This window comes from Streptomyces sp. NPDC028991, assembly GCF_055564775.1.
The window spans coordinates 285,329-341,775 of the sequence record NZ_JBVHVP010000005.1; the positions used below are offsets into that span (position 1 = coordinate 285,329).

Sequence of the window (56,447 nt, forward strand, 5' to 3'; positions counted from 1 at the left end):
CGGCGGATTCCGGGTGCCGCTCGTGTACGGGGCGCTCCTCGGGGACCGAGCCGAGGGACGCGTGACGCACGTCGCGCTGCACGACCTGGACGCGGCCCGGCTGTCGGCGGTGACCCGGGTGCTGGCCGAGCAGGCCGCCGGGGTGCCCGACGCGCCGGCGGTGACCGCGACCACCGACCTGGACGAGGCGCTGCGCGGCGCCGACTTCGTGTTCTCCGCGATCCGCGTCGGCGGCCTGGAGGGCCGGGCCGACGACGAACGGGTGGCGCTCGCCGAGGGAGTGCTCGGGCAGGAGACGGTCGGCGCGGGCGGCATCGCGTACGGGCTGCGCACCGTGCCGGTCGCCGTCGACATCGCGCGCCGGGTGGCCCGGCTGGCACCGGACGCCTGGGTCATCAACTTCACCAACCCGGCCGGCCTGGTCACCGAGGCCATGTCCCGGCACCTCGGCGACCGCGTCGTCGGCATCTGCGATTCGCCGGTCGGACTCGGCCGCCGCATCGCCCGCGTGCTGGGCGCCGACCCGGACCGGGCCTGGATCGACTACGTCGGCCTCAACCACCTCGGCTGGGTCCGCGGCCTGCGCGTCGCCGGCCGCGATGAACTCCCGCGGCTGCTCGCCGACCTCGCTCTGCTCGGCTCCTTCGAGGAGGGCCGGCTCTTCGGCCCCGAGTGGCTGCGCTCCCTGGGCGCGATCCCCAACGAATACCTGCACTACTACTACTTCAACCGGGAGACCGTCCGCGCCTACCAGGCGGCCGACCGCACCCGAGGCGCGTTCCTGCGTGACCAGCAGGCCCGCTTCTACGACGAGATGCGCCGCCCCGACGCCCCGGCCCTCGCGGCCTGGGACCGCACCCGAGCCGAACGCGAGGCCACCTACATGGCCGAGAACCGGGAAGCGGCGGGCGCGGGCGAGCGTGAGGCCGACGACCTGTCCGGCGGCTACGAGAGGGTGGCGCTGGCCCTGATGCGGGCCGTCGCCCGAGACGAGCGCACCACGCTCATCCTCAACGTCCGCAACCGCGGCACGCTGTCGGTCCTCGACGCCGACGCGGTGGTCGAGGTCCCGTGCCTGGTCGACGCGAACGGCGCCCATCCGGTGGCCGTGGACCCGCTGCCGGGTCACGCCACCGGCCTGGTCTGCGCGGTCAAGGCGGTCGAACGCGAGATCCTCACGGCGGCCGGGACCGGCTCCCGCACCGCGGCGGTACGCGCCTTCGCCCTGCACCCGCTCGTCGACTCGGTCAACGTGGCCCACCGCCTCGTAGACGGCTACACGGCCGCCCACCCGGGCCTGGCGTACCTGAGGTAGGGGCGGGCAGCACGGGGAGCCGCCGATCGCGGGCCCGGCGGGCTCCGACCCGGGCGGCGACACGGTCGCTTCGAGGGCGGGGCGCCCGGCGCGGTGCGCCGAGCGACCGGTCCCTCGACGCGTGCTACGCGGGAGCCCCGGCGATCGGATCCGGCGCGGGGGCGGCGATCGGGCCCGCGGCCGCCGGATACTTCACCGGAGCCGGAGCCGGAGCCGGAGCCGGAGCCGGAGCCGGAGCCGGAGCCGGGAGGTCCGTGCGCTGATGCGGCAGGGAAACGGGCCGCAGGGGGCGCGGTCCCGAAACCACCGTGTAGTCCTGGCCCAGGAACGGCAGCGTCAGCTCGCCCGGGTCGTCACCGAGGGCCAGTCGGACCGCCGCCCACGGCACGTTGATCCCGCACAGCGCGAGCTGGTGCAGCCCTCCGGCCGGCCGGGTGTTGACGTCCATCAGGACGGGCCGGTCGCCGTACATCCGGAACTGCACGTTGGACAGGTGGTGCAGCCCGAACGCCTCGGCGATCCGCCGGGCCGGGGCCAGCCACTGCTCGTGCAGTGTGAACCCGCGGCGGCGGCCGTTCTTGGTGCGGCCCACGGCCAGCCGTACCCGGTTGTCCGGACCGGTGAGGCAGTCCACCGAGACTTCCGGCTGCTCCAGCCGCGGCATCACCAGCCAGTCGACCGGCTCCTCGGCCGCCCGCAGCGCCTCGACGACCAGGTGCAGCGGCACGGACGGGCCGGGGAAGCCGTCCAGGTGCGCGAGGGAGAAGGGGTCTCGGGTGACCATCCGGAAGCCCACGCCACCCGCGCCGGACGCCGGCTTGAAACACGCCCGGTGCCCGTGCGCCTCCAGTTCCTCGACGGCGGAGACGAGTTCGTCGGCGGTGCGGACCCGCCACCAGGGCGGCACCGGCACGCCGATCGCCCGGAGCGCCTCGTAGGCGATCACCTTGTCCTGGAAGACGGCCACCGCCTCCGGCGGCGGCGCCAGCAGTGCCGTACCGGCCGACTCGAATTCGGCACGGTGGGCCACGATCGCGGACTGGTACAGCCGGGGCACGAACACGTCGATGCCGCGCCGCGCGCACTGGTCCAGGGCGTACTCGACGTAACCGGCCGGGGACAGGTCCTCCGGCTCCAGGTCGGCGGTGTCCGCGGCGGCCAGCACGGGGGAGTCCGGGTCACCGTGCGTGGCGTGGATCTCGACGGCCCGGTCGGCGGGATTTCTCCGCAGCTGATCCATGAAGAAGACGTTCTCCGCGTACGTGCGGTTGAGCCAGACGCGTACGGGAGAAACCATGCAGGCCGCCTTTCACGGTTCGCGGGCAGGGCGAAGCGGGCCGTGCCCGGCCAGGGGGTTGGAGGGACACCAAGCCGCCCTGCGCGGAGGGAATCGTGGCGGTGGTGTTGGGGCGATCATAGGGGGTTGCACGCCTCCGGACGCAAAGCGCGTCACACGGACGCACGGGCGCTGCCGCGGGGCGATCGGGAGTCCCCTGGTCCGGCGGGGCGAGCCGCCCTTGTGACGGGGGCCCGCGATGTGATCTCGTGGCGTCGAACGCGCGTCCGGAAGGGGTGGGGGATGACGGCGACGGACGGCGGCCCGGGGCAGCTCTGGGCCATCAGCGACTTGCACATCGGCTATCAGGAGAACCGCGCTCTGGTCGAGGAGATGCGTCCCGACTCCGACGACGACTGGCTCTTGGTGGCAGGCGACGTGGCGGAGACCGTCTCCGACATCCGCTGGGCCCTCGGCACCCTCGCCGACTGCTTCCGCCGGGTCGTCTGGGCCCCCGGCAACCACGAACTGTGGACGCATCCCAAGGACCCCGTCACCCTCCGGGGCGTCGCCCGCTACGAGCACCTCGTCGAGATGTGCCGCGAGCTGGGCGTGACGACCCCCGAGGACCCGTATCCCGTCTGGGACGGAGCCGGCGGCCCGGCGGTCGTCGCACCGCTGTTCCTGCTCTACGACTACTCGTTCCTGCCCGCCGGATGCGCGACCAAGGATGAGGGACTGGCGTACGCCCACGACACCGGCGTCGTGTGCAACGACGAGTTCCTGCTGCACCCCGACCCGTACCCGAGCCGCGACGACTGGTGCCGGGCGCGGGTCGCCGAGACCGAGCGCAGGCTCGCCGCGCTCCCCGCCGGGCTGCCGACGATCCTGGTCAACCACTACCCGCTGGACCGGCACCCCACCGACGTCCTGTGGTACCCCGAGTTCGCCATGTGGTGCGGCACCCGGCTGACCGCCGACTGGCACCGCAGATTCCGGGTGGACACCATGGTCTACGGGCATCTGCACATCCCGCGGACCACCTGGCACGAGGACGTCCGCTTCGAGGAGGTGTCGGTGGGCTACCCCCGCGAATGGCGCAAGCGGACCGGCCCGCCGGGAGCGCTGCGCCGCATCCTGCCGTCGCCGACGCGAGAGAAGGTGGCCCGGTGATCGAGGAACTGCTGCCCGACACGGTCGTCACCGTGGAGGCGCACGGCCACGACGACGCGGGGCACCTCCCCCTCTACCCGGAGGAGGAGGCGCTCGTGGCCCGGGCGGTCGCCAAGCGCCGCCGGGAGTTCGCCGCCGTCCGGTCCTGCGCCCGCCGGGCCATGGAGAAGCTCGGCGTGCCCGCGCAGGCCGTGCTGCCCGGCGACCGCGGTGCGCCGAGCTGGCCCGCCGGGCTGGTCGGCAGCATGACCCACTGCGACGGCTACTGCGCCGCCGCCCTGGCCCCCGCCACCGCCCTGGCCTCCGTCGGCATCGACGCCGAACCCGACGGGCCGCTCCCGGACGGCGTGCTGCCCAGCGTGTCCCTTCCCGTGGAGGCGGAGCGGCTGCGCCGACTGGCCGAGCGGCTTCCCGGCGTCCACTGGGACCGGCTGCTGTTCAGCGCCAAGGAGTCCGTCTACAAGGCGTGGTTCCCCCTCACCGGACTGTGGCTGGACTTCGTGGAGGCCGACATCGAGATCTCCGTGAACCCGGGCGACCCCCGCCGCGGCACCCTGCGCGCCACCCTCCTGGTGCCGGGACCCATCGTGGGCGGCCGTCGCCTGACCCACTTCGACGGCCGGTGGACCGCAGGGCACGGTCTGGTCGCCACGGCGGTCACGGTCCCGCACGGCTGACGCGTCACGGCCGCGCACACCAGCTGCGCAGCAGCCGGAAGAACTCCTCCTCGTTGCCGGCCAGCCCCGCGGCCTCGAGTGCCTGTTCCGCCTCGGCCAGTACGGAGGGCGGGACGACCGGCGGACGAGGCCCTTCGCCCGGCCCCGGCGCGGTGTCGAAACCGGCGCGCACCGTGTGCAGCAGCCGCAGGTAGGCCTGAACGGCGGTGCGCTCGCGGTCGGTCGGTACGGCGGTGGTGGTCATCGGTCGGCTCTCCCCACAACGACGTCGGCGGTCACGCGCCCCCGCACGGCGGCGGCACACTCCCAGCTTGCCGCCCACCACTGACAATCCCGCCGAGCCGCGCCCCGTGCGCCGCCCGCCGTGGGCCGATCGAGCCATCAGCCCGGGTAGCCCAGCGACGCCCCTATCCGGCCCGCCACGTGGTCCCGCTGTACCGGCCCGCGCAGCGACGAACCGTCCAGCCAGGTCCGGCACTTGCTGGCCAGCAGCAGTCCGAAGGCCTCCGCCTCCTTCTCGTCGGCGAGGTCGAAGCGGGAACGCGCGGCGACCGTCCGCACGGTGGCGCGCAACGCCTCCTGGTCCGGGTCGGCACCGTCCCCGTCCAGCAGCCGGGCCGCGGCCGTGGCCCCGTCGACGTGGTGCCCGCAGTGCCCCGCCTTCATGTGCCACAGCTCGTGACCGAGGATGACCAACTGGTGGTCGGGCGCGGTGCGTTCCTCGACGACGACCAGGTCCTGATCGGCCATGTCGAGCCACAGGCCGCTGGCCGTCCCGGGCGGAAAGGCGGCCATGCGGAACAGCACCGGACGGCCCCGCCGCCTGCTCATCGCCTCGCACAACGCCGCGTACAACTCGGCGGGCCGCGCCGGGGCGGGGAGCGTCAGCTCCTCGACCAACTCGCCGCACAGGCGGCGCATCTCCCTACCGATGCCCACGTCTCTCCCCAGGGTCACGACTCGGGCCGCTTGACGCTTTCCAGGAGCATGTCCAGCCATTCGGCGACCTTGTCGCGGTGCTGGTCGGTGGGCAGTTGAGCGGCCCGCCAGGCGATACCGCGCACGCCGTGGTCCTGCAGCAGCCGCTCCAGCGGGTCGCCGGCGGCGGCCGCCGCCTTCCGCTCCCGGTCGGCGAGCTGCTGCAGCAGTTCCTGCTCGGTGTGCTGAAGGGCGCCCGCGAGCGCCTCGGGGTCCTCGGCGGTCAGGAATCCGGCGTGCACCCGGAAGAAGCGCTGGATGGCGTCGCAGTGCTCCATGGTGGGCCGCCGGTCGCCGTTGATGAGGGCGCCCGCCTGCTGGCGGGACATGCCGGCGCCGTCGGCGATCTCCTGCTGGGTGTACTTGCGGCCGTTCGGCTTCAGCCGGGTGCGGCGCAGCAGGTCCAGGCGTTGCACGAAACGGGCCTGCACATCGGGCTCGCCCGCCGGGCGACCGCTCAGCAGGGCGCCCGCCACGGACTCGGGGACGCCGGAGGCGGCGGACAGGCGGCCGACGTCGAAGACCTCGGCGGCCGGCACGCCGAGCCGGTCCGCGAGTGCGGTGACGCGGGCGACGACGGCGGACAGCGCGGCCGTCGGCATGGCACCCGGACCCTCGAAGCCACCCGTCACCGACAGCTCTCCTACGTCTCTCACAGGCCTCACAGGCTTCTCACAAGCGGTTGCCGTGAACTTCCCGGAGAGTAGCCTGCCGCTCGAACTCACATCCAGGTCTCGCCACAACTGTGGCCTATTTCAGCCGTCAACAGGCACGAAATGCCACGATAGTTGACACGCCTCGCGTCGGGGCACCAGGATCGGGACGCCGCGAGAAGGCCGCATAGGCAAGAGGGGTGACCTCCCGATGGCATTTCAGGCAGAAGGGCAGCGGCCGGCGCCGCGGCCCGCCCCCACGACCCCCGACGCCCAGGCGTATCTCCAGGACTACACGGCGCTCGTGGAGGCCGTCCCTTTCCCCTCCCTCGTCGTCGACCACCGCTGGGACGTAGTGCTGGCCAACGGCGCCTTCCGGACACTCTTCCGGGGGACCGGACCGCATCCGACGGCCATGCCGGGCGACAACTTCCTCAGGTTCGTCCTGTTCCACCCGGACGCGTCCACGGTCCTCGGGGAGCACGAGTCGAGCTGGTGCCTGCCGATGCTGGCGCACTTCGCCGGCGCCCTGGAGCGTCACGGCCACGACAGCGGCCTGCAGGCCGTGCGCCGCGACATCGCCCAGGACCCGATCATGGAGGCCGCCTACCGCCAGGGCCTGCCGCACTGGATCCGTGCCGTCGGCGCGGAGGCCGTCGAGCTCGACGGTGCCGTACGGCCGCTGCACCACCCCGACCCGCGCTGGGGCGCCACCGAGTGCAGGGTCGTGGCCGAGACCCCCAAGGTGCTGGAGGAGCTGGGCTACACCCGGCTGACGCTGGTCCTGCGTGAACCCCGCCGCACCCCGCACCGCCCCGCGCGCCCCCGCCGCACCACCGCCCACCTCAGGGTGGTGCCCGCCCCCGAGTGACCACCGCCGCGAGCGGCCGTCGCCCTGTTCCCCGCACATGTGCTGTGTGACATAGTACTGGCGTGATCGAGTCGCCGAACTGCGATGTCGTGGTGGTCGGGGCCGGAATGGTGGGCGCGGCCTGTGCGCTGTACGCCGCCCGCTCCGGGCTCGACGTGACCGTGGTGGACCGTGGCCCGGTGGCCGGCGGCACCACCGGGGCCGGAGAGGGCAACCTCCTCGTCTCCGACAAGGAACCCGGACCCGAGCTGGAACTCGCCCTGCTGTCCGCCCGCTTGTGGACCGCGCTGGCCGGAGAGCTGGGCCGCGCCGTCGAGTACGAGCCCAAGGGCGGTGTCGTCGTCGCCGAGAGCCCCGAGGCACTGGCCGGTCTGGAGGCCTACGCCGCCGGCCAGCGGACGGCCGGGGTGGAGGCGGTGGACGTCCCGGCGGACCGGCTCCACGACCTGGAGCCCCAACTCGCCCCCGGCCTGGCCGGCGCGGTGCACTACCCGCAGGACGCCCAGGTCATGCCCGCCCTGGCCGCGGCCCACCTGCTGCGGGCGTCGGGGGCCCGGCTGCGCACCGGCCGCACGGTGACCGGCATCCTGCGCGGCCCCGACTCCACCGTGCGCGGAGTACGCACGGACCGCGGCGACCTGCACGCCCCGGCGGTCGTCAACGCCGCCGGACCGTGGGGCGGTGAACTGGCCGCCCTGGCCGGCGTACACCTGCCGGTCCTGCCCAGGCGCGGTTACGTCCTCGTCACCGAACCGCTGCCACCCCGGATCCGGCACAAGGTGTACGCCGCGGACTACGTGGCCGACGTCGCCAGTGACTCGGCCGCCCTGCAGACCTCCCCGGTGGTGGAGGGCACCGCCGCGGGGCCGGTCCTCATCGGCGCCAGCCGCGAACGGGTCGGCTTCGACCGGTCGGTATCCCTTCCGGCACTGCGAGCGCTGGCGGCCGGCGCCACCCGGCTGTTCCCCTTCCTCACCGGAGTACGGGCCATGCGGACGTACGCCGGGTTCCGGCCGTATCTGCCCGACCACCTCCCGGCTGTCGGCGCCGATCCCAGGGCGCCCGGTCTCTTCCACGCCTGTGGCCACGAAGGTGCGGGCATCGGTCTGTCCACCGGCACCGGCCGGCTGATCGCCCAACTGCTGAGCGGTGAGCGGCCCGCCCTCGATCTCACCCCGTTCCGCCCCGACCGCTTTCCCGAGGAGGTCCTGTGAACCCGCTCCGGCTGGCCCGGGCGCGGCCCGCGTCCACCTTCACGGTCACCGTCGACGGGCGGGCGGTCGAGGCGCTCCCCGGCCGGACGGTCGCCGCCGCGCTCTGGGCGGCCGGCATCACCTCGTGGCGCACCACGCGGGAAACGGGCCGGCCGCGCGGGGTGTTCTGCGGGATCGGCGTGTGCTTCGACTGCCTCGTCACCGTCAACGGGCGCCCCAACCAGCGCGCCTGCCTGGTCCCCGTGCACCCGGATGACGTGATCCGCACCCAGGAGGGGACCGGTCATGAGGACTGAGCTCGCGGTGATCGGGGCGGGGCCGGCCGGGCTCGCGGCGGCACTGGCGGCGGCCGCGCGGGGCGTGCGGGTCACGGTCGTGGACGCGGGAGACCGGCCGGGCGGACAGTTCTTCCGGCAGCCCGCGGCCGAACTGGGCGCCCGACGGGCACGGGCGCTGCACCACCGGTGGCGTACCTGGGAGCGACTGCGGGACGGGCTCGCCGCCAGTGACGTACGTGTCCTGACGGGGCACCATGTGTGGTTCGTCGAGGAGCGGTCCGGCGCCTTCACCGTGCACGCGCTGCTCGGGCCGGGGCAGGACGAGCCGGCCGCCGTACACGCGGACGCCGTGCTGCTCGCCACCGGCGGCTACGAGCACGTCCTGCCCTTCCCGGGCTGGACCCTGCCCGGCGTTCTCACCGCCGGGGGCGCCCAGGCCATGCTCAAGGGCGCGCTGGTGGTGCCCGGACGGACCGCCGTCGTCGCCGGCACCGGGCCGCTGCTGCTGCCCGTGGCGACCGGCCTGGCCGCGGCCGGGGTGCGGGTGGCGGCGCTCGTGGAGTCGGCCGACCCGAAGCAGGTCGCCCGGCACGCCCGCGCGCTGGCCGGCAAGCTCCCCGAGGGTGCCGGATACGCCGCCCGGCTCCTGCGCCACCGCGTGCGCACCCTCACCCGGCACACCGTCGTGCGCGCACACGGCGACGACCGGCTGACCGGCGTCACGATCGCCGCCCTCGACTCCACCGGACGGCTCCGGCGCGGCACCGGACGGTACCTCCCCTGCGACACCTTGGCGGTCGGCCACGGCATGCTCCCGCACACCGACCTCGCCGACGGTCTCGGCTGCCGCCTGGAGGGACCGGCCGTGGCCGTCGACGCGGAGCAGCGCACGAGCGTCCCGGGCGTGTGGGCGGCCGGGGAGTCCACCGGCGTCGGCGGCGCCGCCCTCGCGCTCGCCGAGGGGCACATCGCCGGACGCTCGGTCGCGGCACGGTCGCGGGGCAGCGCACCGGCCCCGGCCGCACGGACACCGGCCGTGCGGACCCGCGAGGCGCTGCGGGCCTGCGCCGAGGCCCTCGCCGTCGCCTTCGCCCCGCCCGCCCACTGGACCGATCAGGTCACCGACGACACCCTCGTATGCCGTTGCGAGGAGGTCACCGCCGGTGCCGTCCGCGAGGCCGTCGGCGGACTGGGCGCGGATGACGTCCGCACCGTGAAACTGCTGACCCGGGCCGGGATGGGGTGGTGCCAGGGACGGATGTGCGCCACCGCCGTCGCCGGGCTCACCGGATGCGGAGCCGCGTCGTCCCGACGGCCGTTCGCCCACCCCGTACCCCTTGGCGTGCTTGCCCGGCCACAGCCGGAAGGGGGAGCGGGAGACCGGACGCAACAGCGGGACGAGCCGGAACAGCGGGACGAGCCGGAACAGCGCGATGAGCCGGAGCAGCGGGACGAGCCGGAACAGCGCGACGAGCCGGAGCAGCGGGACGAGCCGGAGCAGCGCAATGAGCCGCAACAGCGGGACCGGTGAGACCAGCCGCAACACCGAGACCAGCGGAACCGGTCGCGGCAACCGGCCCGAACGGAACAACCCGAGAGAGGACCCTCATGACCGACCACCGTCCCTGGCGCGGCGTCCTCGTCGCCACCGCACTCCCGTTGCACGACGACCTCTCCGTGGACTACGACGCCTACGCCGAGCACTGCGCCTGGCTGGTGGCGAACGGATGCGACGGCGTCGTACCCAACGGGTCCCTCGGCGAGTACCAGGTGCTCACCCCCGAGGAGCGCACCCGGGTCGTCGAGACCGCCGTCGGCGCCGTCGGCGGGGAGCGGGTCATGCCCGGCGTCGCCGCCTACGGGTCCGCCGAGGCCCGCCGCTGGGCCGAACAGGCACGCGAAGCCGGCTGCGGCGCGGTGATGCTGCTGCCGCCCAACGCCTACCGCGCCGACGAGCGTTCCGTCCTCGCCCACTACGCCGAGACCGCGAAGGCCGGCCTGCCGGTCGTCGCGTACAACAACCCCGTCGACACCAAGGTCGACCTGGTGCCGGAACTGCTCGCCCGGCTGCACGGCGAGGGGCACATCCAGGGCGTCAAGGAGTTCTCGGGCGACGTCCGCCGTGCCTACCGCATCGCCGAACTCGCTCCGGAACTGGACCTGCTGGCCGGCGCCGACGACGTCCTGCTGGAACTGGCGATCGCCGGGGCCAAGGGCTGGATCGCCGGATACCCCAACGCGCTGCCCGCCGCCTGCGCCGAGCTGTACCGTGCCGCCGTCGCGGGTGACCTGGCCACGGCCGGCCGGCTGTACCGGCGACTGCACCCGCTGCTGCGCTGGGACTCGAAGGTCGAGTTCGTGCAGGCCATCAAGTTGTCGATGGACATCGCCGGACGGCACGGCGGGTCCTGCCGTCCGCCCCGCGTGCCACTCCTGCCCGAGCAGGAGGACGCCGTCCGCGCCGCCACCGAGAAGGCCCTCGCGGCCGGACTGGCATAGGGGAGCACCGCCATGCGCAGCAAGCTCGTCCTGCACGCCGTCGACTCCCACACCGAGGGCATGCCCACCCGCGTGGTCACCGGCGGCATCGGCACCATCCCCGGCGCGACCATGAACGAGCGGCGGCTGTACTTCCGCGAACACCGCGACGACGTCAAGCGGTTGCTGATGAACGAACCGCGCGGCCACTCCGCCATGAGCGGCGCGATCCTCCAGCCGCCCACCCGCCCCGACTGCGACTGGGGCGTCGTCTACATCGAGGTCTCCGGCTACCTCCCCATGTGCGGCCACGGCACGATCGGGGTGGCGACCGTCCTCGTCGAGACCGGCATGGTCGAGGTCGTCGAACCCGTCACCACCATCCGTCTCGACACTCCCGCCGGAGTCGTCGTCGCCGAGGTGGCGGTGGAGGGCGGTGCGGCCAGGGCGGTGACCCTGAGCAACGTGCCCTCCTTCGCCGTCGGCCTCGACCGCGAGGCCACGCTGCCCGACGGGCGGACGGTGACGTACGACCTCGCCTACGGCGGCAACTTCTACGCCGTACTGCCCCTGGAGCGGCTCGGGCTGCCCTTCGACCGGTCCCGCAAGGACGACATCCTCGCCGCCGGCCTCTCGCTGATGGCGGCCGTCAACGAGGACGAGGAGCCGGTGCACCCCGAGGACCCGTCCATCCACGGCTGTCACCATGTCCAGGTGACCGCACCCGACGCCACCTCCCGGCACTCCCGGCACGCCATGGTGATCCACCCCGGCTGGTTCGACCGCTCGCCCTGCGGCACCGGCACCAGCGCCCGCATGGCCCAGCTGCACGCCCGGGGGGAGCTCCCCCTGCACACCGAGTTCGTGAACGAGTCCTTCATCGGCACCCGGTTCACCGGCCGGCTGCTCGGCACGACCGAGGTCGGGGGCCGGCCCGCCGTGCTGCCCAGCTTCACCGGCCGCGCCTGGATCACCGGCACCGCGCAGTACCTGCTCGACCCCGAGGATCCCTTCCCCGCCGGATTCGTGCTGTGACCGCGAACGCCACCGGTCCCGCCCTGCCCGTCCTCGGCAGCAGGAAGCCCAGCCACCGGGAGCGGGTCGCCGAGGCGCTGCGCGCCGCCCTCATCGCCGGCGAACTGCGGCCCGGCGAGGTCTACTCGGCGCCCGGCCTCGCCGCCCGCTTCGGCGTCTCCGCCACCCCCGTGCGCGAGGCGATGCTGGACCTCGCCAAGGAAGGGCTGGTCGACACCGTCCCCAACAAGGGCTTCCGGGTCACCGCCGTCTCCGACCGGCAGCTCGACGAGTACACCCACATCCGGTCGCTCATCGAGATCCCGACCACCGCCGGGCTCGCCACCACCGCCGACGCCGTCGCACTGGAGGCCCTGCGCCCGGTCGCCGAGGAGATCGTCGGCTCCGCCGCGGCCGGTGACCTCATCGCGTACGTCGAGGCCGACCTGCGTTTCCACCTGGGCCTGCTGGAACTCGCGGGCAACGCCCACCTGGTGGAGGTCGTCCGGGACCTGCGCCGGCGCTCCCGGCTGTACGGGCTGACCGCGCTGGTGGAACAGGGCCGGCTGGAGGCCTCGGCCGAGGAGCACCTGGAGCTCCTCGACGCGCTGCTCGCCCGTGACGAGGAGGCCGTACGCGCGGTGATGACGCGGCACCTGGGACACGTACGCGGGCTGTGGGCGGCCCCCTGACACCGGCCCGGGGAGTCCGGATGCCGGGCACGCGGGCCGGCCCCGGGGCCGCCCGGTGCCGGATCGCCGACGCGGGCGGTGCGCGGGACGCGTTTTTGGCCCGGCACGTACACGCAGGCGACCAGTCGTACCACTCCCTGGCGTTGCCCACCGAGGCGGCGAGGAGCTGGCGTACGGGCCGTCGGGCCGGGAGCGCGTCCGTGGGCGGGCCTGTCATGATCGCGACCATCCCCGGTCGGCGGACCCGGCACACCACACGTACCGGTGACTTTCACGCCGGCGCCACCGGACCCTTCCCTGACGTTTGCTGCTCCTGGAACACTCCTTTCGCGCGCATTCCGTCATCATCCGGCACCGTCCGGCCGGGTGAATCCCCCCAAGGCGAGAGGCTCTTCACCCCATGGCCGAAGTAAACCGGCGCCGATTCCTCCAACTCGCGGGCGCCACCACGGCGTTCAGCGCGCTCTCGGCGAGCATCGAGCGGGCCGCCGCACTCCCGGCGAACCACCGCTCGGGCACCATCGAGGACGTCGAGCACATCGTCGTCCTGATGCAGGAGAACCGTTCGTTCGACCACTACTTCGGCAGGCTGCGCGGCGTCCGCGGCTTCGGCGACCCGCACCCGGTGGCCCTGGACGGCGGCAAGTCGGTCTGGCACCAGGCCAAGAGCGACGGCACCGAGGTGCTGCCCTTCCGCCCCGCGGCCGACGACCTCGGCATGCAGTTCCTGGAGGGGCTGCCGCACGGCTGGTCCGACGGCCAGGACGCCTACCACAACGGCAAGTACGACCGCTGGCTGCCCGCCAAGGGCACCACCACCATGGCGTACCTGACCCGCGAGGACATCCCCTTCCACTACGCGCTCGCCGACACCTTCACGGTCTGCGACGCCTACCACTGCTCCTTCATCGGCTCCACGGACCCCAACCGCTACTACATGTGGTCGGGGCACACGGGCAACGACGGCACCGGCGGCGGCCCGGTCCTCGGCAACGACGAACTCGGCTACGACTGGACGACGTACCCCGAGCGGCTGGAGGAGGCCGGGATCTCCTGGAAGATCTACCAGGACATCGGCGACGGCCTGGACGCGGCCGGTCACTGGGGCTGGATCGACGACGCCTACCGCGGCAACTACGGCGACAACTCCCTGCTGTACTTCAACAAGTACCGCGACGCGAAGCCCGGCGACCCCTGGTACGACAAGGCGCGCACCGGCACGGACGTCAAGAACGGCGACGGGTACTTCGACCGGCTCCGCGCCGACGTCAAGGCCGGGCGGCTGCCGAAGATCTCCTGGATAGCCTCCCCGGAGGCCTTCTCCGAGCACTCCAACTGGCCTTCGAACTACGGCGCCTGGTACATCTCCCAGGTCCTGGACGCGCTCACCTCCAACCCGGCGGTGTGGGCGAAGACCGCCCTGTTCGTCACGTACGACGAGAACGACGGCTTCTTCGACCACGTGGTGCCGCCGCTGCCGCCGAAGTCGTCGGCGCAGGGCCGGTCCACCGTCGACGTCTCCCTGGACGTCTTCCAGGGGAGCAAGACCCACCGCGAGGGCTTCTACGGGCTCGGCCCCCGCGTGCCCATGCTGGTCGTCTCGCCCTGGAGCAAGGGCGGCTTCGTCTGCTCCGAGACCTTCGACCACACCTCGGTCATCCGGTTCATGGAGCGCCGCTTCGGTGTGCGCGAGCCGGGCATCTCGCCGTGGCGACGCGCGATCTGCGGTGACCTGACCGCCGCCTTCGACTTCTCCCGGCGCGACAGCCGCCCGGCCGACCTGCCGGACACCGACGCCTATGAACCGCCGGACCGCGAACGCCACCCGGACTACCGCCCGACGCCGCCCGCCGACCCGGACATGCCCCGGCAGGAACGCGGTCTGCGTCCCGCCCGCCCGCTGCGGTACGCCCCGCACGTGGACGGCGCCGTGGACGCCGCGGCCGGGAAGTTCACCCTCTCCTTCGCCTCCGGTGCCGGGGCCGGGGCCGCCTTCCTCGTCACCTCCGGCAACCGCGCCGACGGTCCCTGGACGTACACCACCGAGGCGGGCAAGACCATCGCGGACACCTGGAACTCGGCCTACTCGGACGGTGCCTACGACCTGACCGTGCACGGCCCCAACGGCTTCCTGCGCACCTTCCGGGGCCCCAACAAGAGCGCCGGGCCCGAGGTCACCGCCCGGCACACCGGCGACGACGTCCGGCTGACCCTCGCCAACACCGGTTCCGGCTCGGTCCGTCTGCGCGTCGCCAACGCCTACGACGGCCGGAGCAGGACGTTCACCGTGCGCCCGGGCGCCACCGTGCGCCACACCGTCGACCTCGCGCGGAGCAGGCGCTGGTACGACCTGACCGTCACCTCCGAGTCCGACCCGGCCTTCCGGCGGCGCTTCGCCGGGCACGTCGAGAACGGGCGGCCGGGGGTGAGCGACCCGGCGCTCGTCACGGACTGACGGCCGCCGGCCCGACCGGCCCCACCTGCCCTGCCCGCTCCACTGCCCTACAGGCGGGTGAGGTGCCCCGGCGCCGGCTGCCGGGGCACCAGCGCCGGCCCCGCCACCTCCGGTCCTGCCGGCTCCAGTCCCGTCGGCTCCGGTCCTGCCGGCTCCGGCCCCGCTACCTCCGGTCCCGTCGGCTCCGGCGCCGGAGCCGGTACGGTGGCCGTCGGCCCGGCGCCGTCGGACCGGCCGGGCGCCGCCCGGCTCAGTTGGACCACACCCCAGGCGGCCAGCGCCGCACCGGTCAGCGCGAGCAGCACACCGCCCGCGCCGCCCCGCAGCCGCTCACCGAGCAGGGACAGCCCGATCACCGCCGCGGCCACCGGATTGGCCAGCGTCACCACCGCCAGCGGCGCGCCCAGACCACCCCGGTACGCCGTCTGCGACAGCAGCAGTCCGCCCGCCGCGAAGGCGGCCACCAGCCCGGCCACCCCGATCACCTGGACGCTGAGCAGCGGTCCCGAGCGGTCCGTGACGGCGACCGTGACGGTCTGGGTGAGCGCGGAGGCGACCCCGGAGGCGATTCCGGACGCGGTCGCGTGCCGCAGTCCCGGCCGGGCGCCGGGCCTCGACAGCATGCCGATCAGTGCCGCCGTCGCGCCGGAGACCGCCAGCGCCTCCGGCACGCTCAGTACGTCGTCGGGCGCGGGCCCGGACGCGGTGAGCAGCAGCGCGCCGAGCCCGAGCAGCGTCAGCCCGGTGCCCCGCCACTCGACGGCGCTCACCCGCCGGCCCGCCAGCCGCGCCCCCAGGGGCACCGCCGCGACCAGGGTGAGCGCACCGAGCGGCTGGACCACGGTGAGGGGTCCGTACTTGAGGGCCACGACGTGCAGCAGCGCGGCCGAGGCGTTGAGCACGACCGACCACCACCAGGCTCCGGTGGCCAGCAGCCGCAGCGCTCCCTTGCCGGCGCTGCGGGAGGCCAGCCGTTCCTGGGCGACGGCGGCGGCGGCGTAGGCGCAGGCGGAGACCAGGGACAGCAGGACGGCGATCAGGGCGGCGCTCACCGGCCCGCCCCCACGAGGTCGTGCCGCCGCGCCGTCCGGCGCCCGGACTCCGGCCGGCGGCGATGGACCACGGCGCACCGTGGCCGGTGCGGCACGCGGACCACCGCGAGGGCGAGGCCGAGCATGGCCGCCGCCACGATCACGTCGAGCCAGTAGTGGTTCGCGGTGCCCACGATCACCAGCAGCGTGAGCAGCGGATGCAGCAGCCACAGCCACCGCAGGCGCGAGCGCGTCGCGGCGATCAGCCCGACGGCCAGCATCAGCGCCCACCCGAAGTGCAGCGACGGCATCGCCGCGAACTGGTTCGACAGCTGGTCGCTGCTCGGCGGGCCGTACACCGAGGGACCGAACACCCGGGCCGTGTCGATCAGCCCGGTGGCGCCCAGCATGCGCGGCGGGGCGAGCGGGAAGAGGAGGTGCAGCACCAGCGCGGCGCCGGTCACCGCGGCCAGCACCCGGCGGGCCCAGACGTAGTGCGCCGGCCGCCGCAGGTACAGCCAGACCAGGAAGGCCGCGGTTGCCGGGAAGTGGACGGCCGCGTAGTAGGTGTTCGCCGCGTGGACCAGGGTGTCGCCGTGCAGGAGCAGGGACTGCGCCGCGGCCTCGTCGGGGAGTCCCAGCGTGCGTTCCCAGTCCCGGACGTGGTGGGCGTTGCGGAAGGCCTCGGCGGTGTGGCCCGTCGCGAGCCGCCGGCCGGACTTGTACGCGAGGAAGAGCCCTGCCACGAGCAGCAGCTCACGGACGAGCGGTGGACGCGCCGACGGGCGGGCGGGCTCGTCCGGCCCCGCTTGTGCAGGCTCGCTGCGGGCAGTCATCCCCCGGCCCCTTCACTGACGGTGGTGCGTGTGGCGCACAGGTGTGTGGCGCACAGGTCTGGGGCCGCGTGGTGGCTGTCATCGATACGACCTCGTTCCGATACGCCAGTGTACCGATACGTTGCTGTACCGGTACACTGGCGTATCGATAGACATACGACACACTGGAGCAAGGGCCGCTCGAGCGTCCCTGCCACAGCCGGACCCGTGAGGAGCACAGCCGATGACGTCGCAGGCCGCGGACCGACCGGAACCGGTCGGCCTCTCGAGCCGCTCCAAGATCACGCCCGAGCGTGAGCAGGAGTTCTTCGACGCCGTGCTCGACCAGATCCGGTCCTGCGGCTACGACGCCGTCACCATGGACGGCATCGCCGCCAGCACCCGGTGCAGCAAGTCCACGCTCTACCGGCAGTGGAAGACCAAACCCCAGTTCGTGGCCGCCGCACTGCGCTCCCACCGCCGGGTGCGCTTCGCCGGCATCGACACCGGGTCGCTCGCCGAGGACCTGCGGCAGGCGGCCCGGGCCGCGGGCGAGGGGGCGGGCAAGGACACGGGGCTGCTCCAGGCACTCGGCCACGCGGTGATGGAGGACCCGGAACTCAAGGGCGCGCTGCGCGAGGCGCTCGTCGAGCCGGAGATCGCCGCGCTCCGCGAGATCCTCGAGCGGGGCGTCGCCCGGGGCGAGGTCCCGGCCGGCCATCCGGCGCTGGAGTACGTGCCGGCGCAGCTCTTCGGCATGCTGCGGATACGGCCCGTCGTCGACGGCGAGCAGGCGGACGCGGAGTACCTCGTCCGGTTCGTGGAGGCCGTCGTGCTGCCGGCGCTGGGCCTCCCCTGAGACTCAGGCCGCCGTCCACGGGATGACTGGACGGCGGCCTGCACGCGCCGCACCGTGGGGACGGGGGCGGCGCGCACCCCCGGCCGGGTGGGACGCCGTTCGAGCGGAAGGGCGTCCCACCCGGCCGACTGCCGTCCGGAGCCGGTCAGACGTCCTGGCCGTTGCCGCCCCCGCCGGTGGAGTCCACCTCGATGCCCTCGGTGATCTCGTCGATGACCGACTGCTTCTCGCCCGCGTCGACACCGAAGCGGACCACGACGATGCGCTTGGGATCGGCGGGGGAGGGCAGGGCGAGTGACTCGACGTAGCCGTCGGCACCCTCCTTGGTGACCGCCTTCCAGCGGACCGAATAGCCCTTCTGCCCGGCGACCGTGACCGCCTTGGAGGCCAGTTCCTGGTGCGAGGTGATCCCGCCGTAGGACTCGCCGCCGTAGGACTCCTTGGCGTTCGCCTCGATGTCGGCCTTCGCCACCTCCTCCGCGGTGTCGCCCTTGGTGCCCAGCACCATCGCGGGAGCCGAGTAGGCGCCGCCCTTCGTACAGGTCGCGGAGGTGTCGCCGGGACACTCGTAGCTGTCGTCCGACGTCACCGCCGCACCGACCTGGAGCCGCTGACCGGACCAGCCGTCCGGAATGGGCAGGCTGATCCCGCTCACCGGGTCCGTCACCGACCCGCTGTCGATCGTGGGCGGTTCGGACCCGTCCGGGGAGTCGGGCGCGGGCGACTCCCCGCCCTCACCGCCGCCCGAGTCGCCGAACGGGTCGTCACGGCCGCCGGGGGTACGCCGGTCCTGCTGCGAGGAACCCGCGCTGTCGCCGCCCGAACCATCGTCGGCCAGCACGTACACGCCGGCCCCGATACCGGCCAGCACGGCCACGGCGGCCGCGACGGCTATGCCGGTCCGCAGCCCGCGCCGCCGCGCGGACGGCGCCTGCACGGGAAGTCCCGGATAGCCCGGGTGCACGGGGTAGGGCCCGGGCACCGCGTCCGGCGCCGGCGTCTGCGCGGGAGGCCCCCACGCGGCGGCCGTTCCCGTGGCACGGACCTGGTCCGTCCACGCCTCGCCGTCCCACCAGCGCTCGGTGGCGGGACCGTCGTTCTTCTGTCCGGGGTCCGGGTACCACCCGGGGGGAGTCTCCTGCGTCATGTGCCCACCGTATGAGGCGTCGGTGAAAGCCGGATGAGAGGCCCGGCTCCGGCACACCGGTGCCCCCGCGACCTCGCCGCCGCGCACGGCGGGTTGACGGTCGTCGACCGGCGCCTTGGCTGATGACGGGCCCGGCGCGTCGTCCGCGCTTTACCGCATGTCACCCATCGCGGCAACTGCCGCCCCGACACCCCACCACTTGCGCGATCGGGCGGTTAGGCTCAGGGTCTGTACGTCATTCGGGCGACTCGGGGAGGTAGCGGGATGACGGAGGTACGGCGGACGGCCGCCGCCTCGGCCGCCCTTTGGGAGCGCGACGAGGAAGTCGCCACCATCACGCGGGCGGTCGACACCCTGTGCGCGGACCGCTTCTCCTCCGGAAGCCTGCTGGAGGCCAGGGGCGAGGCCGGACTCGGCAAGACCGCTCTGCTCGCCGAGACCCGCCGCCTCGCCGAGGCCCGGGGCTGCACCGTCTGGTCCGCGCGCGGCGGCGAGACCCTCAGGTCCGTCCCCTTCAACGTCGTACGCCAACTGCTCCAGCCCGCACTCGTGTCCATGCTCCCGGAGGAGGCACGCGAGTACCTCGGCGACTGGTACGACATCGCGGGCCCCGCCCTCGGCATAGCGGACCCCGGCGAGCGGCAGGCCGACCCGCAGGGCGTGTGCGACGGCCTGGTCGCCGCCGTACGCCGGCTCGCCCGCCGGGAGTGGCCGCTGGTCCTGCTGATCGACGACGCCCACTGGGCCGACCAGGAGACCCTGCGCTGGCTCGCCGCGTTCGCCGAACGGCTCGACGAGACCTCCGTACTGGTCGTGCTCGCCCGCCGCCCGGGTGACGTCAGCGGCGAAAGCGCCCGGCTCCTGGACACGGTGTCCGCCGTGAGCCGGCCCCTCGCCCCGCTGAACGCCCTCACCCCCGACGCGACGGCCGGCCTCACCCGCGCCACCCTCGGCGGCCACGCCGACGCCGCGTTCTGCCGAGAGGTGTGGGCCGTGACCGGGGGAAACCCGTACGAGACCGTCGAACTCCTCGCCAAGGTCCAGGACAGCGAACTGGAACCGGTCGAGACGCAGGCCGCCGAACTGCGCGACCTCAACCGCTCCGCCCGGGGCGGCGGGCTCGTCGCGCGCCTGGAGCAACTCGGCGTCGACTCCACCCGGTTCGCCTGGGCCGCCGCCATTCTCGGCGGCGGCATCACCGTCGACCTGGTGGCCCGGCTCGCCACCCTCGACCGCGACGCCGCCGCCCGCTGCGCCGAGCTGCTGTGCGACGCCCGCATCCTCACCGAGACCGACCCGGCCGCCGGGCAACCCGCCGCGGGCGACCTGGAGTTCGTCCACCCCCTGATCGCCACCGCCGTCTACAACTCCATCCCCGACGCGCTGTGCACGGCGATGCACGGCATAGCGGCCCAGCTGGTCACCGACTCCGGACTCGGCGCCGCGGCCGCCTCCCGCCATCTGCTCCAGGTGCATCCGGACGACGACCAGGAAGTCGTCGAGCAGCTGCGTGAAGCGGCCCGCGAGCACCTCGCCGTCGGCGCGCCCGACGCGGCCCGCCGCTGCCTCGAACGCGCCCTGCGGGAACCGCCGTTGCCGGACACCCATGCCCGTGTGCTCTACGAACTGGGCTGCGCCACGCTCCTCACCGCGCCCGCCACGACCATCGGCCACCTGCGCACCGCCCTCGCCATGCCCGGCCTGGACGGCGAGCAGCGGGTCAACGCGGTCTTCAGGCTCTCCGAGGCGCTGCTCCACAACGACCAGCTGGAAGAGGCCGTCCGCACCGTCCGGGCGGAGGCCGCGCGGAACCCGGACCCGTCCGTGCGCCTTCGGCTGCAGGCCGTCCAGTACATGTGGGAGGGCATCCACCCCGGCGAGACGTCCTCGCCCGGCCGGTCCGAGCGGCTCGCCGAACTCGCCGGCACCTGCTCCGGCCGCGACAACGCGGAACGCGCCCTGCTCATCCTGCGCGGCTTCGACGCCATGACCCGGGGCGAGAACGCCGAAGAGGTCGTCGAGCTGTGCGACCGGGCCCTCGTCAACGGCCGCCTCGCCTCCGGACTCGGCTGGACCGACACCGAGTGGGGCCTGGAACTGCCGATGATGCTGGCCAACTGCTACGCCTACACCGACCGGCTCGACCGCGCCGAGGCGCTGTTCACCGAGGCCCTGAGCACCTACGAGACCGCCGGCTGGAGCGGCGGCCACCTCGCCCTCGCGCACACCTACGTCGGCCTCGGCCACCGCAGGCGGGGCCGGCTGCGGGAGGCCGAGAAGTCCCTGCGCGAATCGTTGCGCATCGCCGAACGGGTGGGCCGCGGGCTGCCGCTGTACTGGGGCGCGACCTGCAACCTGATCGACACGCTGCTCGCCCGCGGCCATGTCGACGAGGCCAGGTCCGTCGCCGACCGGTACGGCTTCGACCCGCCGTACCCGTCCACCATCGTGCTCCCCGACCCGCGCCCCGTGCGGGCCCGGCTGCTGCTCGCCACCGGCCGGACCAAGGAAGGCGTCAACGAGCTGGAGACCGCCGAGAAGGCGGCGGCCGCCCGCGGCCGGCACAACCCGGTGGTGAATCCCTGGACGGCCGAGCTGGCCCGGGCCCTCGCCACCGAGGATCCCGGCCGAGCCGCCCGGCTCGCCTCCGAAGCCCGCCGGCAGGCCGAGCGCTTCGGCACCGACACCGCCATAGGCGAGGCCCTGCGCTGCGCCGCCGCGCTGGAGACCGGACAGCGTGCGGTGCGGCTCGCCGCGCAGGCCGTCGCCTATCTGGAAGCCTCGCCCTGCCAGTACGAGCACGCCGCCGCGCGAGTGGAGTACGGTATCGCCGCCCGCTCGGAGGCCGAGCTCAACCGGGGCCTCGCACTGGCGGACTCGTGCGGTGCGGACGGACTGGTGACACGGGCCCGCGAGGCACTGGCCGCGGGACACGCGCGCTGAGGTCAGCGGGTGCTGCCGTCCTCCTCGGCCAGCACCCGCTGGGCCGCCGCGAACGCCGAGTTCGCCGCCGGCACCCCGCAGTACACCGCCGTCTGAAGCAGCACCGCGCCGATCTCGTCCGGCGTCAGGCCGTTGCGCCGCGCCGCCCGCACATGCATGCCCAGCTCCTCGTAGTGGCCGTGCGCGACCAGCGCGGTCAGTGTGATCATGCTGCGTTCGCGGCGCGAGAGGGTCTCGTCCGTCCAGATCTCGCCCCACGCGTAGCGCGAGATGAAGTCCTGGAAGCGGGCGGTGAACGGGGTCTGCCGCCCCTGCGCCCGGTCCACGTGCGCGTCCCCGAGCACCTCGCGCCGTACGGCCATGCCCCGCCCGGCGCCGCCGTCGAAGTGCGCCCGCAGTGCGGTCAGCACCGCCTCGGGCCGCTCCGCCGGCGCCAGGTGCGAGGCCCCCGGCAGCTCGGTGAGCGCAGCACCCGGCACCGCGTCGGCGATCTCCCGCAGATGCGCGGGCGGCGTCGCCGGGTCCTCCCGGCCCGCGATCAGCAGCGTCGGCGCGGCGATCTCGCCGAGCCGGTCCCGCAGGTCGAACGCGGCCAGCGCGTCACAGCAGGCGGCGTACGCCCCCGGATCGGCGTCCCGGTGGTCCCGGACCAGCTCCGGCACGGTGAAACCGGGCGTGAACCACCGCTCGTCCGCACTCGCCGCGAGCTTCGCCAGCCCCTCCGCGCGCACCGCCGCGGCCCGCTCCTCCCACGCCTTCGCGCCGTTGAAATGCGCCGACGAGCAGACGACGGCCAGCGAGGAGACCCGCTTTGGATGGTGCACGGCCAGATACAGGCCCACCGCGCCGCCCAGCGACACCCCGGCGTAGGCGAATCGATCCACCCCCAGTGAGTCGGCGAGCTCGAGCACCAGGCCGGCGAGGTCGCCGACGGTGGCGCCCGGCCCGATCAGCTCCGCCGCCGAACCCCCGTGCCCGGGCAGGTCCCAGCGGATGACCCGGTGCCCGATGGACAGCTCGGGCGCCACCTTGCCCCACAGGGCGTACGAGGTGCCCAGTGAGGGCCCGAGCAGCAGCGGGGGAGCGGAGGCGGGACCTTCGGTCAGATGGTTGAGCATGGTCAACGTCGCTCCAGAGCGCGGTCGGTCAGGGCTCCGGCGGAGCCGGTGTACCGGACGGGGTCCGTCAGGGCGTCCAGATCGATACCGGACAACTCCGGTACGCCGGCGAGCAGTTCGCCCAGAGAGCGGTCCTCGGCACAGGCCCGCTGGGCCAGCTCGGTGAGCAGCGCCTTGGCGCGGGCCCGTCCGAGCACCGGCGCCAGCTCCGCGGAGAGCCGCTCGGACACGATCAGCCCGTGCGTGAGGCCGAGATGCGCACGCATGGCGTCCGGGCGTACGCGCAGCCCCTCGGCCAGTTCGGCGGCGTCCCGGGCGGCGCCGCCGGTCAGCCGCAGCAGGTCCCGCAGCGGCTCCCACTCGGCGTGCCAGGCCCCGGCGGGCCGCTCGTCCCCGGCGACCAGCGAGCCGTACAGCGTGGCCGCGAGCTGCGGGGCGCGCCGGGCGGCCGCCGCGATCAGGGTGGAACGTACGGGATTGGCCTTGTGCGGCATCGCCGACGATCCGCCGCCGCTGCCCTCGGCGAGCTCGCCGATCTCGGTGCGAGAGAGCGTCAGCACGTCCGCGGCGATCTTCCCGAGGGCCCCGGCGGCGAAGGAGAGACACCCGGCCAGGTCGGCGACCGGGGTGCGCAGGGTGTGCCAGGGCAGCAGAGGTGCTCGCAGCCCGAGTTCACGGGCGTACGCCGCGGGCAGCGCGACCGGGTCCGTCGCGCCGTAGGCCCCGAAGGCGGCCAGGGTGCCCGCCGCGCCGCCGAGCTGGGCGGGCAGCGTGTCGCGCACGGCGGCGACCCGGTCCCGCGCGTCGAGGACCAGCGTGCGCCAGCCGGCCGCCTTCAGCCCGAAGGTCGTCGGCACGGCGTGCTGGGTGAGGGTCCGGCCCGGCATCGCCGTGTCACGGTGCTCGGCGGCCAGCCGGGCCAGCGCCCGTTCGGTGCGGGCGAGGTCGGGGAGCAGCACGTCCAGCGTGCGGGCGGCGACCAGCATCGTCGCCGAGTCCAGGATGTCCTGGCTGGTCGCGCCCCGGTGGACGTACGGGCCGTACTCCTCGCCGACCGCCTGCGTCAGGTCGGCCACCAGGGGGATGACCGGGTTGCCGCCGCCCCGGGCGCGCTCGGCCAGGGCGCGCGGGTCGAAGCGGGCCGGCTCCGCGGCCCCGGTCACCGCGCTCGCCGCCTCGGCGGGGGCGAGACCCAGCCCGGCCTGAGCCCGGGTCAGGGCCGCCTCCGCGTCCAGCAGCGCCCGCAGGACGGCGCGGTCGTCGGTCGCCTCGGCGGCCGGGGAGCCGGCCCACCCGGGGGCGAGCAGGCCCGTGTCGCGGGCCTCGGGAGGTGATGTCACTGGAACTCCAGAAAGACCGTCTCGCCTTCGCCCTGAAGGCGGATGTCGAAACGGTACGTCCCGTCACCCTCGTTGGACGCGATCAGCGTGTCGCGGCGCTCCGCGGCCACCCGGGACAGCAGCGGGTCCGCGGCGAGCACCGCGTCGTCGCCCGGCAGGTAGATCCGGGTGAACAGGTGCACCAGCAGCCCGCGCGCGAACAGGCACACGCTGACGTAGGGCGCGCTGTTCCCCCGTGCCCCGGGGCGCAGCGTCCGCGCGTACCAGTGGCCGTTCGCGTCGGTCTGGATGCGGCCGAAGCCGGTGAACTCCACGCCGTTGCGGCCGAGGAAGCCGCCGGAGGCCGGGTCGCGCCGCATCGAGCCGTCGGCCGTCGGCAGTTCGCCGTCCGGGCCCGGCCCCCACAGCTCCACGAGCGCGTCCGGCAACGGGGTGCCCTCGCCGTCGTACACGTACCCGTGCACGGTGATCGTGTCCGGATGCCCGGTGGGCGCGATGTCCTCGCCGCCGCGGAAGGGCAGCGCGTACCCGTAGAACGGGCCGACCGTGTGCGACGGCGTGGGCGGCACGTTCTCGGGGCTGCCGGTGTCGGTCTTCGTCATGGCTGGTCAGCGTCCTTCTTCGATCCAGGTGGCGTCCGGGCCGTCGAGCACGATGTCCCAGTGGTAGCCGAGCGAGAACTCGGGCACGGACAGGCTGTGGTCGTACGTCGCGATCAGCCGCTGCCGGGCGGCGTCGTCCGTCACGGACTGCAGGATCGGGTCGTACGGGAACAGCGGGTCGTTCGGGAAGTACATCTGCGTCACGAGCCGCTGGGTGAACGCCGAGCCGAACACCGAGAAGTGGATGTGCGCGGGACGCCAGGCGTTGACGTGGTTGCGCCACGGATACGGGCCCGGCTGGACGGTGGTGAAGCGGTAGAAGCCGTCGTCGTCGCAGAGGGTGCGGCCCACGCCGGTGAAGTTCGGGTCCAGCGGCGCGTCGTGCTGCTCGCGCTGGTGGGCGTAGCGGCCGGCCGAGTTGGCCTGCCAGATCTCCACGAGCTGGCCGCGCACGGGCTTGCCGTTCCGGTCGAGGAGGCGGCCGGAGACCGTGATGCGCTCGCCGATCGGCTCCCCGGTGTGCTGCCGGGTCAGGTCGTTGTCGGTCTCGGTGACGTCCCGCTCCCCGAAGGCGGGAGAGGACAGCTCCACCAGCTCCGGGTCCTTGGTGACGTCGATGGCGACCGGTGGCTGCTCGGGGTGGCGCAGCACCGAGGAGCGGTACGGGGCGTAGTCGCGGCGCGGGTGGTGCTCGACGGGCCCGCCGTCGGCGACCCGCTTCTCGTACGCGGCGTGCTCGGCCGCGATCTCCGCGTCGATGTCGTGCTGGGTGAGAGTCATCAGGGTTCCCGTGGGTGTCTAACGGTCGAGGACCAGGGCGAGGCCCTGGCCGACGCCGATGCAGAGGGTGGCGACGCCGGTGCCGCCGCCCTGGCGGGCGAGCTGGTGGGCGACGGTGCCGGCCAGGCGGGCACCGGAGGCGCCCAGGGGGTGGCCCAGCGCGATGGCTCCGCCCTGGGGGTTGAGGATCGCGGGGTCGAACTCGGGCCACTCGGCCACGCAGCCCAGCGCCTGGGCCGCGAAGGCCTCGTTGAGTTCGAGGACGTCCAGCTCCGCGAAGGTCTTGCCGGCCTTGGCGGGCGCGGTTGACGGCTTCGACGGGGGCGAGGCCGAAGTAGTGCGGGTCGGTCGCCGAGACGCCGGTGGCGGAGATCCGGGCGAGGGGTTCGCGGCCGGTGGCCTCGAGCCCCTCCTCGTCCACGAGGAGGAGGGCCGCGGCGCCGTCGTTGAGCGGCGAGGCGTTTCCGGCGGTCACGGTTCCGCCGGTGGCGCGGAAGGACGGCTTGAGCCGCGCCATCGCCTCGAATGAGGCGGTCGGACGACGTAGACGTCCCTCACTCGAGTCCCTCCGCGACGACGAGCTTGGCATCGGTCTTGGCGGTGATCTCGTCGACGCTCACCCCGGGCGCGGTCTCGGCCAGGACCAGGCCGTCGCCGGTGACGCCGAGGACACCGAGGTCGGTGACGACCCGGTTCACGCACGCCTTGCCGGTGAGCGGCAGCGCGCACTCCTGGAGGATCTTCGGGCTGCCGTCCTTGGCGGTGTGGGTCATCACCACGATGACGGTGCGGGCGCCGTGGACCAGGTCCATCGCCCCGCCGATCCCGGTGATCATCTTGCCCGGGACGGCCCAGTTGGCCAGGTCGCCGGCGGCGGAGACCTGCATGGCGCCGAGCACCGCGACGTCGATGTGCCCGCCCCGGATCATGCCGAAGGAGAGCGCCGAGTCGAAGAAGGAGGCGCCCGGCAGGACCGTCACGGTCTCCTTGCCGGCGTTGATCAGATCGGGGTCCACCTCGCCTTCGGTGGGATACCGGCCGGTGCCCAGGATCCCGTTCTCGGACTCCAGGGTCACCTCCACACCCTCCGGGAGGTGGTTCGGGATCAGGGTGGGCAGGCCGATGCCGAGGTTGACGTACTGGCCGTCCCTCAGCTCCCGGGCCGCCCGCGCGGCCATCTGTGCACGCGTCCAGGCCATCAGGAACTCACCGTCCGCCGCTCGATCCTCTTGTCCGCCGCCTGCTCCGCCGTCAGCGCCACCACCCGCTGCACGAAGATCCCCGGCAGATGCACGGCGTCCGGATCCATCCCGCCGGGCTCGACCAGTTCCTCCACCTCGGCGACCGCCACCCGGCCGGCCATGGCCGCCAGCGGGTTGAAGTTCCGCGACGACTTGCTGAACACCAGGTTCCCGTGCCGGTCCCCCCTGGCCGCCCGCACGAGCGCGAAGTCGGTGCGGATGCCGCGCTCCAGCACGTACTCCGTCCCGTCGAACTCGCGGACCTCCTTCGGTGGCGAGGCCAGCGCGACCCCGCCGGAGCCGTCGTAGCGCCACGGCAGCCCGCCGTCGGCGACCTGTGTGCCGACGCCGGCCGGCGTGTAGAAGGCCGGGATGCCGGCCCCGCCGGCCCGCAGCCGCTCGGCCAGCGTGCCCTGCGGGATCATCTCCACCTCCAGCTCCCCGCCCAGGTACTGCCGGGCGAACTCCTTGTTCGCCCCGATGTAGGACCCGGTCACCCGGGCGATCCGCCCCGCGGCCAGCAGAACCGCCAGCCCGGAGTCCATCGCCCCGCAGTTGTTCGAGACCACCGACAGTCCGCCGGTCCCGCGCTCGTACAGCGCCTGGATCAGCACGTTCGGCACACCGCTCAGCCCGAAACCACCCACCGCCAGCGATGCGCCGTCCGGCACGTCGGCCACTGCCTCCCCGGCCGTGGCCACCACCTTGTCCATCCGAGAAGCCCCATCTCTTCCAAGCGCCCAGGATCGCGGACTGTATGGCGAATTAGTCAGGGCACTGAGTATTTCAGCGAGATGGCCCACACGCTGCCACCGGTCGGCCGGAGCGTCAAGGCTCAGGAAACCGGGAGGTGAATCACTCAACGCATGGACGGACGGGCGGTGCGCCGCCGATGTATCGTCAGCGCACCAACAAAAAGTCATCTCGGGAGCGCACATGGCCGCGGTCGACCTGACCACCCATCCCGGGCACCTGGCCCGGCGGCTGCAGCAGGCGCACTACCTGCTGTGGAACACGATGGTCTCGGAGGAGACCACCTCGCCGCAGTTCGCGGTCCTCAACGCGCTGGTCGCCGAGCCGGGTCTGGACCAGCGCACGGTGGGGGAGCGCGTGGGGCTCGACCGGTCCACCATCGCCGAGGTGATCAGCCGACTCGGCCGCCGCGGGCTGCTGGACAAGGTCCGCGACCCGCAGGACGGCCGTCGTTTCCTGCTGCGCGCGACCGACGACGGCCTGCGCGTCCACCGCAGGCTGACCGTGCGCACCGCCAGGATGAACCAGGTCTTCCTCGCCCCGCTCTCCGCCGGCGAGCAGGCGGTCTTCTTCGATCTGATCCGCCGGGTCGCGGACGCCGCCGAAGGGCTCCGCAACCCGGCCGAGCCCGCGGTGTCCCCGGGCTGATCAGGGCGCCTTCGCCGTATCGACGAACACCACCCACACCTGGCCCTCGGCGAAGTTCAGCGCCGTGCCGTCCGCGGTGCTGAACGACGTGCCGTCCGCGTCCGCGCCGCGCTTCCAGACCGCCTCGTACGAGCGCCCGTCGCGCAGCACCTCCGCCTGCCCGGAGCCCACCGACTCGACGTACGGCGAGTTGTTGCCGCGGAAGTCGCCGAAGTCCGACGCGCGCACGTTCACGTGCTGCACGACGACCGTCGCCGGTGCCAGGCGCTCGCCGTCGGCCGTCCGGGCGGGGGTGCCGTCCATGGCGAGCAGCCAGCGGTCACGGCTCTCGGACCAGGCGAAGGTGAAGGACGCCGACGGGTAGCGCACCGTGCGCGAGGACACCGACCGGCCTCCGTCGGGAGCCTCGCCGTAGTGGAAGCCCGTGGTCAGGGCGTCGGCGCCGGCCGGCCCGGGAAGCAGCCGGCCGGGCCGCACGTAGAGGTTGTGCGGGGCGGGCCGGTCGTCGTCGCGGACGTAGGCGTCGGACCCCTCACCCGGCGGCTCCGCGCGCAGCGGGGCCTCGTCGATGAGCGGCAGCAGCTTGCTCTGCGCGCCGGAGAACGCGAGCGTGGGCCGGTCGAACTGGCGCAGCAGCTCCAGGTCGGACTCACGGGCACTGCGCACCGGGCCGACCGACTCGGGCAGCTCGGTCGCGTAGACCGCCATGAGGCGGCTCAGCCCGGCCTCCACCGGCTCCGTGAAGACGACGTCCGCGGCGCCCAGGCCCGTCTGCGGCCGGGCCGCCCGCACGTTGTCGACCTTCACGGCGAGCACGGAGCCGGAGCTGCTCGCACTGTGCGTCGGCTCCGGCCGTGGTGCTCGCCCGTCGCCCTTCCCGCCGGTTTCCGCCGTGCAGCCCGCGGCCAGCGCGACCGCCACCGCCGCGGTCAGCAGCGCGGCACCCCGCCGCCTGCGCGTCCCTCGTCGCATTCCGACCACCAGTCCGCCCATCTTGTGTCATCGATTGTGCGCTTGTTAAAGCATTTAGTGCCATACGTGACCGAATCTGATACGGCACGCGGAACGGGGCACATGATCCGCTGTTCGGACGAAACCGGCGGCGGTTCGGTGGCGAGAGCCCCGGGTACCCGGCCGCCACGCAAGACCGACGCGCACGGGCGACGGAGGGAGCGCGAGGCGATGAAGGCAGTGACGTGGCAGGGTAAACGGGACGTGCGGGTGGAGGACGTGCCCGATCCGGGGATCCAGGAACCGACGGACGCGGTCATCCGCGTCACGTCCTCCGGTCTGTGCGGCTCCGACCTGCACCTGTACGAGGTGCTCACGCCGTTCATGACACCGGGCGACATCCTCGGCCACGAGCCCATGGGCATCGTGGAGGAGGTGGGCCCCGAGGTGACCGGGCTCAAGCCCGGCGACCGGGTCGTGGTGCCGTTCCAGATCGCGTGCGGCCACTGCTTCATGTGCGGCACCGGGCTGCCGACCCAGTGCGAGACCACCCAGGTCACCGGCGAGGGCATGGGCGCCCAGCTGTTCGGCTACACCCGCCTGTACGGCGCGGTGCCCGGGGGCCAGGCCGAGTACCTGCGCGTGCCGCAAGCCCAGTACGGCCCGATCAAGGTGCCGGAGGGCCCCGCCGACGACCGCTTCGTCTACCTCTCCGACGTCCTGCCCACCGCCTGGCAGGCGGTCGCCTACGCCGACGTCCCGCAGGGCGGCAGCGTCGCCGTGCTCGGCCTCGGCCCGATCGGCGACATGGCCTGTCGGGTCGCCCAGGCCAAGGGCGCCGGACAGGTGTTCGGCGTGGACCTGGTGCCGGAGCGGCTGCGGCGGGCCCGTGAGCGGGGCGTGGTGACGTACGACCTCAGGTCCTTCGACGGCGAGAAGGAACTGGTCGCCGCGATCCAGGACGAGACCGACGGCCGTGGCCCGGACGCCGTGATCGACGCGGTCGGTACCGAGGCACACGGCGGCGCCGCCGCCAAACTGATCCAGCAGGCGGCCGCGGTGATGCCCCGGGCCATCGGCGGTCCGCTGGCCGAGCGGTTCAGCGTCGACCGGCTCGCGGCCCTCTACACCGCCATCGACCTGGTGCGGCGCGGCGGCACGCTCTCGCTCGTCGGTGTGTACGGCGGCCATGCCGATCCCATGCCGATGCTCACCCTGTTCGACAAGCAGATCCAGATGCGGATGGGACAGGCGAACGTACGCCGCTGGAGCGACGAGATCATCCCCTACCTGACGGACGAGGACCCGCTCGGCGTCGACGACTTCGCGACGCACCGGGTGCCGCTGACGGACGCGCCGCACGCGTACGAGATGTTCCAGAAGAAGCAGGAGGGCGCGGTCAAGGTGCTCATGAAGCCCTGATCCGCCCGCCGTCCGGCCGGTCCCGGTCCCGGTCTGGCCTCAGGGGCCGCCGAGGATCTCCGCCAGGTCGTACCGGACCGGCTCCTCCAGCTGGGCGTAAGTGCAGCTCTCCGGTGTCCGGTCCGGCCGCCAGCGACGGAAGCGGGCCGTGTGCCGGAAGCGTGCCCCGTTCTCCATGTGGTCGTACGCCACCTCGACGACCCGCTCCGGCCTGAGCGGTACCCAGGACAGGTCCTTCTTGCCGGACCACCGGCTGGGGGCGCCGGGCAGCCGGGCCGACTCGTGTGCCGACTCCTCGGCCCAGGCCGCCCACGGGTGGCCCCGGACGTCGTCCATGCGCAGCGGCTCCAGCTCCTCCACCAGCTCGGCGCGCCGCTTCATGGTGAAGGCGGCGCTCACGCCCACGTGCTGGAGGGCGCCCTTGCCGTCGTAGAGGCCGAGCAGCAGGGAGCCGACCACGGGACCGCTCTTGTGCAGGCGGTACCCGGCGACGACCACGTCCGCCGTCCGCTCGTGCTTGATCTTGTACATGGCCCGCTCGTCCTGGCGGTACCGCAGGTCGAGCGGTTTGGCGACGACACCGTCGAGCCCCGCCCCCTCGTACTGCTCGAACCACCGCCGGGCCACCTCGATGTCGTCGGTGGCCGGTGCCACGTGCACGGGCGGCGCGACCCCGGACAGCGTCTCGACCAGCAGCGCCCGCCGGCCGGCCAGAGGCACGTCGAGCAGCGACTCGCCGTCCAGCGCCAGCAGGTCGAAGGCCACGAGTGAGGCCGGCGTCTTCTCGGCCAGCATCCGCACCCGGGAGTCCGCCGGATGGATCCGCTCGGTGAGCGCGTCGAAGTCCAGGTGCCCCTCCCGCGCGATCACGATCTCCCCGTCCACCACGCACCGCTCGGGCAACCGCTCCCGCACCGCCTGCACCAGTTCAGGGAAGTACCTGGTCAGCGGCTTGCCCGTGCGGCTGCCGAGTTCGACCTCGGAGCCGTCGCGGAACACGATCGACCGGAAACCGTCCCACTTCGCCTCGTAGTGCATGCCCGGCGGGATCTTCGCCACGGACTTGGCGAGCATCGGCTTCACGGGCGGCATCACGGGCAGATCCATGGTCCGACTGTATGAGCGGCCCGTGGTCCTCGCCTGTCAGCCCTGCGGGGTGATCAGGCTCTGCTGCTTCCCCGTCCGCGCCCGCTTCCGGTTCGGGCGCGGGTACGGTCCAGGTCGTCCTGGAAGCGGGGGCGGGGACCCGCTCGGGAACGTCCCTCCATGGACGGTCCCGGGCGGCCGTGACCTGATGTGCGAGCTTGCCCCGGTGCGCCTACCGTGGCTCGCATGGCGGAAGCGGTGGAACTGGAAGCGGGCGGACGCACCGTGCGGCTGTCCAGCCCGGGCAAGGTCTTCTTCCCGGAGCACGGTTACACCAAGCTCGACGTGGCCCGGTACTACCAGGCGGTCGCCCCCGGCATCCTGCGCGCCCTGCGGGACCGGCCCACCACCCTGCAGCGCTACCCGGACGGCGTCACCGGCGAGTGGTTCTACCAGAAGCGCGCTCCCAAGGGCATGCCCGACTGGATCCCCACCGCGCACATCACCTTCCCCAGCGGGCGCAGCGCCGACGAGATGTGCCCCACGGAGGAGGCCGCGGTGCTGTGGGCCGCGCAGTACGGCACCCTCACCTTCCACCCCTGGCCGGTGCGCCGCGACGACGTCGACCACCCCGACGAACTGCGCATCGACCTCGACCCGCAGCCCGGCACCGACTACGACGACGCCGCCCGCGCCGCCCACGAACTGCGCGCGGTTCTCGAGGAGTTCGGCGGACTGCGCGGCTGGCCCAAGACCTCCGGCGGACGCGGTATCCACGTCTTCGTGCCGATCGAGCCGCGCTGGACCTTCACCCAGGTCCGGCGGGCCGCCATCGCCGTCGGACGTGAGATGGAACGGCGGATGCCGGACCGGGTGACCATCAAGTGGTGGAAGGAGGAGCGCGGCGAGCGGATCTTCATCGACTACAACCAGACCGCCCGGGACCGCACCATCGCCTCCGCCTACTCGGTGCGCCCCCGCCCGCACGCCCCCGTCTCCGCCCCCTTGCGCTGGGACGAGGTGGGCGTCGCGCACCCTCAGGACTTCGACATCACGACCATGCCCGCGCGCTTCGCCGAACTCGGCGACGTGCACGCGGGCATGGACGATCAGGCGTACTCCCTCGACGCCCTGCTGGAACTGGCGACGAAGGACGAGCACGACCACGGACTCGGTGATCTGCCGTACCCGCCCGAGTATCCGAAGATGCCGGGGGAACCCAGCCGGGTACAGCCGAGCCGCGCGAAGAAGCCGCGCCCTCAGGAGAGCTGAGCTACAACTCCTTGATCCGGACGTCCCGGTACGAGACCACGTCCGTCGTGCCGTGCACCTGGAGTCCGATGTAGCCGGAGGCGAACCGGCGCCCGTCCGTGCCCGGGTCGTCCGAGCGCGCGGGGTAGAAGTCCTGGCCGCCGATGTTGTCGAACTCGTTGATCAGCACGCCGTTGCGGTAGACGGAGTAGTGCTGGTCGACCACGCGGATCTCGTAGTCGTTCCAGGTGCCCTTCTCCGTCACACCGGCCCCGGCGAGGCCCACCCGGTCGAAGCCGTAGACCGACCCCGACTTGTACATGTCGCCGGCCGGGCCGTCGAACACCTGCACCTCGTGTCCGTACTTGATGGCGACCCACTCCGGCCGGGACTCCTCCGGGTGGTCGTGGACCTGCGGGAAGCGCACGAACACACCGCCGTTGGTGTTCGCGGTGCCGGCCGCGTCGTCCCGCCACTGGAGCTTCAGCGAGAAGTCCCCGTACTTGCGCTCGGGGAACCACAGCATGCCCATGCCCGGTGTGCTCGTGCTGGAGGTGATCGAGCCGTCGTCGTTCAGCCCGAACGAACCACCACCGACCTGCTCCCACTTCGCGAACGACTCCCGGGTGCCGTCGAGGATCGTGCGGTAGCCCTCGGTCTGGCCGGGCTTGCCGATCTTCGACTGACGGGCGGCCCTGTTGACCGCCCGGTACTCGCGCCGGTCGACGACGCCCTCGTCCAGGAGCGCGTCCATGACCTCCCGGACGTGCTTCAGGAACAGCGCCTGGGACGTCCACTCCTTCTCGTCCTCGATCATCTCGTTGATCCGGCACCGGTTGTTCGTGACCCGGTTCGGCACCCCCGAGTCGACCGTGCCGACGATCACCGTCAGCCGCTCGTCGTACTCCGGGCAGGGCGGCGGCGGAACCTGGCCCGCCACCACCGTGAAGCTCACGGTCAGCGGCGCGGAGGTGTTGCCCGCCTTGTCGCTCGCCCGGTACGCCACGGTGTGCCGTCCGACGCGGTCGACGACCACCGGCTCGGTGTACGCGAGGTACGGCCCGGCGTCGAGCGAGTACTCCACGCCGGCCACGCCGGAGCCGCCCTCGTCGGCGGCGCTGACGGTCACCTGGGCGCTGCCGACGTACGCGCCGTCGGAGTTCTTGGTGCCCTCCACGGTCGCGCCGGTCACCGGCGGGGTGGTGTCCTGCGGCGGAGCGGCGACGACGGTGAAGGCGACGCTCTTCTCCGCCGCGACGTTGCCCGCCTTGTCGGTGGCGCGGTAACGCACGGTGTGCTCGCCGGCCTCGTGCACCATCACGGGCGCGGTGTACGCCTGCCAGGCACCGTCACCGACCGCGTACTCGATGGTGTTGACGCCGGAACCGGTGTCGGAGGCGGTGACGGTCACCGTCGCCATGTCGATGTACGCGCCGTCGGGGTTCTTCTCACCGCTGACCGTCGCCGAGGTCTCCGGCGCGGTCGTGTCGTCCGTCGGCGGGGCCACCACGGTGAACGTGACGCTCTTCTCCACGGCGGCGTTGCCCGCCTTGTCGAAGGCGCGGTAGCGGACCGTGTGGTCGCCGACCTGGTCGACGACGACCGGCGTGGTGTACGGCTGCCAGGCACCGTCGGCACCGATCGCGTACTCGATCCGCTCGACGCCGGTGCCGCCCTCGTCGGTGGCGGCGAGGGTCACGCTCGCGGACCCGACGTACTGTCCGTCGGCGTTCTGCGTACCGCCGACCTCCGCCGACGTCTCGGGCGCCGTGGTGTCCTCGCCGCCACCGCCCTCGGTGACCACGAGCACGCCCTTCATCTCCCCGTGGCCGGGGATCGTGCAGTGGTAGAGGTAGCGGCCGGGGGTGAGGGTGACCTCGGCGGTGTGCTTGCCGCCCTGGTCGTCGCCCGGGGTGGCCAGGATGTTCAGCTGGACGTCGTTGTTGTACTCGGGGTCGCTGGTCACGAACGTCAGCGTGTGCGGCATGCCGGTGGTGTTGCCGGTCGCCTCACTGTTCTCGAAGACGATCGTGGCCGGACCGGCCACCGCCGTCTCCGGCGCCGACGTGTACTTGGTGATGTCGTCGCCGGCCGTCCAGGTGAGGACCTGGTCGGCGGCGACGGCCCCGCTCCCCGCCCGGGGCTGCCCGGACGCGGACGTCGTCTGCAGACCGAGCATCATCAGCAGGCCGGCCAGCAGGGCGGCCCACATTCTTCGCTGGCGTATCACTCAGACCCCCTCGCAAGCTGTCCGGCGGCCGGCGTGGGCCCACCGCCCTCGTAGGTGACCCGCCACAGGGCCGACTTGGAGTCCGACGTGAAGAAGCCGCGGCCGTAGTCGAGGACGTACAGCGCGCCGTCCGGGCCGAACTTCCAGCCCATCAGGTTCCTGATGCCGTCGTTGCCTACCGGCACGATCTTCTTCAGGGACTCCGAGTGCACCGGCAGACCGCCGTCGCCCTGCGTCTTCGGGTCCATCAGCACCGCGTTGCGCGGCTGGTCGGCGTCGTAGAAGTCACCGACGAACCACTTGCCGTCCCAGTACGCGGGCCACTTGGTCCCGCTGGTGCTGCCGGCGTCGTAGCGGTAGACCGGGCCGTTCATCGCGGCCTGGCCGCCGCCCTTGAGCCAGGGCAGCTTGTAGGTGGCCTCGTCCTGCTCGTACGACGGGATGCCGTTCTCGTCGCGCGGGAAGTCGGGGCCGCCGCCCTGCGGCGAGTACCAGATGTTGTTGCCGGTCACCGGCGGCAGGTTGACCAGGCCGTCGTTGTTCGGCGACTCGTTCTTCGGGGCGTCGCAGTCGTACCAGCCCAGCGGCTTCGAGGGGTCCGGCAGGTTCCGGTCCCGGTAGGGCTGCTTGTTGCCCATGCAGTACGGCCAGCCCCGGTTGCCCGCCTCGGTGATCGCGGCGAACGTGTCGTACTTGGCCGGGCCCCACGTCGGTGACGGGGAGCCGGCGTCCGGGCCGACCCAGCCCGCGTAGAGGACGTCGGTCTTCTTGTCGACGGAGATGCGCGCCGGGTTGCGGACGCCCATCACGTAGATCTCGCCGCGCGTCTTGCCGCCGCCCTCGGCGGTCTCCTTCCCGGTGAAGAGGTTGCCCTCGGGGAGGGTGTAGGTCCCGTCCGGCTCCGGGTGGATGCGCAGGATCTTGCCGTTGAGGTTGTTGGTGTTGCCGGCGGTGCGGCGCGCGTCGGCGAAGGACACGCCCTTGAAGTTCGGCTCCGGGTTGTTGCCCGAGTAACCGCCGCTGAATCCGCTGGAGTTGTTGTCACCGGTCGCGATGTACAGGTTGCCCTTGGAGTCCCAGGCCAGCCCGCCGCCCGCGTGGCAGCAGCTGTGGATCTGCACCGGCCACTTCAGCAGCACCTTCTCGCTGCCCAGGTCCAGCCTGTTGGTCGCCTGGTCGAGGGTGAAGCGGGAGACGCGCCGCTCGGCCATGTGGGTCTCGCGGTTGATCTCGGAGTGGGGTGTGTAGTGCAGGTACACCCAGCCGTTCTCCGCGAACTCCGGGTCCAGCTCGATGCCGAGCAGGCCCTCCTCGACCTTGGTCAGCTCGCCGCCGCCGCCCTTGTTGCCGAAGACGGTCAGTTCACCGGCGAGCGTGACCTCGTCGGTCTCCGGATCCCAGACGTGGATCTCGCCCTTGCCCTTGCCGATGTCCGGGTCGTTCCAGTCGGTGACCACGGGCTGGGAGGAGTCCGCGCCGCCCCGGCCGATGTAGAACACCCGGCCGTCCGGCGCGGTGACCAGGCCGTGCGGTTCGCCGATCTGGTCGTTCCGGCCGGGCTGGTTCGGCTCGGTCAGCCGTTCGGCCTTGTAGTTGCCATCGATGGTCGCCTTGCAGTCGGCCTGCGCCAGCCGCGTCGTCCACATCAGGGCGCCGCGCAGATGGGCGCGGAAGTCGGTCTCGTCGTACGACGACACCGTGCCGCCCATGCCGGTGTAGAAGGACCGGCCGCCGTCGTAGTCCCGGCACCAGCTCACCGGGTGGTCCCAGCCGTTGGCGCTCGCGCCGGGCTGGTACGTCGACTCGCGCACCCGGGCCACGGTGTGCACGTCGCCGGACGGGTTCTCCACCCAGTTCATCCACTGGTCGGGCCGCTTCCACTGCACCGGCAGGTCCTTGGTGGCCGGATGGCGCCGGTCACCGACCTCGACGGTGGCCCGTTGGACCTTCGCCGGGCTCGAAGCGGCCGGCCGGGCGCCGACCAGACCGGTGAACCAGTCCGAGTACGGCTCCGCGCGGGCCGCGTCGTGGATGCCGACGAACCCGCCGCCGGCCTCCATGTACGCCTCCAGGCCCGCCTCCTGGGCAGGTGTCAGGACGTCGCCGCCGCCGGTCAGGAACACGACCGCGTTGAAGCGGCCGAGCCTCTTCTCGTTGGTGAACACCGAGGCGTTGTCCGTGACCTCGACCTGGAAGCGCTCCTTCGCCGGGCCGGACAGCCCGATCCGCTCGATGGCGGCGATCCCCGCGTTCACCACCGGGGACTCGTCCCCGGCCGCGGCGGATCCGTAGAAGATCAGCACACGTACGTTGGCGCCGCCCGGCGGCGACTTGATCGACATCGTTGTCAGAGACGGATCCGGCGCCGGACGTGCGCTGGCGGCAGGGCCCGCCAGCAGTCCCGCGGCGACGAAACCGGCGGTCGCGAACGCCGCCCAGCCTCTGCTTCTCGCGCTCAACCCTCTCAAGGGCATGGGCACCTCCTCGGTCACGGCAGCAGCGCCAAGGAAGTTAGACCTCTTTGCATGGTTCGCCAATAGGTATGACCGGGATCGAACGAACTTTGTCCTGAGTGTGGATAAACGCGGCAACAGCCGGTACCGTCCCACAGGTTCATCAAGCCAATCGGGTCGATCCATTGGCTGCGTCTCCGCAAATTCCTTATCAGCGTGGGGAGTTCGGCATGGACAGGCGAGGCTTCAACCGACGGGTACTGCTGGGTGGCGCGGCAGCCGCGACATCGTTGTCCATCGCTCCGGAGGCCGCCGGCGCGGCCGGGGCGGCCAAGGGAGTCACCGCGAGGACGGCTCCGGCCGGGGGCGAGGTGAGACACATCAGGATGTACGCCGAGAAGCTGCCCGACGGGCAGATGGGCTACGGCCTCGAGAAGGGCAAGGCGTCCGTGCCCGGCCCGCTGATCGAGCTCAACGAGGGCGACACGCTGCACATCGAGTTCACGAACACGATGGACGTGCGCGCCAGCCTGCACGTCCACGGCCTGGACTACGAGATCTCCAGCGACGGCACGAAGATGAACAAGAGCGACGTCGAGCCCGGCGGCACCCGCACCTACACCTGGCGCACCCACAAGCCCGGCCGCCGCGGCGACGGCACCTGGCGGGCGGGCAGCGCGGGCTACTGGCACTACCACGACCACGTCGTCGGCACGGAACACGGCACCGGCGGTATCCGCAAGGGCCTGTACGGCCCGGTGATCGTGCGCCGCAAGGGCGACGTGCTGCCCGACGCCACGCACACGATCGTCTTCAACGACATGCTCATCAACAACCGGGCGCCCCACACCGGGCCCGACTTCGAGGCCACCGTGGGTGACCGCGTCGAGATCGTCATGATCACGCACGGCGAGTACTACCACACCTTCCACATGCACGGTCACCGCTGGGCCGACAACCGCACCGGCATGCTCACCGGGCCCGACGACCCGAGCCGGGTCGTCGACAACAAGATCACCGGACCGGCGGACTCCTTCGGCTTCCAGATCATCGCGGGGGAGGGGGTGGGTGCGGGGGCGTGGATGTACCACTGCCATGTGCAGAGCCACTCCGACATGGGGATGGTGGGGCTGTTCCTGGTGAAGAAACCGGACGGCACGATCCCCGGATACGACCCGCACGCCCACGAGCACGGACAGGAGACCGCGACCGGGGAGGAGGCTCCCGCGCACGAGCACTGAGCGGACGGAGAGCCGGTCAGGCGCCGTGAGCCCGTCCGCGCGCGGGGGACTTCACCCGGGTGGCGGGGAGCGGGCGATGCGGGAGCCGCTCGAATGGACGCGGCACCGGTCCTGCCGGCGACCCTGGTGCGACGCGCGACCGCCGAGCGGCGGACGGGCCCCGCAGGCCACGGCCGGGCGGGCCGGTGTGGCGGGGGAACGCCCCTGGGGCCTGTCGTTCGGACCATGCCGCGGACGCGGGGTCCGGCACGCACATCCGCGGTGTCGCCGCCATTCGCCGAGCCCGGCGTCGACTCCCTCCTCCGCCTCGCAGCCGCACGCACCAGACCCGCTCACCGGCGTCGGCCGGCTGCGTCACCCTCCTGAGACCTGATCCGAACGACGGACTTCAGCCCTCCCGGGGCAGCGGCCTGAGCACCGCGAACCGGGCTCCGTACGGGTCGGCGAGACGGGCGAGGCGACCGACACCCTCGATGTCCGCCGCGGGCATCCGCACCGTGCCGCCCAGCTCCCGGGCCCGCCCGACCGTGGTGTCCGTGTCGTCGACCGCGAAGTACGGCAGCCAGTGGGCGTCCGTCTCCAGCGGGTCGTCGGCGAGCGGAACGACGCCGCCGAACATGCTCTCCTCGCCCTCGCCCGCCGGATTGACGCCGGTGTACGTGCCGCCGGGGAAGGAGACGGCCGAGGTCTCCAGCCCCAGCACCGCCCGGTAGTACGCGGCGGCGGCCGCGACGTCCGCCGTGTACAGCTCGACCCAGCACAGCGCACCGGTGCCACCGGCCACGCCGAGGCCGCCCAGCGGTCCCGGCTGCCGGACGCCGAACGGCACCCCGGCCCGGTCGGCGAGGATCGCCATGGTGCCCTGGCCCGTCACGTCCACCGGCCGCGTGAGCACTCCGCCGCGGGACTGCTCGGAGGTCTCGGCGGCGGCCGCCGCGTCCGGGGTCTGGAAGTACACCGTCCAGGACGGCGGGCCCTGCTCCGGCGTGGTCTGCGTTCCGCCGGCCACGATCCGGCCGTCCAGCTCGAAGAAGCCGTAGCCGCCGGCCTCGGGCCCCGCCGGCCGGAACCGCCAGCCGAAGAGGTCACCGTAGAAGGAGGCGGCGCCGTCGGCGTCGGACGTGCCGACGTCGATCCAGTTCGGGGCGCCGGTGACGAAACGGGTGGTGAGCATCATCGCCCTCCTCGGAAAGGGGCCCGTTGCCCTGTACTGCCGAGTCTTCCACCGACCACCGACGATCGCTTCCGCGCGCCGCCGTGCGTCCCCGAGCGGGGCGGGGGACCATCGGGTCGGCGACGGGCCCGGCCGAGCGGCGTTGATCCCGCGTTGATCGAACGTTTTTCGCCGCCCGGCACGCTGCTGCCCATGCACATCGAGACGATCCCGACGCCCGACCTCGCCTGGCAGCAGGAGGCGTTGTGCGCACAGACCGGGGCAGACTTCTTCTTCCCCGAGCCCGGCAGTTCCGTACGGGACGCCAAGCGGATCTGCGCCCTGTGCCCGATCCGCTCGGCCTGTCTGGAGTACGCGCTGAGCAACGACGAGCGCTTCGGCGTCTGGGGCGGGCTGTCGGAGAAGGAGCGGCTGGCTCTGCGGCGCACCACGCACTGAGCCCCGCTCACCGGTACCGCACCGCCGGCACCGTCGGCACTGCTCGCACCGCGCACACCGGAAAATCGCTGGGCCGCGCCCGCCCCGGCGGGCAGAATCCCCGCATGTCGCGAACCGCCGCACAGGCCGAGGCCGAGAGCCTGCTGCACGCCCTGGAACCGCTCGCCCACTCCTCGCGCACGCGGGAACTCGTCGCGCGCGTCAGGGAGTCGGCCGCTCCACGGCTCGTGCTCGGCGAGCTCGAACGGCACGGTGCGTACGGGCGCGGGCTCGCCGTCGTCGCCGCGTCCGCGGTGGGCGACGCCGCGTGGATCGCGGACCGGATCGCCGATGCCGACCCGTACGTACGCGGCCATGCGCTGCGGGTCGCCGACAGCCTCGGCGTGCCGGACACGGCATTCGAGGCGGCGCTCGCCGACGCCCCCGAGGCGGCACGCCGCGACCTGCTGCGCGCCGTCGTGACCGGCGGACGCGGCGCCCTCGCCGACCGGCTGATCGAGGGCCTCCGGCGGGACTGGGGCGACGCCGAGGCGGCCCGTCTGCTGCCGGGCTGCACCGCGCCGACCGCCGCCCGGCTGCTGCCCGGCCTGCTGTACGCCGTCCGCGCGTGGAGGCCCCTCGCCAAGCGGCACCCCGCGGCGCTGCTCGGCGTGCTGGAGGAGGAACTGACCGCGCTGCCGGAATCCCTGCGCGACACCTGGTGGCATCGGTACGCGCACGCGCTCGCCACCCTCGCGTCCGGCGAGCCGGCGCGCGTGCTGGCGCTGCTGGAGCGGCGGGGGCCGAGCCGGCTGCCGAACGAACTGCGCGGCCACCTGCCCGCGTTCGCCGCCGTGGACCCGCGGCGGGTGCTGCGGCTCCTGCCCACGCCCGCCTGGGCCCCCGTCGTGAGCGTCCACGAGCTCGGGCGCACGGCGCTGTACCGACTGACCCGGACCGACTCGCCCGAACTCGTCGGCTACGGCCGGGCCCTGCTGCCCTACGGCGACCTCCCGCAACTGCTGAAGGTGCTCCCGCCCGCCCGGCGTTACGCCCTCTACACGGCCGTCCGCGAGGGGAAGGGGCCCGGGGTGGCCGGACCCGGCGAACAGCTGCTGGAGGTGCTGCCACGCCGCCACGCCGAGCGGGAGGCCCGGGAGGCCGCCGCACGCGCGCGTGAGGCCGGTGCCGCCGAGAACACGATCCTCGGCGTCGAGTCGTTCCTGCCCGCAGCCGAGGTACGTGACCGCCTCGTGGCCGCCACCCGGCGACCGGACGCCGACGACCGCGCCCGGGCCTGGCGGCTGCTGATCCGCAACGCCGCCCGCTCCGGTGACCGGGCCGCCGTCACCGCCGTCCTGGAGCACATGGGGCGGCTGCGGAACGAACAGGATCCCGTGCGAACCGCCGCCCTGCGGGCGACCCGCGCCGTGCCGCCCGCGCTGCTCACCGAGGACGCGGCCGAACACCTGGACCGCGTCGCCACCGACGCCGTCGAGGCCCGCGACTGCTCGTACGAGACCCGGCAGGTGCTCAGCGGACTCGCCCTCGACGTGCTGCGCGAGCACGCGGTGGAGGGGACGCGCCCGTTGGCGGACTGGGCGCTGAGCACCCTCGCGCGGATATCCGGCACGACGGGGGGCGCCGACCTCGGCCGCCTCGACCGCACCCTGCGGCGCGGCCAGGAGCACCAGGTGTACGAGGCCCTGCGGCCGTGGATCGAGGCGGGCGCCGAGAAGGGCGAATACGGCCTCGTCATCGCGCTCGCCCGCGCGGTGGGCTCCCGGGCCGCCGGCATGACCGCACTGCAGGACATGCTCTGGCACGCGGTCCGGTACGGCGACGACACGACGGTACGCGCCGCGGTCGCCCGGTGGCTGGAGCCGCCCGCCACACGCGGCGAGCGGGTGGCCCGCGTCCTCGCCCACGAGCCGTCGGCGGCCGCGCTGCCCCCGGTCCGCACCGCGCTCGTCGCGCGCCGCACCGATCTCCTGGACGTGCTCCTCGCCGACCCGCCGCCCTACGGCCGCTTCCTGGCCGAGGGCGCCCCCCGGTTCCTGCCCCCGGACCCGTACGACGTGCGCCGGTGGGTACCGCGCCAGCACAAAGCCCTGCTGCGTCTGCTGGCCGCGCAGGCCGCGGACAGCGGGCTGACGCTGTACCAGCGCGCGAGCTCGCTCACGCAGGCGGCGGCCGTGCCCGACGGGGGCGCCGACCTGGTACGCCGCTGGACCGGCGAGGCGGAGGTCGTGCTCGCCGAGGCCGCGCTCGCCGCCCTGGCCCGCACCGACCGGGCCGCCGACGCGCTGCCCGGACTGCTGGCGCACGCGGGCGGCGACCGGGCCCGCGTCGCCGTGTACGCGGTCACCCGGGCGTCCCGGCACGTGCCCCCGTCGAGGGTCGCCGTCCACCTGAGGGACGTACTGCGGGCACCGGACGCCAAGGTGACCAGCCGGAAGGAGGCGGTCCGGCTCGCCGCGGTCCGGCTTCCCGTACCGGACGCCGCGGCTCTGCTCAGCGAGGTCCACACCCGTCCGGGCACCCACCCGGACGTACGCGCCGCCTGTGTGTCCTTCGCGGGCGGACTGCTCCCGCGCGACGAGATCTGGGAGCTGCTGCGGGACGCCGCGAGCGGTGCGCCGGCTTCGCGGACCGCCCTGCTGAGGGCCTCGCCGCTGGACCTGCCCGACGACCACCGCGCGCGATACGCCCGCCTGGTGCGCGAGGTCGCCGCCGCCGAGGATCCCGCGACCACGGCCGCCGCCTTCCAGGCGCTGGCCCGCTGGACCCCCTGGTCCGCCGAGGCTCCCGTGGTGCTGGCCGAGGCCGTCACGGACCTCACGAACCGCGGGACCTGGCACTGGGCGGCGAGCGCCCTGGTCGAGGCCGCGACGAGCGCGCCGCACGGACTGGCCGGGCTGCTGGACGCGCTGCGCGCGCTCGCCGGCGCGGTCTCCGAGGGCGACAACGACGCCGGGGAACGGCGGGACCGGCCGGCGCGGCGGCGGGTCGAGTTCCTCGTCGCCCGACTCGGGGCCACGGTCTTCCGCTCCGAGACGGCGGCCCGCCCGGCCGGCCTCGCCGCCGCCGGACTGCTGGCGCAGTACGAGGCCTACGCGGCGCAGGCCGCCGGGCTCGCGGCGGCGCACCTGGACCTGACCGCCGTACCGCCGCGCCTGGACCGGCTGACGGCCATGGCCGGAGCCGGGCGCCCGGCACTCGCCGCACGCGTCGCCGGGGAACTGCGCGGACGCCTGGAGCGCCGGGAGCAGCCGGGCGACGCCGAGGTACTGCGTGCCGAGGCCCTGGCGCTGGCCGAGCACGGCGGCCACGCCGAGGGACTGGTGGCCGTCGCCGTCACCGGCGCGCTCGGCACCCGCGAGGAGTGGTCCGCGCCCTGGCGGGAGCTGCTGCGGACGCTGCGCCGCCACCCGGTCGCCGACGTGCGCGACGCGGCCCTCGAGGAGACGACGGCCTACGAGTGACAGGCCTACGGGTGACAGGCCTACGGGTGACAGGCCTACGGGTGACAGGCCCCCGAGTGACGGAGGCCGCGCACGGGCCGAGGGGTGGCGGAGGCGGGTGCGGTCAGCCCGCGGCCCGGGCCGCCATCCGCGCCTTGCGCGCCGCCAGCTTCTCGTCGAACTTGGCGGCCTCGCTGTCCAGCCCGCCCATGTACAGCCCGAGCTCCTCCTGGGCCGCCTGTCCCTCGGGGCCGAGACCGTCGATCTCCAGGACCCTCAGGAAGCGCAGCACGGGCTGGATCACGTCGTCGTGGTGGATGCGCAGGTTGTAGACCTCGCCGATCGCCATCTGCGCGGCGGCCCGCTCGAAGCCGGGCATGCCGTGACCGGGCATCCGGAAGTTCACGACCACGTCCCGCACCGCCTGCATGGTGAGGTCGGGCGCGAGTTCGAAGGCCGCCTTGAGCAGGTTGCGGTAGAAGACCATGTGCAGGTTCTCGTCGGTCGCGATGCGGGCCAGCATGCGGTCGCAGACCGGGTCGCCGGACTGGTGGCCCGTGTTGCGGTGCGAGATGCGGGTGGCCAGCTCCTGGAAGGCGACGTAGGCCACCGAGTGCAGCATCGAGTGCCGGTTGTCCGACTCGAAGCCCTCGCTCATGTGGGCCATCCGGAACTGCTCCAGCTTGTCCGGGTCCACCGCGCGCGAGGCGAGCAGGTAGTCGCGCATCACGATTCCGTGCCGCCCCTCCTCCGCGGTCCACCGGTGCACCCAGGTGCCCCAGGCGCCGTCGCGGCCGAAGAGGCTGGCGATCTCGTGGTGGTAGCTGGGGAGGTTGTCCTCCGTCAGCAGGTTGACCACCAGGGCGATCCGCCCGATCTCGGTGACCTTGGACTGGTCCTTCTGCCAGGCCTCGCCGTCCTCGAAGATCCCCGGGAAGTTCCGGCCGTCGGACCACGGCACGTACTCGTGCGGCATCCAGTCCTTGGCGACCTTCAGATGCCGGTTGAGCTCGGTCTCGACCACTTCCTCCAGCGCGTACAGCAGCCGGGCGTCGGTCCATTCGGTGGAACTGCCGAGGTGCGGGGAGACGATCGTCACGTAGAACTCCAGGGGACGTGCGACAAAGCGGAATGCGGCCGGCGAGCGGTGCCGGGAACCTACGGCATCGTAGGCTACGAGACCGTAGGTTACGAGACCGTAGGTTAAAAGCACTGTAAAGCCCCCTGATCAGCCGCCGTCCATCAGGGTGGGCGGCGGCCCGGAGAGCCGCAGGCCCGGAGCCGAACGGGTGACACTTCGGCCCGGCTCAGCCGTACAGTTCCCGCAACCGGACCGAGAGGCACGTCACACAGCCCTCGAGTTTCTCGAACTCGCCGATGTCGACGAGCACCGGCTCGTGGCCGAGGTCGGCGAGCAGTTCCGCCGTCTTCGGCGCGCTCGCCGCCATCAGCAGTCTGCCGCCGCCCAGCAGCACCACGTGCGCCCCCGACTCCTCCGGCACCGGAAGGAAACGGGGGAACAGCGACGGCATGTCCGTCATCGGGATGTGCCCGATCACCGTCCCGTCCGGCAGCGCGGTGACCGCCGACTTGAGGTGCAGCACCTTGCTCACGGGCACGGCGACGACCCGGGCGCCCAGCGGCTCGAAGGCGGCCCGCAACTGTTGGACGCCCGCCGCGTTGGTGCGCCTGCCGCGCCCGACGTAGATCGTGTCGCCGACCTTCAGCACGTCGCCGCCGTCCAGGGTGCCCGGTTCCCACACCCAGTTGACCGAGCAGCCCAGGCGGGCCACGGCCTCCTCGACACCGTCGGTCTCCGCGCGCCGTGACTCGGCGCCCGGCCGGGTGATCAGCGCGACGTTCCGGTACATGACGACCGTGTCCTCGACGAAGACGGAGTCGGGACAGTCGTCGGCCGGGTCCACCTCCAGTGTTTCCCAGCCGTGTGCCCGCAGGGCCTCGGCGTACGCCTCCCACTGCTCGGCCGCGAGGCCGTGGTCGACCTTCCGCCGCTCGACGTGGGTCACCAGTCCTTCCGCGAGCCGCGGGCCGGGACGGCGGACGAGGGCCTTCTTGCTGGGCACGAGGATGTTCTCCGGGGGCTCCGTGTCGGCGCTGGCTGTTCGGCGCGCGTGTCACGACGCCGGTTTGGCCATCATGCAGTCCGGGGCCGTACGGACGAAACCCCCGTCAGTGTCCCGTGGCCCTCCTGAGATGCTCGGCCGTGCTGGAGCCGCGCGCCGTGAGCAGCCCGTGCGGGGTGCCCTCGAAGATCACCCGGCCGCCGTCCCGGCCCCCGTCCGGGCCCAGGTCGATCACCCAGTCGGCGTGCGCCACCACGTCCAGGTTGTGCTCGACGACCACGACCGTGTTGCCGGTGCCGACCAGCCGGTCCAGCAGCGCGAGCAGTCCCTCGACGTCGGACATGTGCAGGCCGGTGGTCGGCTCGTCCAGGACGTACACGGCGCCGGTGCGGTGCAGCCGGGTGGCCAGTTTGATCCGCTGGCGCTCGCCCCCGGAGAGCGTGGACAGCGGCTGCCCCAGCGTGAGGTAGGTGAGCCCGACGTCGCGCAGGGCGCGCAGCCGCCGCCGTATGCCCGTGTCGGCGAAGAAGTCCAGCGCCTGTCCGGCGGTCATCGCCAGCACGTCGGCGATGGAGCTGCCGTCGACCGTCAGCCGCAGCACCTCGTCGCGAAAGCGCCGGCCGTCGCAGTCGCCGCAGGCCGTCGTCACCGGGTCCATGAACGCGAGGTCGGTGTGGATGACCCCGCGCCCCTCGCAGGTACCGCAGGCCCCCGCCGAGTTGAAGCTGAAGAACCCCGGTTCGGCGCCCGTCTCCCGCGCGAAGATCTTCCGTACGGTGTCCATGATCCCGACGTACGTCGCCGGGGTCGACCGCGCCGAGACGCCGATCGAGGACTGGTCGACGACCACCGCGTCCGGGTGGGCCTCGACCAGCTCCGCGACCAGCGTGCTCTTGCCCGATCCGGCGACCCCGGTGACCGCGGTCAGCACTCCGGTCGGGAAGGCCACCGTGACGTCCCGCAGGTTGTGCCGGCTCGCGGCCTTCACCCACAGCTCCCCGGTCGCCGCCCGCGGGTCCTCCTTCACCGCGGTACGGCGTCCGAGGAACCGTCCGGTGAGCGTGTCCGCCGCGGCCAGCTCGCCCGGCGTTCCCTCGAACACCACCCGGCCACCGCCCGCGCCGGCGAGCGGGCCCATGTCGACGACGTGGTCCGCGAGCGCGATGACGTCCGGGTCGTGCTCGACGACCAGCACCGTGTTGCCCTTGTCGCGCAGCCGCAGCAGCAGGTCGCCGAGGCGTCCGACGTCGCGCGGGTGCAGCCCGACGCTGGGCTCGTCGAAGACGTACGTCATCCCGGTCAGGCTGGAGCCGAGGTGCCGTACGGTCTTCAGCCGCTGTCCCTCGCCGCCGGACAGGGTCGAGGTCTCCCGGTCGAGGCTGAGATAGCCGAGGCCGATCGCCTCGATACGCTCCAGGGCGGTGACCGCGGCACCGGCGATCGGGCGGGCCACCGGGTCGTCGATCCGCTTCAGCACGGTGATCAGGTCGGTGACCTGCATGCGCGAGCAGTCGGCGATGGAGTGTCCGTCGATCCGGGTCGCGAGGGCCGCGGCGTTCAGCCGGGCGCCGCCGCACGCGGGGCAGCGGCCCTCGACGAGGAAGCCCCGGACCAGGTCCCGGGTCCGCTCGCTCATCGCCGACACGTCCCGCTTGAGGTACAGCCGCTCGAAGCGGTCGGCGAGACCCTCGTACTCGGTGGTCCAGGTGCCGCCCGTGCCGTTGACGGTGACCTTGCTGCCGGGCCGTCCGCGCATCAGGAACGCCCGCTCGGCGGCCGTGAAGTCGCCGACCGGCTTGTCCGGATCCAGCTCGTCGCTGTTGGTGTAGGCCTGCCCCTGCCAGGTCCCCGCCGCGAACGGCGGGAAGCGGACCGCCCCGCCGGCCAGCGACCTGGCCGGATCGAGGATGCGGTCCCAGTCGGGCTGCACCTTGCGGCCGAGACCGTCGCAGCCGGGGCACATGCCCGACGGGTCGTTGAACGAGTACGCCGTCGCCGCCCCGGCGCCGGGCGTGCCGTGCCGGGAGAACAGCACCCGCAGGACCGAGTGGACGTCGGTCATGGTGCCGACCGTGGACCGCGAGTGGCCGCCGACCGGACGCTGGTCGACGACGATCGCGGGGGAGAGGTCCTCCAGGGCGTCCGCGTGCGGCCGCTCGTACTTGGGCAGCCGGTTGCGCACGAACCAGGTGAACGTCTCGTTCAGCTGGCGCTGCGACTCGACCGCGATCGTGTCGAACACGACCGACGACTTCCCCGACCCCGAAACGCCCGTGAACACGGTCAACCGGCCCTTCGGGATGCGGAGGGTGACGTCCTGGAGGTTGTTCTCCCTGGCTCCGGTGATGCTGATGAACTCGCTCATGCGAGCGACGCTAGGCGGAATACCCGACAGCTTCCGGCGTGATTTCCCTCAGTCCTCCTTCCTCCAGCAGCAGCCAGCGGGTGACGCCGAGCGACTCCAGGAACGGCAGGTCGTGACTGGCCACGATCAGCGCCCCCTCGTACGACTCCAGCGCGGTGGTGAGCTGCCGGGCGCTCGCCATGTCCAGGTTGTTCGTCGGCTCGTCCAGCATCAGCAGCTGCGGCGCGGGTTCGGCCAGCATCAGTGCGGCCAGCGCCGCCCGGAAGCGTTCACCGCCGGACAGCGTCGCCGCCTGCTGATCGGCACGGGCGCCCCGGAACAGGAAGCGGGCCAGGCGGGACCGGATCCGGTTGTTGGTGGCGCCCGGTGCGAACCGGGCCACGTTCTCGGCGACGCTCAGCTCGCCGTCGAGGACGTCCAGGCGCTGCGGCAGGAACCGCAGCGGGACATGCGCCGTCGCCTCGCCCGCCACCGGCTCCAGCTCTCCGGCGATCGTGCGCAGCAGCGTGGTCTTGCCCGCGCCGTTGCGCCCGATCAGCGCGATCCGCTCGGGGCCGTGCAGATCGAGACCGCGCTCCACGCGCGCGCCGTGGACCAGTTCCAGGTCCCGCAGTGTCAGCACCGAGCGCCCCGGCGGTACGGCCGTGTACGGCAGGTCGACACGGATCTCGTCGTCGTCCCGTACCGCCTCCGCGGCGTCGTCGAGCCGTTCCCTGGCCTCGGCGAGCTTCTCCTCGTGCATGATGCGGTGCTTGCCCGCGGACTCCTGTGCCGCGCGCTTGCGTGCCTGCATGACGATCTTCGGCTCGCGCTTCTGCTCGAACATCTTCTGGCCGTACCGCTTGCGGCGGGCCAGCTTGACCTGGGCGTCGGCCAGTTCGCGCTTCTGCTTGCGCAGATCGGACTCGGCGACGCGCACCATCCGCTCGGCCGCCTCCTGCTCGACGGCCAGGGCCTCCTGATACGCCGAGAAGTTCCCGCCGTACCAGGTGATCTCGCCCGAGCGCAGGTCGGCGATCTGGTCGACGAGATCGAGCAGTTCGCGGTCGTGACTGACCACGACCAGCACCCCCGGCCAGGAGGTGGCGGCCGCGTACAGCCGCCTCCGGGCATACAGGTCGAGGTTGTTGGTGGGTTCGTCGAGGAGCAGGACGTCGGGGCGGCGCAGCAGCAGTGCGGCCAGCCGCAACAGCACCGACTCGCCGCCCGAGACCTCGCCGACGGTGCGGTCGAGCCCGACGTGGCCGAGACCGAGTTCGCCGAGGGTGGCGAGGGCGCGTTCCTCGACGTCCCAGTCGTCGCCGACGGTCTCGAAGTGCGCCTCGGCCACGTCGCCCGCCTCGATGGCGTGCAGCGCGGCCCGCCGCGCGGCGATCCCGAGCGCCTCGTCGACCCGCAGCGCGGTGTCGAGCGTGACGTTCTGCGGCAGGTATCCGACCTCGCCGGCCACGCGGACCGTGCCGTCGGCCGGGTCCAGCCGCCCGGCGATCAGTTTCAACAGGGTGGACTTTCCCGACCCGTTGGCACCCACGAGCCCGGTTCTGCCGGGCCCGAAGGCGGTGTCGAGTCCCTCGAAGACGGACGTGCCGTCGGGCCAGGCGAAGGAGAGGGACGTACAGGTGATGGAAACAGACATACGGGGTCTCCGCGGTTGCTTGAAGCGGTCAGGGGCAAACGCGTATCGAGACACCGGAAGCGGCGACCGCCGTCGGGCGAGGGAAGGAGGAGCCCCGGGGAGTACTCGGGCATGAAAAAAGCCCTGCTCCGCAAGGACGGCTCGAACGCCGAGGTCGCACGCGGCGTACACACCTCACAGGTGTGACGCGGTGTCCCAGGACCTCAGACGAGCAACGTCCTTCTCCAATCGGCGGCAACAGAAGCGCTATACACCGTACGAGAGGCCGGGTGGGCTGTCAATGCCTCACCGCCCATCCGGCCCCACGGCCCCAAGGAGGCCCCGTGCCCGACGGCTCGCTCTCGATGCCGGCCCGGCTCTGCCTGCTGGCCTGGGACCCCGCGCGGCCCGGGGCCACCGACACCGCCCGGCACCACCACCTGGTGCGGGCCGGCGCGCTCACCGAACTGGCCCAGCGCGGCCTGCTCGCCGACGACGAGGGCATCGCCACCCCCGTCGACCTGGACGCGCGCACCGGGGACGCCGTCCTCGACGGGCTGCTGGACCTCGTCCGCGAGTCGATGCCGCACCGGTGGCGGACCTGGGTGAGGCTGCACGCGCGGGTCACCTTCGACGCAGTCCGGGAGCAACTGGTGGCCGAGGGGTATCTGCGGGCCGAGAAGAAGCGCGTCCTCGGCGTGTTCCCGTCCGTGGAGTACGTCCTGGCGAGGGCCGCCGCGGCACGGGCGCTCCGGGAGGAGACGCGGTACGTCCTGGAGGGCCCGGTACCGGCCGGTGAGGTCGCCGAGCGGGACGCGGCCGTGGCCGCGCTGGCGGCAGCCGCGGGACTGCGCGCCCTCGGGCCCCGTGCCTCCGGGTCCGCCGGGACCGGCGCGCGCCGGGAGGGCCGGATCACGGAACTGACCGAGCGCGGCGGGGCGGCGGCACCCGGGCTGCGGAAGATCGTCGGAGAGGTGTGGGGAGCGCTGAGCGCGGAGACGGCGCGGGCCGTGGCGTCGGCGGACCGCTGAGCCGGCCCGGCGACCGCGGGGAGCGCGGACGGTGGCTCGTGCGGGGGCGCCGGGGCGCCGTCAGCAGGTCCCGCGCATCAGCTCCGCCAGGTCGTGGTCCAGGTCCAGTTGGAGATGCTCCAGGCCGACGGGCACCAGCTCGCCGGTGGCCTGCAGGAACCGGCGCAGCTCGCCCGAGCGGACGTGGATCACGGCGGTGCCCTCGGGCGCGTGGAACTCCAGGACGGTGCGGTCGTACCCGTACGGGCGCACCCGTACGTCGCCGTGCCCCTCCGGCTCCCGCATCCCGGCGATGAGCAGCTCGCGGGAGAAGGTCCAGCAGACCTCGACCCCCTCGAGGGTGGCCGGGGCCGGGAAGGTCATGCGGACGGCGAACGGGTCGCCGCGGTCGTAGTGCAGCGTGGCGGGAATGCTCGGCATACGCGGCGCGGCGGCGACGAGACGCGCCTCGACGGGCTGCTCGATGACGGTGGACAACGCCTTGCTCCCTCGTGACGGCTGGACGGGCTTTCGGGGTGGTGCGGGCCGGGCACTGGAAGAGACGACGGAATCAGGCGATCCGTGCACACGACGAGCGAGTGACCTCTGTCACCGCATTCATGCGCGGGAGTGACCCGACCTCTCCTCATGCGCCCCGCAAGGCACTTGTGACTCTCGTGCCCGCACGACCGCGCCGCACACGGCCCTCTGGACGGCGCCGGGGCGGTGGGCTGGCTTCGCCCGCCATGAGGCGCTTGGGCAGCACGCGGCACACGGCGGCACGAACCGCCCGGACCGGCGGCCGGCGTACGGGACGCGCGGTGACCGCCGCAGCGGTGTGCGCGGCGGCGCTGGCCGCGCTGACGGCGGCCGCCCCCGCGCAGGCGCACCAGCGGCCGCACTGGGAGCTGAAGGACACCGGGGGCGCCGGGGCGTCCGACGTCCGGTTCCGGGGGCTCGCGGCCGTCAGCCGGCACACCGCCTGGGTGGCCGGCACCCGGGGCACCGTCCTGCGCACCACCGACGGCGGCGGCACCTGGCGCGACGTCTCGCCACCGGGCACCGGCGAGCTGCAGTTCCGGGACGTCGAGGCGTTCGACGCCCGCCGGGCCGTGGTGCTGGCCATCGGCGAGGGCGAGGCGTCCCGCGTCTACCGCACGGACGACGGCGGAGCGACCTGGACCGAGTCCTTCCGCAACACCGACCCACGGGCCTTCTACGACTGTCTCACCTTCTTCGACCACCGCCACGGCCTCGCCATGAGCGATCCGGTGGACGGGAAGTTCCGCATCCTGTCGACCGGCGACGGCGGACGCTCCTGGACGGTGCTGCCGAATGAGGGCATGCCGGCCGCGCAGGACGGCGAGGCGGGGTTCGCGGCGAGTGGCCAGTGCCTGGTCGCGTCCGGGCCGAAGGACGTGTGGCTGGCCACCGGCGGGGCGGCACGCGCGCGGGTGCTGCACTCCGCCGACCGCGGGCTCACCTGGACGGCCTCCGACGCCCCGGTCCCGGGCGGCGACCCGGCCCGGGGCGTGTTCGCCCTCGCCTTCCGCGACCGCGCCCACGGCCTCGCGGTCGGTGGCGACTTCCGCCCCGGCCAGGCCTCCCCGCGGCCGGCCGCGCGGACCACCGACGGCGGCCGGTCCTGGCGGCCCGCCGCCGGCCCCCCACCGGCCTACCGCTCCGGCGTCGCATGGCTCCCGCACAGCCGCAGCGCCGCCCTCGCCGTCGGACCCACCGGCACGGACCTCACCACGGACGGCGGCCGGACCTGGCGCACCGTCGACGCGGGCTCGTACGACACCGTGGACTGCACCCCGGACGCGGCCTGTTGGGCAGCCGGCGAGCAGGGAAGGGTCGCCCGGCTGGAGCGCTGACGCCGAGCGGGTCCGGGTGCTTGTCCGTAACGTGGGTATCCGTTCGCTGTACGTGAGAGGAAGTGAGCGGAGATGCCACGCGGTTCGAGCTCCAAACGGGAGCGGCAGTACGAGCACATCAAGGACAGCGCCGAGGACCGTGGCGAGAGCACCGGCCGGGCCAAGGAGATCGCCGCCCGGACGGTGAACAAGGAGCGCGCCCAGTCCGGCGAGTCGAAGACCGCCAGTCGTACGTCCACGCGGGACAAGTCGCCGAGCAAGCGGGGCGGCCAGCGGTCCGGGAACCGGCAGGGACCCCAGGGGCCCACCTATGACCAGCTGTACCAGGAGGCCAAGCGCCGCGACATCAGCGGCCGTTCGAACATGAACAAGGGCGATCTGAAGCGCGCGCTCGGCAAGTGAGCCGTACGGCTACCGGCCGGCGGGCTCCCGGTACCGCTCCAGCGCGGGTGCCGTCTTCGTGGCGACGAACTCGGTGACGCGGTACGCGCACACACCGGCCCTGACGAACGGGTCGCCCGCGGTGATCTCCTCGATCCGGGCGCGGTCCCCCGCGACGGCGATGATCACCCCGCCGTCGCGGGGCTCCTTGCGCCCGGACGCCAGGAAGACGCCCTGCTCGTACAGCTCGTCGAGCCACGCCACGTGCTCGTCCAGCACCGCGTCGACGGCCTCCGGCGGGGCGGTGTGGGACAGCTCCAGTACGAACATGATCGCGAGCGTACCCCGGGGCCCGTAGGCTTGCCGCCATCATGACGACCGTGACCGTGCGGATCCCCGCCGACTGGCCCGCGACCGAGGAGCAGGCCCGCGCCGTCCAGGACGAGCTGCGGCCGCGCGTGGTGCTCGACGAGCCGGGCCCGCCGCCCGGTACGGGCCGGGTGACCGGCGTGGACGTCGCCTACGACGACGAACGGGACGTCGTCGCGGCGGCGGCCGTCGTACTGGACGCCGGGAGCCTCGCCGTCGTCGCCGAGGCCACGGCCGTCGGACGGATCCCCTTTCCCTACGTGCCCGGCCTGCTCGCCTTCCGCGAGATCCCGGCCGTCCTGGCCGCCCTGGAGGCGCTGCCCCGCGTGCCCGGCCTGGTCGTCTGCGACGGCTACGGCCTGGCCCACCCGCGCCGCTTCGGCCTCGCCAGCCACCTCGGTGTGCTCACCGGCCTGCCCACCATCGGCGTGGCCAAGAACCCGTTCACCTTCACCCACGACGACCCCGGCGCCCCACGGGGCAGTACGTCCCCGCTGCTCGCCGGCGCCGAGGAGGTCGGGCGTGCCCTGCGTACCCGCGACGGCGTCAAGCCGGTCTACGTCTCCGTCGGCCACCGGGTGAGCCTCGACAACGCCTGCGCGCATACGCTGGCGCTGGCCCCCGCCTACCGGCTGCCGGAGACCACCCGCAGGGCGGACGCACTGTGCCGTGCGGCCCTGCGGGCGGCCACCACCTACCCGGCCTGACCCTCGACGCTCCAGCGGCCCACCTCCTGGTACGCCGAGTCGTAGATGACCGAGCCGTCGCCGGGCCGCATCGCGTAGTGCTTCAGGTTGCCGCCCCAGTACCTCAGGATCCGCTGCAACTCGCCCGCGGGGTCCTCGGCGAGTGCGCCCTCGTCCATGGTGACTTCGAGAAGGAACTTCATGCCTTCAAGGATTTCATTGAAGTCCTTGTTGGCACTTTGCCGTGCGCGGGGGCCGGTGAGGGCCGCCGAGAGCGGGGAAAGTCTCAAATCCGAGTCGGAGGCGGTGTCTCGTGGCGCCCGCCGGTGCTCAGGGGCCGCCTGAGTATCCGTACGGATGTGCCCCCGCCGTCGGCCCGACAGGCTGGGCGCATGACGACGCACCGCGCACCCAAGCAGTCCGCCCGCCACCCCGGCCGGCCCGTCGAGCGGGCGGTGGTCGCGGGGCTGGTGCTCGCCGTGGGGGCGGGAGTGGCCTGGATCGGCGGGATGATCTACACGATCGCGGGCTGGGCGGGCTGAGGGCCTGTCTGCCGGTTCCCGTCGTCGCCCGGAGGGCGGCCGCGCGCCGTCGGGTGCCGTCGGGTGCCTGCTCTCGGCGTGCGGGCGTGGAGCCTCGTACCGGATGTACTCGGTGCTGCGCCCGGTGCGGCGAGAAGGCGTGCACGGCGTCGCGAGGCAGGCGGGAATCGACCGACAGGTCCTGGGGCCCGGACCGACAGGTCCTGGGGCCCGCCGCTCGGATCACGGGGCGTCACCCCGGGGCAGCCTCGGACAGGTCCTCGGGCGGTGGTCAGCGGGTCGCGGCCACCCGGAAGCCGATGCCCGCCGCCCGCAGCCGGCCCGTCAGCGCGTCGCCCATCGCCACGGCCGTCGTGACCTGCCCGGACACCGGCGGGAGGTCGTCCAGGGCGAGGGACAGCGCCGCCTCGGCGAACATCTTCGCCGTCTCGTCGTAACCGGGGTCGCCGCCCGAGACCTCGGTGAACACCTTCCGGCCGCCGCCCTCGCCCACGAAACGGACCGAGAACCAGCTCCTCGCCCGCTTCTCGGCGCTCGGTCCGTCACCGGGCTTGAGCCGGGCGGACAGCCAGCGCCGCGCGGGCGGCACCTGGGCCGCCGCCACCAGCGCGCCCACGGCCGCCACCCCGCCCACCGCGACCGGCAGACGCCGGACGGCCGCGTAGTGGCGGTAGCGGAAGTCGGGGCCGTAGCGGTCCAGGGCCTTCGCGGAGCGCCGCACGACCTGCGCGTCGATCGTCGGCAGCGGCAGCGCCCAGGCCCCCACCTCCCCGGCGAACCGCGGCGCGCCGGCCGGCGTCACCGCCCGGCGGTCCACCAGCCGGGGTTCGTGCCGCCGGCGTTCCCGCGCGGCGTCCCGCATCTGCCGGCCGCGCGCGAACTGGCCCAGCGCGGAGGCGAACGTGCCGCCGGAGAAGGTGGCGTCGGCGGTCACGAAACCGTCCACGGTCAGCGGTACGCCCTCCGGCAGCTGCCGGACGGTGAAGTACACGCCGAGGTCGTGCGGGACGGAGTCGAATCCACAGGCGTGCACCAGCCGCGCTCCGGTCTCCCGCGCGCGTGCGTCATGCCGGACGTACGTCAGGTCCACGAACTCGGGCTCGCCGGTGAGGTCGAGATAGTCCGCGCCGGTCTCCGCGCAGGCGGCGACCAGCGCTTCGCCGTACCGGACGTACGGTCCCACCGTCGTGGCCACCACGCGCGCCTGCTCGGCGAGGTGGCGCAGCGAGGCCGGATCGGAGACGTCCGCGCGCAGTACGCCGACGTCCGCCGCGCCGGGCAGCCGCTCGCGCAGCCGTCGCAGCTTCTCCTCGCCGCGGCCGGCGATCGCCCAGCGCAGCCCGTCGGGCGCGTGCGCGGCGAGGTACTCCGCGGTGAGTTCGCCGACGAACCCCGTCGCTCCGAAGAGCACGATGTCGTACGGCCGGTCGGTCCTGTTCAGCCTGCTCATGACACCCCTTCGTCACCCGGCGGCAACC

At 73.3% G+C, this 56,447-nt stretch carries 50 protein-coding genes and 1 pseudogene (1 of these 51 cut by a window edge); 24 read left to right on the top strand and 27 right to left on the bottom strand.

The genetic code is table 11. The features are described 5' to 3' along the window. Positions 1–1,315, top strand: partial view of a 6-phospho-beta-glucosidase gene (locus ACZ4V1_RS13910; protein WP_468334235.1) — the 3' portion only. 23 nt of this gene lie to the left of the window's left edge; the window shows 1,315 of its 1,338 coding nt (coding positions 24–1,338); its start codon lies off the left edge, out of view; its stop codon occupies positions 1,313–1,315. A 124-nt stretch (positions 1,316–1,439) separates the two neighbouring features. Here ACZ4V1_RS13910 and ACZ4V1_RS13915 read toward each other — a convergent pair whose 3' ends face one another. Next, positions 1,440–2,612, bottom strand: a complete 1,173-nt coding sequence (locus tag ACZ4V1_RS13915) for an ATP-grasp domain-containing protein (RefSeq protein WP_468334238.1) — start codon at positions 2,610–2,612, stop codon at positions 1,440–1,442. A gap of 282 nt (positions 2,613–2,894) precedes the next feature. Here ACZ4V1_RS13915 and ACZ4V1_RS13920 point away from each other — a divergent pair, with 282 nt between their 5' ends. Beyond that, the gene (locus tag ACZ4V1_RS13920; RefSeq protein ID WP_468334241.1) at positions 2,895–3,764 is read left to right on the top strand and encodes a metallophosphoesterase family protein; all 870 of its coding nucleotides are present in this window, start codon (positions 2,895–2,897) and stop codon (positions 3,762–3,764) included. Further along, complete coding sequence (locus ACZ4V1_RS13925) at positions 3,761–4,441, top strand: 4'-phosphopantetheinyl transferase family protein (RefSeq protein ID WP_468334243.1); 681 nt, start codon at positions 3,761–3,763, stop codon at positions 4,439–4,441. The genes ACZ4V1_RS13920 and ACZ4V1_RS13925 overlap by 4 nt, the downstream gene beginning before the upstream one ends. 4 nt (positions 4,442–4,445) lie before the next feature. Here the strand turns inward: ACZ4V1_RS13925 and ACZ4V1_RS13930 are convergent, their stop codons facing one another. The 3 genes from ACZ4V1_RS13930 to ACZ4V1_RS13940 form a co-directional block, all read right to left on the bottom strand. Next, on the bottom strand, positions 4,446–4,685 hold the full coding sequence (locus ACZ4V1_RS13930) for a hypothetical protein (RefSeq protein ID WP_468334245.1): 240 nt from the start codon (positions 4,683–4,685) through the stop codon (positions 4,446–4,448). Positions 4,686–4,822: 137 nt separating this feature from the next. After that, positions 4,823–5,362 (bottom strand): toxin-antitoxin system, toxin component, encoded by a 540-nt coding sequence (locus tag ACZ4V1_RS13935; protein WP_468334838.1) that lies wholly within the window; start codon positions 5,360–5,362, stop codon positions 4,823–4,825. Between the two features lie 32 nt (positions 5,363–5,394). Then, positions 5,395–6,051, bottom strand: coding sequence for a helix-turn-helix domain-containing protein (locus tag ACZ4V1_RS13940; RefSeq protein ID WP_121750158.1), 657 nt, complete (start codon positions 6,049–6,051; stop codon positions 5,395–5,397). A 232-nt stretch (positions 6,052–6,283) separates the two neighbouring features. Between ACZ4V1_RS13940 and ACZ4V1_RS13945 the strand changes: the two genes are divergently transcribed. The 8 genes from ACZ4V1_RS13945 (at position 6,284) to ACZ4V1_RS13980 (ending at position 15,074) form a co-directional block, all read left to right on the top strand. After that, complete coding sequence (locus tag ACZ4V1_RS13945; RefSeq protein WP_468334249.1) at positions 6,284–6,943, top strand: MmyB family transcriptional regulator; 660 nt, start codon at positions 6,284–6,286, stop codon at positions 6,941–6,943. Positions 6,944–7,005: 62 nt separating this feature from the next. Beyond that, positions 7,006–8,157, top strand: coding sequence for an NAD(P)/FAD-dependent oxidoreductase (locus ACZ4V1_RS13950; protein ID WP_468334252.1), 1,152 nt, complete (start codon positions 7,006–7,008; stop codon positions 8,155–8,157). Next, positions 8,154–8,453 carry a (2Fe-2S)-binding protein gene (locus tag ACZ4V1_RS13955; RefSeq protein ID WP_468334255.1) on the top strand — a complete coding sequence of 100 codons (300 nt, stop codon included), beginning with the start codon at positions 8,154–8,156 and terminating at the stop codon, positions 8,451–8,453. Before ACZ4V1_RS13950 ends, ACZ4V1_RS13955 begins: the two co-directional genes overlap by 4 nt. Continuing rightward, positions 8,443–9,966: an FAD-dependent oxidoreductase gene (locus tag ACZ4V1_RS13960; RefSeq protein ID WP_468334257.1), complete on the top strand. Its 1,524-nt coding sequence runs from the start codon at positions 8,443–8,445 to the stop codon at positions 9,964–9,966. Before ACZ4V1_RS13955 ends, ACZ4V1_RS13960 begins: the two co-directional genes overlap by 11 nt. Positions 9,967–10,043: 77 nt before the next feature. Next, positions 10,044–10,934, top strand: a complete 891-nt coding sequence (locus ACZ4V1_RS13965; RefSeq protein ID WP_468334258.1) for a dihydrodipicolinate synthase family protein — start codon at positions 10,044–10,046, stop codon at positions 10,932–10,934. A 12-nt stretch (positions 10,935–10,946) separates the two neighbouring features. Beyond that, on the top strand, positions 10,947–11,948 hold the full coding sequence (locus ACZ4V1_RS13970) for a proline racemase family protein (protein ID WP_468334260.1): 1,002 nt from the start codon (positions 10,947–10,949) through the stop codon (positions 11,946–11,948). Continuing rightward, a complete protein-coding gene (locus ACZ4V1_RS13975; protein ID WP_468334263.1) occupies positions 11,945–12,619 on the top strand; it encodes a GntR family transcriptional regulator in 675 nt (224 codons plus the stop codon). The genes ACZ4V1_RS13970 and ACZ4V1_RS13975 overlap by 4 nt, the downstream gene beginning before the upstream one ends. 400 nt (positions 12,620–13,019) lie before the next feature. Beyond that, positions 13,020–15,074 (top strand): phosphocholine-specific phospholipase C, encoded by a 2,055-nt coding sequence (locus tag ACZ4V1_RS13980; RefSeq protein WP_468334266.1) that lies wholly within the window; start codon positions 13,020–13,022, stop codon positions 15,072–15,074. Between the two features lie 47 nt (positions 15,075–15,121). On the opposite strand, the gene ACZ4V1_RS13985 is transcribed toward ACZ4V1_RS13980, so the two are convergent. Together ACZ4V1_RS13985 and ACZ4V1_RS13990 are read right to left on the bottom strand one after the other, a co-directional pair. Beyond that, the gene (locus ACZ4V1_RS13985; RefSeq protein ID WP_468334269.1) at positions 15,122–16,126 is read right to left on the bottom strand and encodes a DMT family protein; all 1,005 of its coding nucleotides are present in this window, start codon (positions 16,124–16,126) and stop codon (positions 15,122–15,124) included. Continuing rightward, positions 16,123–16,941 carry a phosphatase PAP2 family protein gene (locus ACZ4V1_RS13990; RefSeq protein WP_468334272.1) on the bottom strand — a complete coding sequence of 273 codons (819 nt, stop codon included), beginning with the start codon at positions 16,939–16,941 and terminating at the stop codon, positions 16,123–16,125. Before ACZ4V1_RS13990 ends, ACZ4V1_RS13985 begins: the two co-directional genes overlap by 4 nt. A 223-nt stretch (positions 16,942–17,164) precedes the next feature. Here ACZ4V1_RS13990 and ACZ4V1_RS13995 point away from each other — a divergent pair, with 223 nt between their 5' ends. Then, a complete protein-coding gene (locus ACZ4V1_RS13995; RefSeq protein WP_468334275.1) occupies positions 17,165–17,779 on the top strand; it encodes a TetR/AcrR family transcriptional regulator in 615 nt (204 codons plus the stop codon). Between the two features lie 145 nt (positions 17,780–17,924). Here the strand turns inward: ACZ4V1_RS13995 and ACZ4V1_RS14000 are convergent, their stop codons facing one another. Next, positions 17,925–18,926, bottom strand: a complete 1,002-nt coding sequence (locus ACZ4V1_RS14000) for a DUF2510 domain-containing protein (RefSeq protein ID WP_468334278.1) — start codon at positions 18,924–18,926, stop codon at positions 17,925–17,927. 264 nt (positions 18,927–19,190) lie between these two features. Between ACZ4V1_RS14000 and ACZ4V1_RS14005 the strand changes: the two genes are divergently transcribed. After that, entirely contained in the window at positions 19,191–21,869 is a 2,679-nt protein-coding gene (locus ACZ4V1_RS14005) for an ATP-binding protein (RefSeq protein WP_468334281.1), read from the top strand. Between the two features lie 2 nt (positions 21,870–21,871). Here ACZ4V1_RS14005 and pcaDC read toward each other — a convergent pair whose 3' ends face one another. The 7 genes and pseudogenes from pcaDC to ACZ4V1_RS14040 form a co-directional block, all read right to left on the bottom strand. Next, positions 21,872–22,987 (bottom strand): bifunctional 3-oxoadipate enol-lactonase/4-carboxymuconolactone decarboxylase PcaDC, encoded by a 1,116-nt coding sequence (pcaDC, locus tag ACZ4V1_RS14010; protein WP_468334284.1) that lies wholly within the window; start codon positions 22,985–22,987, stop codon positions 21,872–21,874. 2 nt (positions 22,988–22,989) lie between these two features. Continuing rightward, the gene (gene pcaB / locus ACZ4V1_RS14015) at positions 22,990–24,327 is read right to left on the bottom strand and encodes a 3-carboxy-cis,cis-muconate cycloisomerase (RefSeq protein ID WP_468334287.1); all 1,338 of its coding nucleotides are present in this window, start codon (positions 24,325–24,327) and stop codon (positions 22,990–22,992) included. After that, a complete protein-coding gene (pcaG, locus tag ACZ4V1_RS14020; RefSeq protein ID WP_468334290.1) occupies positions 24,324–24,929 on the bottom strand; it encodes a protocatechuate 3,4-dioxygenase subunit alpha in 606 nt (201 codons plus the stop codon). Before pcaG ends, pcaB begins: the two co-directional genes overlap by 4 nt. Before the next feature lie 6 nt (positions 24,930–24,935). Next, on the bottom strand, positions 24,936–25,709 hold the full coding sequence (gene pcaH / locus ACZ4V1_RS14025) for a protocatechuate 3,4-dioxygenase subunit beta (RefSeq protein ID WP_468334293.1): 774 nt from the start codon (positions 25,707–25,709) through the stop codon (positions 24,936–24,938). 18 nt (positions 25,710–25,727) lie between these two features. Then, positions 25,728–26,250 (bottom strand): annotated as a pseudogene (locus ACZ4V1_RS14030) (thiolase family protein); the annotation flags it as partial. 13 nt (positions 26,251–26,263) lie between these two features. Beyond that, positions 26,264–26,908: a 3-oxoacid CoA-transferase subunit B gene (locus ACZ4V1_RS14035; protein WP_468334296.1), complete on the bottom strand. Its 645-nt coding sequence runs from the start codon at positions 26,906–26,908 to the stop codon at positions 26,264–26,266. Beyond that, positions 26,908–27,663 (bottom strand): CoA transferase subunit A, encoded by a 756-nt coding sequence (locus tag ACZ4V1_RS14040; protein WP_468334299.1) that lies wholly within the window; start codon positions 27,661–27,663, stop codon positions 26,908–26,910. The genes ACZ4V1_RS14035 and ACZ4V1_RS14040 overlap by 1 nt, the downstream gene beginning before the upstream one ends. Before the next feature lie 223 nt (positions 27,664–27,886). Between ACZ4V1_RS14040 and ACZ4V1_RS14045 the strand changes: the two genes are divergently transcribed. Then, positions 27,887–28,351, top strand: a complete 465-nt coding sequence (locus tag ACZ4V1_RS14045; RefSeq protein WP_468334302.1) for a MarR family winged helix-turn-helix transcriptional regulator — start codon at positions 27,887–27,889, stop codon at positions 28,349–28,351. Here ACZ4V1_RS14045 and ACZ4V1_RS14050 read toward each other — a convergent pair whose 3' ends face one another. Continuing rightward, a complete protein-coding gene (locus ACZ4V1_RS14050; RefSeq protein WP_468334305.1) occupies positions 28,352–29,323 on the bottom strand; it encodes a DUF3048 domain-containing protein in 972 nt (323 codons plus the stop codon). Positions 29,324–29,533: 210 nt separating this feature from the next. On the opposite strand from ACZ4V1_RS14050, the gene ACZ4V1_RS14055 reads away from it, so the two are divergent. Beyond that, a complete protein-coding gene (locus ACZ4V1_RS14055) occupies positions 29,534–30,724 on the top strand; it encodes a zinc-dependent alcohol dehydrogenase (protein WP_468334308.1) in 1,191 nt (396 codons plus the stop codon). Between the two features lie 39 nt (positions 30,725–30,763). On the opposite strand, the gene ACZ4V1_RS14060 is transcribed toward ACZ4V1_RS14055, so the two are convergent. Then, positions 30,764–31,831 (bottom strand): ATP-dependent DNA ligase, encoded by a 1,068-nt coding sequence (locus ACZ4V1_RS14060; RefSeq protein WP_468334311.1) that lies wholly within the window; start codon positions 31,829–31,831, stop codon positions 30,764–30,766. A 225-nt stretch (positions 31,832–32,056) separates the two neighbouring features. On the opposite strand from ACZ4V1_RS14060, the gene ligD reads away from it, so the two are divergent. Beyond that, complete coding sequence (gene ligD / locus ACZ4V1_RS14065; RefSeq protein ID WP_468334314.1) at positions 32,057–33,082, top strand: non-homologous end-joining DNA ligase; 1,026 nt, start codon at positions 32,057–32,059, stop codon at positions 33,080–33,082. A gap of 1 nt (position 33,083) precedes the next feature. Here ligD and ACZ4V1_RS14070 read toward each other — a convergent pair whose 3' ends face one another. Beyond that, positions 33,084–35,273 (bottom strand): OmpL47-type beta-barrel domain-containing protein, encoded by a 2,190-nt coding sequence (locus ACZ4V1_RS14070; RefSeq protein WP_468334316.1) that lies wholly within the window; start codon positions 35,271–35,273, stop codon positions 33,084–33,086. Between the two features lie 14 nt (positions 35,274–35,287). Further along, positions 35,288–37,765, bottom strand: a complete 2,478-nt coding sequence (locus ACZ4V1_RS14075) for a ThuA domain-containing protein (protein ID WP_468334319.1) — start codon at positions 37,763–37,765, stop codon at positions 35,288–35,290. Positions 37,766–37,974: 209 nt separating this feature from the next. Here ACZ4V1_RS14075 and ACZ4V1_RS14080 point away from each other — a divergent pair, with 209 nt between their 5' ends. Next, a complete protein-coding gene (locus tag ACZ4V1_RS14080) occupies positions 37,975–38,985 on the top strand; it encodes a multicopper oxidase domain-containing protein (protein WP_468334322.1) in 1,011 nt (336 codons plus the stop codon). 388 nt (positions 38,986–39,373) lie between these two features. Here ACZ4V1_RS14080 and ACZ4V1_RS14085 read toward each other — a convergent pair whose 3' ends face one another. Further along, complete coding sequence (locus tag ACZ4V1_RS14085; protein ID WP_468334841.1) at positions 39,374–40,159, bottom strand: VOC family protein; 786 nt, start codon at positions 40,157–40,159, stop codon at positions 39,374–39,376. A 153-nt stretch (positions 40,160–40,312) separates the two neighbouring features. Between ACZ4V1_RS14085 and ACZ4V1_RS14090 the strand changes: the two genes are divergently transcribed. Continuing rightward, positions 40,313–40,597, top strand: coding sequence for a WhiB family transcriptional regulator (locus ACZ4V1_RS14090; RefSeq protein WP_468334325.1), 285 nt, complete (start codon positions 40,313–40,315; stop codon positions 40,595–40,597). A 104-nt stretch (positions 40,598–40,701) separates the two neighbouring features. Beyond that, positions 40,702–44,061 carry a hypothetical protein gene (locus ACZ4V1_RS14095; RefSeq protein WP_468334328.1) on the top strand — a complete coding sequence of 1,120 codons (3,360 nt, stop codon included), beginning with the start codon at positions 40,702–40,704 and terminating at the stop codon, positions 44,059–44,061. Between the two features lie 103 nt (positions 44,062–44,164). Here the strand turns inward: ACZ4V1_RS14095 and ACZ4V1_RS14100 are convergent, their stop codons facing one another. From ACZ4V1_RS14100 to ACZ4V1_RS14115, 4 genes are all read right to left on the bottom strand, one after another. Continuing rightward, positions 44,165–45,139 carry an acyl-ACP desaturase gene (locus tag ACZ4V1_RS14100; RefSeq protein WP_468334330.1) on the bottom strand — a complete coding sequence of 325 codons (975 nt, stop codon included), beginning with the start codon at positions 45,137–45,139 and terminating at the stop codon, positions 44,165–44,167. 208 nt (positions 45,140–45,347) lie between these two features. Continuing rightward, positions 45,348–46,124, bottom strand: coding sequence for a dimethylargininase (gene ddaH, locus ACZ4V1_RS14105; protein WP_468334333.1), 777 nt, complete (start codon positions 46,122–46,124; stop codon positions 45,348–45,350). A gap of 106 nt (positions 46,125–46,230) precedes the next feature. After that, on the bottom strand, positions 46,231–48,489 hold the full coding sequence (locus ACZ4V1_RS14110) for an ATP-binding cassette domain-containing protein (RefSeq protein ID WP_468334336.1): 2,259 nt from the start codon (positions 48,487–48,489) through the stop codon (positions 46,231–46,233). Positions 48,490–48,499: 10 nt separating this feature from the next. Next, positions 48,500–50,125 (bottom strand): ABC-F family ATP-binding cassette domain-containing protein, encoded by a 1,626-nt coding sequence (locus tag ACZ4V1_RS14115; RefSeq protein WP_468334338.1) that lies wholly within the window; start codon positions 50,123–50,125, stop codon positions 48,500–48,502. A gap of 323 nt (positions 50,126–50,448) precedes the next feature. On the opposite strand from ACZ4V1_RS14115, the gene ACZ4V1_RS14120 reads away from it, so the two are divergent. After that, a complete protein-coding gene (locus tag ACZ4V1_RS14120) occupies positions 50,449–51,135 on the top strand; it encodes a GOLPH3/VPS74 family protein (protein WP_468334341.1) in 687 nt (228 codons plus the stop codon). 60 nt (positions 51,136–51,195) lie between these two features. Here the strand turns inward: ACZ4V1_RS14120 and ssgD are convergent, their stop codons facing one another. Then, entirely contained in the window at positions 51,196–51,612 is a 417-nt protein-coding gene (gene ssgD, locus ACZ4V1_RS14125) for a spore wall synthesis regulator SsgD (RefSeq protein WP_375906778.1), read from the bottom strand. Between the two features lie 323 nt (positions 51,613–51,935). On the opposite strand from ssgD, the gene ACZ4V1_RS14130 reads away from it, so the two are divergent. Together ACZ4V1_RS14130 and ACZ4V1_RS14135 are read left to right on the top strand one after the other, a co-directional pair. Next, positions 51,936–52,991 carry a WD40/YVTN/BNR-like repeat-containing protein gene (locus ACZ4V1_RS14130; protein WP_468334345.1) on the top strand — a complete coding sequence of 352 codons (1,056 nt, stop codon included), beginning with the start codon at positions 51,936–51,938 and terminating at the stop codon, positions 52,989–52,991. Between the two features lie 72 nt (positions 52,992–53,063). Next, positions 53,064–53,393 carry a plasmid stabilization protein gene (locus ACZ4V1_RS14135; protein WP_468334348.1) on the top strand — a complete coding sequence of 110 codons (330 nt, stop codon included), beginning with the start codon at positions 53,064–53,066 and terminating at the stop codon, positions 53,391–53,393. A gap of 9 nt (positions 53,394–53,402) precedes the next feature. Here ACZ4V1_RS14135 and ACZ4V1_RS14140 read toward each other — a convergent pair whose 3' ends face one another. Next, a complete protein-coding gene (locus tag ACZ4V1_RS14140; protein ID WP_468334351.1) occupies positions 53,403–53,702 on the bottom strand; it encodes a YciI family protein in 300 nt (99 codons plus the stop codon). 41 nt (positions 53,703–53,743) lie between these two features. Here ACZ4V1_RS14140 and ACZ4V1_RS14145 point away from each other — a divergent pair, with 41 nt between their 5' ends. Then, positions 53,744–54,448, top strand: coding sequence for an endonuclease V (locus tag ACZ4V1_RS14145; RefSeq protein ID WP_468334354.1), 705 nt, complete (start codon positions 53,744–53,746; stop codon positions 54,446–54,448). On the opposite strand, the gene ACZ4V1_RS14150 is transcribed toward ACZ4V1_RS14145, so the two are convergent. Then, positions 54,436–54,630, bottom strand: a complete 195-nt coding sequence (locus ACZ4V1_RS14150) for a hypothetical protein (protein WP_468334357.1) — start codon at positions 54,628–54,630, stop codon at positions 54,436–54,438. The genes ACZ4V1_RS14145 and ACZ4V1_RS14150 overlap by 13 nt on opposite strands. A 189-nt stretch (positions 54,631–54,819) precedes the next feature. On the opposite strand from ACZ4V1_RS14150, the gene mmpA reads away from it, so the two are divergent. Beyond that, complete coding sequence (gene mmpA / locus ACZ4V1_RS14155) at positions 54,820–54,969, top strand: morphogenic membrane protein MmpA (RefSeq protein ID WP_468334360.1); 150 nt, start codon at positions 54,820–54,822, stop codon at positions 54,967–54,969. Between the two features lie 271 nt (positions 54,970–55,240). On the opposite strand, the gene ACZ4V1_RS14160 is transcribed toward mmpA, so the two are convergent. Beyond that, positions 55,241–56,419 (bottom strand): saccharopine dehydrogenase family protein, encoded by a 1,179-nt coding sequence (locus ACZ4V1_RS14160; RefSeq protein ID WP_468334363.1) that lies wholly within the window; start codon positions 56,417–56,419, stop codon positions 55,241–55,243. Between the last annotated feature and the right edge of the window lie 28 nt (positions 56,420–56,447).

Coding starts and splice junctions, on each gene's coding strand:
- ACZ4V1_RS13935 (WP_468334838.1), bottom strand. CDS start 5,362: ATGCGCCGCCTGTGCGGCGAGTTGGTCGAGGAGCTGACGCTCCCCGCC.
- ACZ4V1_RS13970 (WP_468334260.1), top strand. CDS start 10,947: ATGCGCAGCAAGCTCGTCCTGCACGCCGTCGACTCCCACACCGAGGGC.
- pcaDC (WP_468334284.1), bottom strand. CDS start 22,987: ATGCTCAACCATCTGACCGAAGGTCCCGCCTCCGCTCCCCCGCTGCTG.
- ACZ4V1_RS14160 (WP_468334363.1), bottom strand. CDS start 56,419: ATGAGCAGGCTGAACAGGACCGACCGGCCGTACGACATCGTGCTCTTC.
- ACZ4V1_RS14095 (WP_468334328.1), top strand. CDS start 40,702: ATGTCGCGAACCGCCGCACAGGCCGAGGCCGAGAGCCTGCTGCACGCC.
- ACZ4V1_RS13960 (WP_468334257.1), top strand. CDS start 8,443: ATGAGGACTGAGCTCGCGGTGATCGGGGCGGGGCCGGCCGGGCTCGCG.
- ACZ4V1_RS13930 (WP_468334245.1), bottom strand. CDS start 4,685: ATGACCACCACCGCCGTACCGACCGACCGCGAGCGCACCGCCGTTCAG.
- ACZ4V1_RS13980 (WP_468334266.1), top strand. CDS start 13,020: ATGGCCGAAGTAAACCGGCGCCGATTCCTCCAACTCGCGGGCGCCACC.
- ACZ4V1_RS13965 (WP_468334258.1), top strand. CDS start 10,044: ATGACCGACCACCGTCCCTGGCGCGGCGTCCTCGTCGCCACCGCACTC.
- pcaH (WP_468334293.1), bottom strand. CDS start 25,709: ATGACTCTCACCCAGCACGACATCGACGCGGAGATCGCGGCCGAGCAC.
- ACZ4V1_RS13995 (WP_468334275.1), top strand. CDS start 17,165: ATGACGTCGCAGGCCGCGGACCGACCGGAACCGGTCGGCCTCTCGAGC.
- ACZ4V1_RS14045 (WP_468334302.1), top strand. CDS start 27,887: ATGGCCGCGGTCGACCTGACCACCCATCCCGGGCACCTGGCCCGGCGG.
- ACZ4V1_RS13915 (WP_468334238.1), bottom strand. CDS start 2,612: ATGGTTTCTCCCGTACGCGTCTGGCTCAACCGCACGTACGCGGAGAAC.
- ligD (WP_468334314.1), top strand. CDS start 32,057: ATGGCGGAAGCGGTGGAACTGGAAGCGGGCGGACGCACCGTGCGGCTG.
- ACZ4V1_RS14070 (WP_468334316.1), bottom strand. CDS start 35,273: ATGTGGGCCGCCCTGCTGGCCGGCCTGCTGATGATGCTCGGTCTGCAG.
- ACZ4V1_RS14145 (WP_468334354.1), top strand. CDS start 53,744: ATGACGACCGTGACCGTGCGGATCCCCGCCGACTGGCCCGCGACCGAG.
- ACZ4V1_RS14035 (WP_468334296.1), bottom strand. CDS start 26,908: ATGGCCTGGACGCGTGCACAGATGGCCGCGCGGGCGGCCCGGGAGCTG.
- ACZ4V1_RS14080 (WP_468334322.1), top strand. CDS start 37,975: ATGGACAGGCGAGGCTTCAACCGACGGGTACTGCTGGGTGGCGCGGCA.
- ACZ4V1_RS13945 (WP_468334249.1), top strand. CDS start 6,284: ATGGCATTTCAGGCAGAAGGGCAGCGGCCGGCGCCGCGGCCCGCCCCC.
- ACZ4V1_RS14135 (WP_468334348.1), top strand. CDS start 53,064: ATGCCACGCGGTTCGAGCTCCAAACGGGAGCGGCAGTACGAGCACATC.
- ACZ4V1_RS14075 (WP_468334319.1), bottom strand. CDS start 37,765: ATGCCCTTGAGAGGGTTGAGCGCGAGAAGCAGAGGCTGGGCGGCGTTC.
- ACZ4V1_RS14150 (WP_468334357.1), bottom strand. CDS start 54,630: ATGAAGTTCCTTCTCGAAGTCACCATGGACGAGGGCGCACTCGCCGAG.
- ACZ4V1_RS14055 (WP_468334308.1), top strand. CDS start 29,534: ATGAAGGCAGTGACGTGGCAGGGTAAACGGGACGTGCGGGTGGAGGAC.
- ACZ4V1_RS14115 (WP_468334338.1), bottom strand. CDS start 50,125: ATGTCTGTTTCCATCACCTGTACGTCCCTCTCCTTCGCCTGGCCCGAC.
- ACZ4V1_RS13990 (WP_468334272.1), bottom strand. CDS start 16,941: ATGACTGCCCGCAGCGAGCCTGCACAAGCGGGGCCGGACGAGCCCGCC.
- ACZ4V1_RS14040 (WP_468334299.1), bottom strand. CDS start 27,663: ATGGACAAGGTGGTGGCCACGGCCGGGGAGGCAGTGGCCGACGTGCCG.
- mmpA (WP_468334360.1), top strand. CDS start 54,820: ATGACGACGCACCGCGCACCCAAGCAGTCCGCCCGCCACCCCGGCCGG.
- ACZ4V1_RS14005 (WP_468334281.1), top strand. CDS start 19,191: ATGACGGAGGTACGGCGGACGGCCGCCGCCTCGGCCGCCCTTTGGGAG.
- ACZ4V1_RS14110 (WP_468334336.1), bottom strand. CDS start 48,489: ATGAGCGAGTTCATCAGCATCACCGGAGCCAGGGAGAACAACCTCCAG.
- ACZ4V1_RS13920 (WP_468334241.1), top strand. CDS start 2,895: ATGACGGCGACGGACGGCGGCCCGGGGCAGCTCTGGGCCATCAGCGAC.
- pcaG (WP_468334290.1), bottom strand. CDS start 24,929: ATGACGAAGACCGACACCGGCAGCCCCGAGAACGTGCCGCCCACGCCG.
- ACZ4V1_RS14140 (WP_468334351.1), bottom strand. CDS start 53,702: ATGTTCGTACTGGAGCTGTCCCACACCGCCCCGCCGGAGGCCGTCGAC.
- ACZ4V1_RS14050 (WP_468334305.1), bottom strand. CDS start 29,323: ATGCGACGAGGGACGCGCAGGCGGCGGGGTGCCGCGCTGCTGACCGCG.
- ACZ4V1_RS14000 (WP_468334278.1), bottom strand. CDS start 18,926: ATGACGCAGGAGACTCCCCCCGGGTGGTACCCGGACCCCGGACAGAAG.
- ACZ4V1_RS14060 (WP_468334311.1), bottom strand. CDS start 31,831: ATGGATCTGCCCGTGATGCCGCCCGTGAAGCCGATGCTCGCCAAGTCC.
- ACZ4V1_RS14085 (WP_468334841.1), bottom strand. CDS start 40,159: ATGCTCACCACCCGTTTCGTCACCGGCGCCCCGAACTGGATCGACGTC.